This is a genomic window from Methylophaga sp. UBA678, from assembly GCF_002299105.1.
GTDB lineage: Bacteria > Pseudomonadota > Gammaproteobacteria > Nitrosococcales > Methylophagaceae > Methylophaga > Methylophaga marina.
Map to the genome: position 1 here is coordinate 1 of NZ_DBNG01000032.1, position 47,381 is coordinate 47,381.

At 43.8% G+C, this 47,381-nt stretch carries 52 protein-coding genes and 1 riboswitch; of the genes, 25 read left to right on the forward strand and 27 right to left on the reverse strand.

From position 1 onward, the window contains the following. Positions 1-117: 117 nt before the first annotated feature. On the reverse strand, positions 118-969 hold the full coding sequence (gene rsmI / locus B3014_RS14105; protein ID WP_289245180.1) for a 16S rRNA (cytidine(1402)-2'-O)-methyltransferase: 852 nt from the start codon (positions 967-969) through the stop codon (positions 118-120). A 90-nt stretch (positions 970-1,059) separates the two neighbouring features. On the opposite strand from rsmI, the gene B3014_RS14110 reads away from it, so the two are divergent. The 3 genes from B3014_RS14110 to B3014_RS14120 are packed head-to-tail and all read left to right on the forward strand — an operon-like array spanning position 1,060 to position 3,906. Further along, positions 1,060-2,913 carry a penicillin-binding protein activator gene (locus B3014_RS14110; protein ID WP_289245181.1) on the forward strand — a complete coding sequence of 618 codons (1,854 nt, stop codon included), beginning with the start codon at positions 1,060-1,062 and terminating at the stop codon, positions 2,911-2,913. A 2-nt stretch (positions 2,914-2,915) separates the two neighbouring features. Next, the gene (locus B3014_RS14115) at positions 2,916-3,275 is read left to right on the forward strand and encodes a YraN family protein (RefSeq protein WP_289245182.1); all 360 of its coding nucleotides are present in this window, start codon (positions 2,916-2,918) and stop codon (positions 3,273-3,275) included. Between the two features lie 43 nt (positions 3,276-3,318). After that, complete coding sequence (locus B3014_RS14120; RefSeq protein WP_286305490.1) at positions 3,319-3,906, forward strand: BON domain-containing protein; 588 nt, start codon at positions 3,319-3,321, stop codon at positions 3,904-3,906. 48 nt (positions 3,907-3,954) lie between these two features. On the opposite strand, the gene hemJ is transcribed toward B3014_RS14120, so the two are convergent. After that, on the reverse strand, positions 3,955-4,380 hold the full coding sequence (hemJ, locus tag B3014_RS14125) for a protoporphyrinogen oxidase HemJ (protein ID WP_286305491.1): 426 nt from the start codon (positions 4,378-4,380) through the stop codon (positions 3,955-3,957). A 57-nt stretch (positions 4,381-4,437) separates the two neighbouring features. Here hemJ and B3014_RS14130 point away from each other — a divergent pair, with 57 nt between their 5' ends. Further along, entirely contained in the window at positions 4,438-4,821 is a 384-nt protein-coding gene (locus B3014_RS14130; protein WP_286305492.1) for a PilZ domain-containing protein, read from the forward strand. Here B3014_RS14130 and radA read toward each other — a convergent pair. The 7 genes from radA to rpsF all read right to left on the reverse strand — a co-directional run bounded on the left by radA (position 4,818) and on the right by rpsF (position 10,958). Next, complete coding sequence (gene radA / locus B3014_RS14135; RefSeq protein ID WP_289245183.1) at positions 4,818-6,212, reverse strand: DNA repair protein RadA; 1,395 nt, start codon at positions 6,210-6,212, stop codon at positions 4,818-4,820. The genes B3014_RS14130 and radA overlap by 4 nt on opposite strands. Further along, on the reverse strand, positions 6,205-7,290 hold the full coding sequence (gene alr, locus B3014_RS14140; protein ID WP_289245184.1) for an alanine racemase: 1,086 nt from the start codon (positions 7,288-7,290) through the stop codon (positions 6,205-6,207). Before alr ends, radA begins: the two co-directional genes overlap by 8 nt. A gap of 2 nt (positions 7,291-7,292) precedes the next feature. After that, on the reverse strand, positions 7,293-8,714 hold the full coding sequence (gene dnaB / locus B3014_RS14145; protein ID WP_289245185.1) for a replicative DNA helicase: 1,422 nt from the start codon (positions 8,712-8,714) through the stop codon (positions 7,293-7,295). A 102-nt stretch (positions 8,715-8,816) separates the two neighbouring features. Further along, the gene (gene rplI, locus B3014_RS14150) at positions 8,817-9,365 is read right to left on the reverse strand and encodes a 50S ribosomal protein L9 (protein ID WP_349675883.1); all 549 of its coding nucleotides are present in this window, start codon (positions 9,363-9,365) and stop codon (positions 8,817-8,819) included. A gap of 36 nt (positions 9,366-9,401) precedes the next feature. Further along, positions 9,402-10,328 (reverse strand): DUF2232 domain-containing protein, encoded by a 927-nt coding sequence (locus tag B3014_RS14155; protein WP_289245186.1) that lies wholly within the window; start codon positions 10,326-10,328, stop codon positions 9,402-9,404. A 33-nt stretch (positions 10,329-10,361) separates the two neighbouring features. Continuing rightward, on the reverse strand, positions 10,362-10,589 hold the full coding sequence (rpsR, locus tag B3014_RS14160; protein ID WP_007146026.1) for a 30S ribosomal protein S18: 228 nt from the start codon (positions 10,587-10,589) through the stop codon (positions 10,362-10,364). 30 nt (positions 10,590-10,619) lie between these two features. After that, entirely contained in the window at positions 10,620-10,958 is a 339-nt protein-coding gene (gene rpsF, locus B3014_RS14165) for a 30S ribosomal protein S6 (RefSeq protein WP_007146027.1), read from the reverse strand. A gap of 265 nt (positions 10,959-11,223) precedes the next feature. Between rpsF and B3014_RS14170 the strand changes: the two genes are divergently transcribed. The 3 genes from B3014_RS14170 (at position 11,224) to B3014_RS14180 (ending at position 14,561) form a co-directional block, all read left to right on the forward strand. Next, positions 11,224-12,054 (forward strand): hypothetical protein, encoded by an 831-nt coding sequence (locus B3014_RS14170; RefSeq protein ID WP_289245187.1) that lies wholly within the window; start codon positions 11,224-11,226, stop codon positions 12,052-12,054. Between the two features lie 108 nt (positions 12,055-12,162). Next, positions 12,163-12,804: a response regulator gene (locus B3014_RS14175; RefSeq protein ID WP_289245188.1), complete on the forward strand. Its 642-nt coding sequence runs from the start codon at positions 12,163-12,165 to the stop codon at positions 12,802-12,804. After that, a complete protein-coding gene (locus B3014_RS14180) occupies positions 12,804-14,561 on the forward strand; it encodes an ATP-binding response regulator (RefSeq protein ID WP_289245189.1) in 1,758 nt (585 codons plus the stop codon). Before B3014_RS14175 ends, B3014_RS14180 begins: the two co-directional genes overlap by 1 nt. On the opposite strand, the gene rlmB is transcribed toward B3014_RS14180, so the two are convergent. Next, the gene (rlmB, locus tag B3014_RS14185) at positions 14,555-15,292 is read right to left on the reverse strand and encodes a 23S rRNA (guanosine(2251)-2'-O)-methyltransferase RlmB (RefSeq protein WP_289245219.1); all 738 of its coding nucleotides are present in this window, start codon (positions 15,290-15,292) and stop codon (positions 14,555-14,557) included. The two genes, B3014_RS14180 and rlmB, sit on opposite strands and share 7 nt — an antisense overlap. Before the next feature lie 25 nt (positions 15,293-15,317). Then, complete coding sequence (locus B3014_RS14190; RefSeq protein ID WP_286305498.1) at positions 15,318-15,992, reverse strand: OmpA family protein; 675 nt, start codon at positions 15,990-15,992, stop codon at positions 15,318-15,320. A gap of 94 nt (positions 15,993-16,086) precedes the next feature. Between B3014_RS14190 and moaB the strand changes: the two genes are divergently transcribed. Genes moaB through B3014_RS14215 form a run of 5 tightly spaced genes read left to right on the forward strand, consistent with a single transcriptional unit; the run spans position 16,087 to position 19,884 of the window. Then, on the forward strand, positions 16,087-16,602 hold the full coding sequence (moaB, locus tag B3014_RS14195) for a molybdenum cofactor biosynthesis protein B (protein WP_289245190.1): 516 nt from the start codon (positions 16,087-16,089) through the stop codon (positions 16,600-16,602). Continuing rightward, positions 16,602-16,853, forward strand: a complete 252-nt coding sequence (locus B3014_RS14200; protein ID WP_286305500.1) for a glutaredoxin family protein — start codon at positions 16,602-16,604, stop codon at positions 16,851-16,853. Before moaB ends, B3014_RS14200 begins: the two co-directional genes overlap by 1 nt. A 51-nt stretch (positions 16,854-16,904) precedes the next feature. Continuing rightward, on the forward strand, positions 16,905-17,792 hold the full coding sequence (locus B3014_RS14205) for an alpha/beta fold hydrolase (protein ID WP_289287012.1): 888 nt from the start codon (positions 16,905-16,907) through the stop codon (positions 17,790-17,792). A gap of 43 nt (positions 17,793-17,835) precedes the next feature. Next, positions 17,836-18,981, forward strand: coding sequence for a ribonuclease D (rnd, locus tag B3014_RS14210; protein WP_289245192.1), 1,146 nt, complete (start codon positions 17,836-17,838; stop codon positions 18,979-18,981). A gap of 3 nt (positions 18,982-18,984) precedes the next feature. Next, entirely contained in the window at positions 18,985-19,884 is a 900-nt protein-coding gene (locus B3014_RS14215) for a carbohydrate kinase family protein (protein ID WP_289245193.1), read from the forward strand. Between the two features lie 25 nt (positions 19,885-19,909). On the opposite strand, the gene B3014_RS14220 is transcribed toward B3014_RS14215, so the two are convergent. From B3014_RS14220 to B3014_RS14245, 6 genes are all read right to left on the reverse strand, one after another. Continuing rightward, complete coding sequence (locus B3014_RS14220; RefSeq protein WP_289245194.1) at positions 19,910-20,395, reverse strand: phosphatidylglycerophosphatase A family protein; 486 nt, start codon at positions 20,393-20,395, stop codon at positions 19,910-19,912. Continuing rightward, complete coding sequence (thiL, locus tag B3014_RS14225; RefSeq protein ID WP_289245195.1) at positions 20,379-21,347, reverse strand: thiamine-phosphate kinase; 969 nt, start codon at positions 21,345-21,347, stop codon at positions 20,379-20,381. Before thiL ends, B3014_RS14220 begins: the two co-directional genes overlap by 17 nt. Positions 21,348-21,401: 54 nt before the next feature. After that, positions 21,402-21,854, reverse strand: coding sequence for a transcription antitermination factor NusB (gene nusB / locus B3014_RS14230; protein ID WP_289245196.1), 453 nt, complete (start codon positions 21,852-21,854; stop codon positions 21,402-21,404). 269 nt (positions 21,855-22,123) lie between these two features. Beyond that, the gene (locus tag B3014_RS14235) at positions 22,124-22,993 is read right to left on the reverse strand and encodes a symmetrical bis(5'-nucleosyl)-tetraphosphatase (protein ID WP_289245197.1); all 870 of its coding nucleotides are present in this window, start codon (positions 22,991-22,993) and stop codon (positions 22,124-22,126) included. A gap of 18 nt (positions 22,994-23,011) precedes the next feature. After that, on the reverse strand, positions 23,012-23,491 hold the full coding sequence (locus B3014_RS14240; protein WP_289245198.1) for a DUF934 domain-containing protein: 480 nt from the start codon (positions 23,489-23,491) through the stop codon (positions 23,012-23,014). Further along, complete coding sequence (locus tag B3014_RS14245) at positions 23,478-25,130, reverse strand: nitrite/sulfite reductase (protein ID WP_286305510.1); 1,653 nt, start codon at positions 25,128-25,130, stop codon at positions 23,478-23,480. Before B3014_RS14245 ends, B3014_RS14240 begins: the two co-directional genes overlap by 14 nt. Before the next feature lie 316 nt (positions 25,131-25,446). Between B3014_RS14245 and B3014_RS14250 the strand changes: the two genes are divergently transcribed. Both B3014_RS14250 and B3014_RS14255 read left to right on the forward strand, forming a co-directional pair. Then, positions 25,447-25,890 (forward strand): DUF3465 domain-containing protein, encoded by a 444-nt coding sequence (locus B3014_RS14250; protein ID WP_289245199.1) that lies wholly within the window; start codon positions 25,447-25,449, stop codon positions 25,888-25,890. After that, positions 25,890-26,426: a DNA-deoxyinosine glycosylase gene (locus B3014_RS14255; RefSeq protein ID WP_289245200.1), complete on the forward strand. Its 537-nt coding sequence runs from the start codon at positions 25,890-25,892 to the stop codon at positions 26,424-26,426. The genes B3014_RS14250 and B3014_RS14255 overlap by 1 nt, the downstream gene beginning before the upstream one ends. A gap of 40 nt (positions 26,427-26,466) precedes the next feature. Here the strand turns inward: B3014_RS14255 and B3014_RS14260 are convergent, their stop codons facing one another. The 6 genes from B3014_RS14260 to B3014_RS14285 all read right to left on the reverse strand — a co-directional run bounded on the left by B3014_RS14260 (position 26,467) and on the right by B3014_RS14285 (position 32,218). Continuing rightward, the gene (locus B3014_RS14260) at positions 26,467-27,915 is read right to left on the reverse strand and encodes a catalase (protein ID WP_289245201.1); all 1,449 of its coding nucleotides are present in this window, start codon (positions 27,913-27,915) and stop codon (positions 26,467-26,469) included. 228 nt (positions 27,916-28,143) lie between these two features. Next, on the reverse strand, positions 28,144-29,589 hold the full coding sequence (cysN, locus tag B3014_RS14265) for a sulfate adenylyltransferase subunit CysN (protein WP_289245202.1): 1,446 nt from the start codon (positions 29,587-29,589) through the stop codon (positions 28,144-28,146). Then, entirely contained in the window at positions 29,590-30,492 is a 903-nt protein-coding gene (gene cysD / locus B3014_RS14270; protein WP_286305515.1) for a sulfate adenylyltransferase subunit CysD, read from the reverse strand. A 12-nt stretch (positions 30,493-30,504) separates the two neighbouring features. Then, the gene (locus B3014_RS14275) at positions 30,505-31,203 is read right to left on the reverse strand and encodes a phosphoadenylyl-sulfate reductase (RefSeq protein ID WP_289245203.1); all 699 of its coding nucleotides are present in this window, start codon (positions 31,201-31,203) and stop codon (positions 30,505-30,507) included. After that, positions 31,200-31,430, reverse strand: a complete 231-nt coding sequence (locus B3014_RS14280; protein ID WP_289245204.1) for a sulfurtransferase TusA family protein — start codon at positions 31,428-31,430, stop codon at positions 31,200-31,202. Before B3014_RS14280 ends, B3014_RS14275 begins: the two co-directional genes overlap by 4 nt. Beyond that, positions 31,418-32,218: a sulfite exporter TauE/SafE family protein gene (locus B3014_RS14285; RefSeq protein WP_286305518.1), complete on the reverse strand. Its 801-nt coding sequence runs from the start codon at positions 32,216-32,218 to the stop codon at positions 31,418-31,420. Before B3014_RS14285 ends, B3014_RS14280 begins: the two co-directional genes overlap by 13 nt. 104 nt (positions 32,219-32,322) lie before the next feature. Here B3014_RS14285 and cysB point away from each other — a divergent pair, with 104 nt between their 5' ends. The 7 genes from cysB to B3014_RS14320 all read left to right on the forward strand — a co-directional run bounded on the left by cysB (position 32,323) and on the right by B3014_RS14320 (position 38,273). Next, positions 32,323-33,249, forward strand: a complete 927-nt coding sequence (cysB, locus tag B3014_RS14290; protein ID WP_289245205.1) for an HTH-type transcriptional regulator CysB — start codon at positions 32,323-32,325, stop codon at positions 33,247-33,249. A gap of 93 nt (positions 33,250-33,342) precedes the next feature. Then, entirely contained in the window at positions 33,343-33,912 is a 570-nt protein-coding gene (locus B3014_RS14295; protein WP_289245206.1) for an SRPBCC family protein, read from the forward strand. 86 nt (positions 33,913-33,998) lie between these two features. Beyond that, positions 33,999-34,313: a hypothetical protein gene (locus B3014_RS14300; RefSeq protein ID WP_289245207.1), complete on the forward strand. Its 315-nt coding sequence runs from the start codon at positions 33,999-34,001 to the stop codon at positions 34,311-34,313. A gap of 73 nt (positions 34,314-34,386) precedes the next feature. Continuing rightward, a riboswitch (TPP riboswitch) is annotated at positions 34,387-34,490 on the forward strand. Between the two features lie 66 nt (positions 34,491-34,556). Further along, on the forward strand, positions 34,557-36,677 hold the full coding sequence (locus B3014_RS14305) for a TonB-dependent receptor (RefSeq protein ID WP_289245208.1): 2,121 nt from the start codon (positions 34,557-34,559) through the stop codon (positions 36,675-36,677). A gap of 51 nt (positions 36,678-36,728) precedes the next feature. Further along, complete coding sequence (locus tag B3014_RS14310; RefSeq protein ID WP_286305523.1) at positions 36,729-36,986, forward strand: YkoF family thiamine/hydroxymethylpyrimidine-binding protein; 258 nt, start codon at positions 36,729-36,731, stop codon at positions 36,984-36,986. A 12-nt stretch (positions 36,987-36,998) separates the two neighbouring features. Further along, entirely contained in the window at positions 36,999-37,610 is a 612-nt protein-coding gene (pnuC, locus tag B3014_RS14315) for a nicotinamide riboside transporter PnuC (protein WP_289245209.1), read from the forward strand. Continuing rightward, positions 37,611-38,273, forward strand: a complete 663-nt coding sequence (locus B3014_RS14320) for an HAD family hydrolase (RefSeq protein ID WP_289245210.1) — start codon at positions 37,611-37,613, stop codon at positions 38,271-38,273. It begins immediately after the preceding gene. Here the strand turns inward: B3014_RS14320 and B3014_RS14325 are convergent. The 3 genes from B3014_RS14325 to mtnA are packed head-to-tail and all read right to left on the reverse strand — an operon-like array spanning position 38,266 to position 40,918. Beyond that, the gene (locus B3014_RS14325; RefSeq protein ID WP_289245211.1) at positions 38,266-39,174 is read right to left on the reverse strand and encodes a hypothetical protein; all 909 of its coding nucleotides are present in this window, start codon (positions 39,172-39,174) and stop codon (positions 38,266-38,268) included. The genes B3014_RS14320 and B3014_RS14325 overlap by 8 nt on opposite strands. A 14-nt stretch (positions 39,175-39,188) precedes the next feature. Continuing rightward, on the reverse strand, positions 39,189-39,863 hold the full coding sequence (locus B3014_RS14330; RefSeq protein ID WP_289245212.1) for an SDR family oxidoreductase: 675 nt from the start codon (positions 39,861-39,863) through the stop codon (positions 39,189-39,191). Next, complete coding sequence (gene mtnA, locus B3014_RS14335) at positions 39,863-40,918, reverse strand: S-methyl-5-thioribose-1-phosphate isomerase (RefSeq protein ID WP_289245213.1); 1,056 nt, start codon at positions 40,916-40,918, stop codon at positions 39,863-39,865. The genes B3014_RS14330 and mtnA overlap by 1 nt, the downstream gene beginning before the upstream one ends. A 102-nt stretch (positions 40,919-41,020) precedes the next feature. On the opposite strand from mtnA, the gene B3014_RS14340 reads away from it, so the two are divergent. Genes B3014_RS14340 through hpnC form a run of 4 tightly spaced genes read left to right on the forward strand, consistent with a single transcriptional unit; the run spans position 41,021 to position 44,591 of the window. Continuing rightward, positions 41,021-42,343 carry a TRZ/ATZ family hydrolase gene (locus tag B3014_RS14340; RefSeq protein ID WP_289245214.1) on the forward strand — a complete coding sequence of 441 codons (1,323 nt, stop codon included), beginning with the start codon at positions 41,021-41,023 and terminating at the stop codon, positions 42,341-42,343. Beyond that, positions 42,340-43,047, forward strand: coding sequence for a bifunctional 2-polyprenyl-6-hydroxyphenol methylase/3-demethylubiquinol 3-O-methyltransferase UbiG (gene ubiG / locus B3014_RS14345; protein ID WP_289245215.1), 708 nt, complete (start codon positions 42,340-42,342; stop codon positions 43,045-43,047). The genes B3014_RS14340 and ubiG overlap by 4 nt, the downstream gene beginning before the upstream one ends. A gap of 1 nt (position 43,048) precedes the next feature. Beyond that, positions 43,049-43,702, forward strand: coding sequence for an HAD family hydrolase (locus B3014_RS14350; protein WP_289245216.1), 654 nt, complete (start codon positions 43,049-43,051; stop codon positions 43,700-43,702). Positions 43,703-43,712: 10 nt separating this feature from the next. Next, the gene (gene hpnC, locus B3014_RS14355) at positions 43,713-44,591 is read left to right on the forward strand and encodes a squalene synthase HpnC (RefSeq protein ID WP_289245217.1); all 879 of its coding nucleotides are present in this window, start codon (positions 43,713-43,715) and stop codon (positions 44,589-44,591) included. A gap of 8 nt (positions 44,592-44,599) precedes the next feature. Here hpnC and B3014_RS14360 read toward each other — a convergent pair whose 3' ends face one another. After that, a complete protein-coding gene (locus B3014_RS14360; protein WP_289245218.1) occupies positions 44,600-46,867 on the reverse strand; it encodes a fatty acid cis/trans isomerase in 2,268 nt (755 codons plus the stop codon). Between the last annotated feature and the right edge of the window lie 514 nt (positions 46,868-47,381).

Below are 47,381 nucleotides of genomic sequence, written 5' to 3' on the forward strand. Positions count from 1 at the left end.
GGCTCGCGCCCCCCAGGTGTTACCTGGCACCTTACCCTTTGGAGCCCGGACTTTCCTCACCGATATCACTATCAGTGCGATTGCCAAGTCGTCTCAGTGCGCTATTCTACCTAAAGGCTAAGTTTTCTGCTGTAATTTCAACGCCAGCTGATAGGCTTCATTTTTACTGCCACCAGTGATGTTAGCCACCATCGCTGCCGCTTTTTTAACCGGGAGCTCAGTCAACAGAATTTGCAGTAGTCGACTGATCTCTTGCTCATCTGCCGTGGTCTCACTCTGACTGCCCTCTATTAATAAAACACACTCACCACGCTGCTGGTTATCATCCGCTTTTACCCATGCCAGAAGCTCGGTTAACGATCGCGTTTCAATAGTCTCGTGAAGTTTCGTTAACTCCCGTGCCAGACAAGCGCGTCGTTGTTCACCAAAAATAAGCACCGCTTCCTCTAGTGCTGACACCAGACGACGAGGACTTTCATAGAATATTAAGGTCCTTGTATCGGACTTAAGCGATTCCATAAATTGTTTACGAGCTGACGATTTAGCAGGCAAAAATCCTTCAAAGCTGAACCGGTCAGAAGCAAGTCCTGACGCAGACAAGGCCGTAATTAAGGCACAACATCCAGGAATGGGAGTAACGCGAATTCCCGCTTCTCTTACCGTCGTCACCAAGCGATAGCCAGGGTCACTGATTAACGGTGTTCCCGCGTCACTGATTAAGGCGACAGACTCACCTCCTAGTAACCGTTGACAGAGAGCATCACTGCGTTGCTGCTCATTATGCTCATGCAAGGATATACTGGGTGTTTGGATGGCATAATGTTGCAACAGATATTTGCTATGCCGTGTATCTTCAGCAGCAATGACATCAACGCTTTTCAATACCTCAATCGCTCTTGCTGAAAAATCGTTTAAATTACCGATAGGTGTAGCGACAATGAATAATTGACCTGCTTGGCTCTCGCTCACAGTGTTTCCTTAATCTTAAATACAGTGTGGTCGTAATATACGCGAACAGGTAAGATGATGCCTCCTATGACTAAATTATAGAATGACCTTATGTCCCTGAAACGCAGCTTCTGGTTATCCGCCATTATCCTCCTGAGCTTGACGGCTTGTCAGCCAGTGCAATCACCTATCAGCATGACAAAGCCCGCACAAATTGAAACGCTCGCTTCAGAACTTTCGGGACAATACCGGGAAGCGGCCGAGGAATACGCTCAACTTGCTCTAAAAAATGATGGCGCAGAACAAGCGGCCTACCAATTGAAAGCGGCTCAAATGTATTGGCAGTCTGGACAAGTTGAGCAAAGCCAACAAGCACTTGAACAGATCAAACTTAGCTTACTCCACCCATCTCGACGCTATGAAGCAGCAATTCTGGGTGCCAATATTGCTCTCTTTAACAGTGATGGCGAGCGAGCCCTAAAAGCACTCAGCAATGTTCAGGAAAAAGACTTAGCCGCTCAGAACCTGAAAAGTGTGCTTAAGCTCCAGGCTGATGCTTATACTCTGACCGGAAACTGGTTAGAAAAAGCCAATACACATCTGAAACTGGAAAAAATCCTGACGGATGCCGACGCGTTAAAGAACAATCGGGAAGCTTTATGGCAGGCATTAATGCAAATGACACCGCAAGCCCTTGACCTATTCAATCCCGGCTATCCACCCGCTGAAGATAGTGGTTGGTTTGCACTGGCCTATAATATAAAAGCATACCAGGATAACCCGGAAGTGCTGGCTGTCGCACTCGAAGACTGGAAAAGAAGTTACCCCAACCATCCAGCCGATCCTGCGCTTTACCAAAAAACATTAGCCTCTGGCACGCATATTCCAAAAGACATCAATAATATTGCTGTTTTATTACCCCATTCCGGTCCATTTGTTGAGGCTGCAAAAATTATCAAGGATGCCATTATTGCGGCACAATATGTCAGCGGCTCAACAGCAAAGTTACATTTCTACGACATCGAGACTGATGCCATCAGCGGGCAAAATAATGTGCTAACTCAATATGACGCCGCCGTAGCTGAAGGCGCCAGTGTCGTCATTGGACCTTTACAAAAATCATCAGTAGAAACATTAGCCACCCACCCAGACCTGAGCGTTCCGGTGCTGGCTTTAAACCGCACAGATGATGATCAGACCTACCAAAATCTGTATCAGTTTGGCCTGGCACCAGAAGATGAAGCCGTCGCTGTCGCCACTTACGCGAAACAATTAGGTTACAAACGCAGCATCGTGCTCGCCCCATCCAATGATTGGGGACAACGCATTACCTCAGCCTTCACTACGCAATGGCGTAAAGAAGGAGGCAGTACATTGATCGTCTCGAACTACAATGAGGCTGAAAATGATTTCAGGGATACACTCATTCCTCTGATGGGCTTGAATGAGAGCGAGCAGCGTTATAAATCCCTTCAGGGCACGCTGGGTCGCTCACTCGACTTTGAACCACGTCGACGTGAAGGTGTGGATTTTTTATTTTTAGTCGCACGCCCACTCAAGGCTCGACAGTTAGTACCTCAGCTCAAATATCACCGCTCTGGTCAATTAGCACTATTGGCGACCTCACATGTGTACAGTGGTCAGGCCGATCCACAACAAAATATTGATTTAAATGATTTGGTCATCAGTGATATTCCTTGGGTATTTGAGGAGTTAGCGAGTGAAGATCCGGTTTACCAATCATTGAAAAATCAGTCGCCAGAGAACTTTACCAGCGCAATACGACTCTATGCTCTTGGCGTTGATGCGTACAAATTGATACCTCAACTCAATAAGCTGAGCCGTGATCCAACAAGTTCGATGGAAGGCGCTACTGGTAGCTTATCCATCAATGCACTAGGACACGTCACGCGCAAAATGCGGTGGGGAAAATTTGAACAAGGTGAGCTAAAGCTTATTAAATAATTATGTTTGCCAGGGATAAAGGCCAACAAATAGAACAACAGGTTTCACGGTATCTACAAAAGCAGGGGTTGCGTTTAATCGAACAAAACTACCAATGCCGTGGAGGTGAAATCGATTTAATTATGAAAGAAAAGAATACCTTGGTTTTTGTCGAGGTTCGATTTCGAAAAAATGCACGTTTTGGTTCAGCACTGGAGAGCGTGAACAGGCAAAAGCAGGCAAAAATTATCCTAACAGCCCAACATTACATCCAAACAACAGCCTCATCTGCAGAGCAGTTTAGATTTGATGTTGTTGCCGTAAGGCCTGCTGACTCCTCTTTACAGATTGAATGGGTAAAGAACGCTTTTCAACTTAATTAACTTATAACGATATAAGTACAAGGTTATTACAAGGAAAATCATTATGAACAAACTCAAAAAAGCAGCTTGGTTAGGCTTAGTCATACCTGCCGCTACGTTGTTTCTTCAAGCCTGTGTACCCGTCGTGGCAACAGGTGCGGCTACAGGCGCATCGGTTGCGTATGATCGCCGCACTACGGGGAGTGTAATTGATGATCAAGGCATCGAATTTAAAGCGTCTTACGCCATTTATAACAACAAAGAAATATACAATCAGAGTCATATAAATGTGACCAGCTACAATGGTGTTGTTCTGTTGACGGGCGAAACCCCGAGCGAATCATTGAAGCAAAAAGTGACGGCAGAAGTGAAAGCGATTCCAAAAGTAAGACGCATTCATAACGAATTGGCGATTGCTGCGCCAAGCGCCTTACCATCACGTAGCAGTGATGCCTGGATTACATCAAAAATCAAAGCGAAAATGACCACTGATGAAAACACCGATCCTTTCCACGTTAAAGTTGTGACGGAACGCGGCGTAGTTTATCTGATGGGAATGGTTAGCCATGCTGAAGCAGACCAAGCAGTGAATATTGTAAGAAACTCTGCTGGTGTTCAACGTGTGGTTAAGATATTTGAATACACAGATTAAACTGATTCGAGCAGTCAAAAAAAGGGCTCTTTACGAGCCCTTTTTTTATCAGAATGGTTTAACCACAACCAGAATGACAATAGCGATCAATGCTAGAACAGGTAGCTCATTAAACCAGCGGTAATAGGTATGGCTACGCTCATTTTTATCTGCAGCAAACTTTCTCACCATTGAGCCACAGATTCCATGATAAGCAAATAGCAGTAATACCAAAGTCAGTTTGGCATGCAACCAGCCCATTGATGCTATTTGGTCGAGTGGATAATAACTGACAAGCCAGATACCAAATATGAGAGTCAAAAGTGCGCTGGGCGTCATGATGCCACGGTAAAGTTTTCGCTCCATAATCTTAAAGCGGTCTTTGCCAGCTTGATCCTCTGTCATTGCATGGTACACAAACAAACGTGGCAAATAGAACATTGCCGAAAACCATGTCACCACAAAAATAATATGAAGTGCCTTTACCCAAAGCATGGAGTATTCCTCTTACAAAAACAATGATAGTATCAGTTTATAAATAAGGGGGTAGTTATGACCGATTCAACCGCTCAGGATAGACGCCGATTCAGCCGTATACCATTTGATGCTGTCGCCCATATCAATACCGAAAATGGTGATTTGTTTCTTAATTGCCAAATCATTGATATTTCATTAAAAGGTCTTTTAGTTCATAAACCAGGACAGTGGCAATCTGCAATTGGTGATAAATGTCGTTTGGATTTACTGCTGGATAACGCACAAGTCATTATCGAAATGGAGACCGTTGTTGCCCATATTGATGATGAGCAGATCGGCTTTGATTGTGAACATATTGGTTTGGATAGCATTACTCATTTGAAACGTTTGATAGAGCTCAATCTGGGTGATGAAGCCATCCTGCATCGTGAATTATCAGCCTTGATAGATGAACATTAAGACGTCATATCCCGAAGAACACTAATCACTTCTGAAAGATGCTTGACTGCATGGACTTTCATTCCTTTTAAGCCTTTTCTTGGTGCATTGGCTGCGGGAACAACAGCATGAGTAAAACCGTGCTTATTCGCATCTTTGATACGTTCTTCACCAGCTTGCACTGGACGAATCTCCCCCGTCAGGCCAACCTCACCAAATAATACCCAGTCTCTCGGTAAAGGCTTGTTTCTTAAGCTAGAAATGATGGCAGCTAAGACCGCTAAATCTGCGCCTGTTTCACTCAGTTTCACGCCACCAACAACATTAATAAACACATCCTGATCATGACAAGTAATGCCACCATGCCGATGCAAAATAGCCAACAACATGGCTAAGCGATTTTGCTCAAGGCCTACTGTCACCCGCCTCGGATTTCCAAGCGGACTGCTATCTACTAAGGCTTGTACCTCAACGAGCATTGGCCGACTACCTTCTCGTATCACTGTGACAATACTGCCTGGTACCGACTCCTCACCCCGAGACAGGAAAATGGCCGACGGGTTACTCACTTCTTTGAGTCCCAGTTCCGTCATACCAAATACACCGAGCTCATTGACTGCACCAAAACGATTTTTTACGGCACGGAGAATTCGAAATCGCGTTGAGGTGTCCCCCTCAAAATACAGTACCGTGTCGACCATGTGCTCAAGTACCCGAGGTCCGGCTAATGCACCTTGTTTTGTCACGTGACCAACGAGAATCATTGTCGTACCGCTAGATTTCGCAAATCGAACCAGCTGTGCAGCACTTTCACGCACCTGTGCCACAGTTCCAGGTGCCGACTGTAATAACTCGGTGAACACGGTTTGAATAGAATCAATCACCATCACCTGAGGTTTACGGTTTTTAGCTACCTGAATCATCTGCTCTGCATGAGTTTCAGCTAATAGATCGACCGGTGCCTGCTCTAACTGTAAACGCTCAGCACGTAGCCTGATTTGCTGTAGGGATTCTTCGCCACTGATATAGAGAGGACTGATACCACTGCTGTCAGCCATCGTCGCCATGGCTTGCAATAATAGTGTCGACTTACCAATCCCTGGATCACCACCAATTAAGACGACCGAACCGGTGACTAAACCACCGCCGAGAACACGATCAAGTTCTGGTAAACCTGTAGTCCAACGTACAGCCTGTTCTGATGTGACGTCTCCCAGCGCCTGCACTTCACTTTTTTGCTCACCAGCATAGCCTGTATGCTTACTGATTGTCGCTTGTGCGGTTGAAGACGCACTGGAATAAATCTCTTCTTCCAGACTATTCCATGCCCCACAGTCAGAGCATCGTCCCGCCCATTGGGGTGTTTGTGCGCCACACTCTTTGCAAACATAGACCTTTTTTACTTTAGCCATCTTTCACATCCCTGTTAACGCGTTTACTCAAGACAGTGACCAGTTCATAAGGAATGGTGCCAGCATAGTTGGCAATCTCTTCCACCATCAACTCTGAACGTCCCCATAACAACACTTCATCACCGACATTTGCCTGAATACAATCCGTCAGATTGATACAAATCGTATCCATGGAAATACGTCCAATCACCGGACAGCGTTGACCTTGAATCACCACTTCAGACTGGTTAGACAAATGGCGACTATAACCATCACCATATCCAATACTGGCGACACCAATGCGGGAAGGTTGCTTCGCAGTCCAGTCGCCACCATAACCAATCTGTTCACCTGTATTGAGGTCATAAGTTGAAATCAACCGTGTGGTTAAATGCATCACTGGCAGTAAGCCATGTTCAGCAGACGTCGTTTCTGCAAATGGAGAAATACCATACAACATTAGACCGGGACGAACCCAGTCCAAGTGTGACTCGGGATAAGCTAACACTGCAGCAGAATTAGACAAACACACTGGCAAGCCCGTTTTTTCTTTCAGACTGAGCATGTGTTCAAGTTGATGTTGATTACGGATGTCACCAACAAGATCAGAGTTTGCAAAATGACTCATCAAGCCGAGCTCATGGTTCATATTGCCTGACGCATGTAAACCACTGATGATTGCCTCAACCTGTTCGGGTCGAATACCAAGACGATGCATACCACTATCAACCATAATCCAGTTAAATTTTAATGGCTGACTCAATGTTATAGAGTTCAATACATCGACTTGGAAGCTTAAATGTATCACTGGCGATAAACTTAGTTGTGCTGCAAGCTGAAAATCATCAGCCGTATTCACACCTTCAAGAATAACAATGGGAAGTGTCACACCTTGCTGTCGAAGTGATACAGCCTCTGACAGTCTGGCAACAGCAAACGCATCACTCTGCTTGAGCGCTTCTGCTACAGTGATCACGCCATGTCCATACGCATCAGCTTTGATAACAGACATCACCTTACTGTTTGCAGCCGATTGCTTCACGCGTGCAAGGTTATGCTGTAAAGCTGGAACAGAAATAGTTGCCGTGGGGAAAGTCAATGCTACTCCTCGCCGTAGCTCGGGTAATTATCCTGATCATCGTAGTAACTTGGGGCAAAATTCTCAAAGCGCGTGTATTTGCCCTGGAATGTCAGCGCCACGGTACCGATTGGGCCATTACGCTGTTTACCAATAATAATTTCGGCCTTACCTTTATCAGGCGAATCTGAATTGTAAACTTCATCACGATAAATAAAGACAATAAGATCGGCATCCTGCTCGATCGCACCCGACTCACGTAAATCCGACATGACTGGACGTTTATTCGGACGTTGTTCCAGGCTTCGGTTCAACTGTGATAAAGCAATTACCGGTACTTCAAGCTCTTTACCTAAGGCTTTCAAAGACCGTGATATTTCAGAAATCTCTGTTGCCCTGTTTTCAGTCGCTTTACCAGCATTACCCTGCATTAATTGCAGATAGTCAATCACGATTAGACTCAAACCATGCTCACGTTTGAGACGTCTGGCACGGGCACGTAACTCAGTTGGGCTTAGCGCTGGCGTATCATCAATAAATAAAGGAGCTTCGTTAAGTAAGGCTATGGCTGAGGTTAAGCGCGGCCAATCATCATCATTTAATTTACCAGTACGTAGGCGATGCTGATCAATTCTGCCTAAGGAGGACAACATACGCATCGCCAGCGCATCGGCAGGCATCTCCATACTGAACACCGCTACTGGCTGTTTACTGTGTATAGCGCCGTTTTCGGCAATATTCATGGCGAAGGTAGTTTTACCCATCGATGGACGGCCGGCCACAATCACCAAATCCGCCGGTTGCAAACCTGAGGTTTGCTCATCAAAATCAATGAAGCCGGTCGGAAGGCCTGTGATCGCACTATCTTGCTCAAACAGGCTATCGATTCTGTCGACTACCTTACTCAGTACATCTTTTACCTGAATAAAGCCACCACCACGTTTCGCCCCTTTTTCGGCAATTTCAAACACGTGACGCTCAGCAATATCGAGCATGTCTTCTTTGCTCATGCCTTCAGGCTTAAACGCCATATTGGCAATGCTGTTACCGACTTTGATTAATTGACGAAGGATTGCACGTTCGCGAACGATTTCAGCATACGCGGCAATATTGGCAGCACTTGGGGTATTACGAGCCAGCATGCCAAGGTAAGCGAGTTCACCGACCTGATCTAGCTCACCACGTTTATCATGCCACTCAGCCAGTGTAATCACATCAACCGGTTGTGACTGCTCCATTAACTGTGCAATTGCCCGGTAGATTAACTGATGGTCATGACGATAGAAATCTTGCTCAACAAGAAGATCCGCCACTTGTTCCCAGGCAGAGTTATCGAGCATTAATCCGCCAAGCACTGACTGCTCAGCTTCGATTGAATGAGGCGGCACTTTCAGTGCTTCTGTGGCAGAATCCTTAAATGAATCAAAATAATTTAAGTCTTCCACAGTGTTAATAGCCTCTAATTAACTAAGAAACAATTCTCATAAACGAGATGATGACAATAAAAAATGGAGGCTAGGCAGCAAGCTCAGCCTCCATACTTTTTATTACGCTTCTTCTTGAGCTTTAGCAATCGCTTCAGCTTCTTCCAAAGCTGCTTCTCTTGCTTTTTTCGCTTCTTCCGCTTCTGCTTTTGCTTGCAGTTCAGCTTCTGAGCTTACATTGACTTTAACCACTTCAACCACATCTGCATGCAATTGAATGTCAATATTGTATTCGCCTGTATGACGTAATGGACCTGTCGGTAAACGAACTTCATTACGGTCAATATCCGCACCAGCAGCATTTAATGCATCAGCAATATCTGTAGCGGTAATTGAACCGAATAATTTACCCTCAACACCAGCGTTAGCCATGATATCCAGAGAACCGGCAGCCACTAATTTTGCTTTACGCGCTTCAGCTTCAGCTAATACTTTTGCTGCTGCTGCTTCGAGATCTGCACGACGTGCTTCAAACTTTTCTCTGTTTTGCTTAGTTGCAGGTAACGCTTTACCTTTAGGTACTAAGAAGTTACGTCCGAAACCAGACTTAACACTCACTTCATCGCCCAGATTACCAAGCTTTTGAACTTTTTCTAGCAATATAACTTGCATCGTTCTACCCTCATACGCAATCAGATGATTGCTTATTCAAATACCCGTACCACTCTTTTCAGAGCGAGCACGTAAATTAAACCACTGATCTATTACACCAAGACTGGCTAGTATCATTACCATTTGTGGCAACATAATCACAAGCAAAACATAGATTGTAATCAACCACGCTTTACTTTTTTGTTTTATCGTCACAATAGCATGCACGATAGCCAATCCCTGGATACCAAACACCACCAGCATCACAGGCAAGCAATCCATTAGCCAAGGCACATAACGACCAAAAGTAGTTAATGCCAAAGCCATGAGTACTGCTGTAAAAACAGCAGGTGCTTTGCCTAAGCGCAACTGTTTAAACTCTGTGCCAAAGGCACCTGGATTATAGAGCTGAGACTGCCAAGCCCGACCGATAATAATGCCTAAAATTGCATTCAGACAGACGCCTGCCGCGACTAATCCCGTCATCAACCCCGATAACCGTATGCTTACTTGTTCAGTCTGCGCAGCATTTAATTGCCAGCTGGGCTGTTGACTTAAATTGTCAATAAATGGCCTCAACATTTGCTGCCACCATGAGGCGGTATCAGGGATAAGCACATGCATCAATAGTACAACTAAAATGCCCAGTCCACTTGCCGTCAACAGTGACAGCGCAAATGAACGTGTGTAACCCAGAACCAGTGTTACCAGATAAACAGGTAACCAGCTGGTCAGCAAGACTAAACCTGCAACCCATAATTGCCCGACCAAAAATCCAGCCAAAAGAGCAAACACAACTAGTGTTGCCAAGATGACCCTCACACCTTCGCGTGGGCCCATTCTCAGTGTTGTTAACGAAATCACCCCACTCGACAAATAATTCAGAGGAGGAAAGATAATCGCTAACGCAGACAATACCGCTGTCGTTGCCGCCGCTTTCCAGCGGCCTTGCATGGCATAGGAGGCAATAGCTTTAAACAGCATAGCTGATATGTTTAGTTACTTAGATCAAGACAATTATTTATGCATGTCGCAGTATGGCAACAATGCTAGGAAACGCGCACGCTTCACACAAGTTGAAAGCTGACGCTGGTAGCGTGCTTTAGTACCTGTGATACGGCTTGGTACGATTTTTCCGGTTTCAGTGATGTAGTTTTTTAACAAATTTACATCTTTATAATCGATTTGTTTAATGCCTTCGGCAGTAAAGCGACAAAATTTTCTACGTCTAAAAAAACGTGCCATTATAAATTCTCCTAAAAGTCTGCAGCAGTATTAAGCTGATTTTTTCTCGTCTTCTTTTTGCATCATAGGTGAAGCTTCAGTTACGGCTTCTTCCATGTTGACAACAAGATGACGAATAACAGCGTCGTTGAAACGGAATGCAGTTGTCACTTCATTCAGTTGCTCAACACCACATTCAACATTCATAAGAACATAATGCGCTTTGTGTACTTTATTGATTGGATAAGCAAGTTGACGGCGACCCCAATCTTCTAAACGATGGACTTGACCACCTTCGCTTGTCAGTGTTTGGGTATAGCGCTCGATCATGCCAGGCACTTGTTCACTCTGATCAGGGTGGACCAGAAACACAATTTCGTAATGTCTCATTTGAGCTCCTCACGGTTTAAACAGCTTTATGGTCTGTGCCACAAAGCAAGGAGTTTACCCTTGATTTCAATTCAAAAGGTAACCGGGAATTATACTTGTTTTTTCAACAATGAACACCCCCATATACAAGGCCCCCTAATCTCAGGGGTACTGACTTTTGATAGAGAGCAGAATAATACATTGGCTAATTGAAATAAGGCATGTCAACGACACGACTTAAACAATAACAGCAGCATCTAAATATTTAAACAAAAAGGACTGTTTTATGAAAAAAGTTATATTTTCTACTGTCTGTTTTGCTCTTGCAACGGTGATGAATATCTCTCACGCAGCATCTGCAACGTCATTTACCCATGGGGCCTTTGTATCAACTTCTCAAAAAGCCTCCGGTTGTAATACTGGATTTTGTAGTGGCGGCGGTTATGTTTACAACAGTGATGGTGGTGTAAACACAACATCTGCCGCGTACACAACAACTGACGGTGATGCAAAAGGCTCGGCATCATTATCCGGCACAGCAGGGGCGCCTATTCTAAAAGCCTACGCACAAGCTCCTTCTGGTGCTTCCAGCAGAGGATACGCTCAAGGTCTCCAAATGTACCAATACACGGGAGATTCAACCATGACACTGGAAGCGAATGCCTCTTTTCATAGTGTAATGTCAGGAGAAGGTGCTGGACTTTATGGTGCTGCAGCACTTATCGCAGTCGACGAATATACAGACACGTATTCGCTTGAAGATGGCTTCAATTACGCTTATATGGACGATATTCTTCTTGAAGGTTTTTCTGGTACGTTTGACTTAGATAGTGACAGCATTTTTGACGTGTCAGGCGATCAATATCTGGATATGACACTATCTTTAGTTCTTGAGCCAATGGATACATTTTACCTATGGGGCGAAATGACCGCTTTTGCATTATCAGGCAGTAGTTCAGATGCCATGGCTACGGGATTATTTTCGTTTAATACAACTGACGTAATTGCACTTGGTAATATTTCTGCAGTGCCCGTTCCAGCAGCAATCTGGTTATTTTCATCTGCATTATTCGGATTATTTGGCTTACGCCGTAAATTTATCAACCAAGATAAATAACTCTAGAACTTGACGTGCCGTAGAGTATTACGGCACGTTATTCTTGCTGTTCAGACATACAATGTAGTTTACTACTACATTACTTCATGGAGAATCGAGTGATAGCAGATGGATATCAAAATACTCATCATCGATGATCATCAGCTCTACATCGAGGGTTTGAAAGCTATATTCCCACAGCTTTTACCGAATGCAGAAGTTCTGTCGGTCAATCACATAGAAAATTTAGATGAGTTAAATCAGGATTTGGATATGATTCTACTCGATCTGCGGATGCCAAACGGTGGAGCCGTCGCTGTCTTAGATTATCTGAAGACTAATAGATTAACTATTCCTGTTCTGATTGTTTCTGCATCAGAACATAGTTCAGACATCAAACTCGTTTTCGAGCATGGTGCCATGGGTTACTTACCCAAAACAGCTTCTAGTGATGATCTTCTAGAAGCCATTAAAACGATTCAAAATGGCGATAAGTATATTCCCGAACAGTGGGATAAATTTATCTCATCTGAAAATCAAAGTGTCATCCTTAATATCAATGGTCAACAAATCCGACTCTCACCACGGTTATATGAAACGCTTCAATTGATTGACAAAGGATTCTCAAACAAAGAAATCAGCACCATCCTTGGCATCAGTAGCCACACCGTCAGTGATTATGTAAAGGTCTTATTTCAAAGACTTGACACAAACAGCCGGACAGAACTCATACATACTGCACGGGCACTTAATCTGTTTAAATTTCAATAATGACGAAGTCTCCCAAAGTAGCCACCCCAGCTTTCAGTCAGGCAACCAGAGCAGAAGGCATTCGTTTTTTATATCGAAATCTCAACTCTTTAATACCCGGCTTAGCTATATTGCCTTGTGTCATTGCATGGTCTGTATGGGGCTACATTGATCATGTCATTGTTGTTAGCTGGTTATCTATTGCCTTGTTGGTGATCGTTTTGCGATTCTGGTTAAACTATCGTTTTCATAAGCTCACTCCAGACACAAAGCAGGTTTTTATATGGGGGCGATACTTCACTTATACCTCCCTACTCACTGGTGTAGTTTATGGTTCTGCTGCTTTTTTATTATTTGTCCCAGACTCTCTGCCACTGCAATTGCTGCTGTTCACTATCATCATAGGACTCACCTCAGGTTCAATATTTGTCACATCTCATTGGTTGGAAAGTTACTACGCGCTGATGATTCCAGCACTGGGAATGGCCTCTCTCTCCCTTTTTCTACAATCTGATAGTGGTTATCAGCTACTTTCCTTTGCGATTTTTGCGTACTTGCTAATGAGCATTGGTATGGGCAAGCGTTCAAGTGAATCAGTTCTCAACAGCATACAGCTTCGGTTTGAAAATACAGAGTTGCTACATCAACTCACCATAAGTAAAGAAAAAGCAGAACAAGCCAACGCTCGTAAAACTCGATTTCTCGCCTCTGCCAGCCATGATTTACGCCAGCCAGTGCATGCCTTGAATTTATTTACAGATGCTCTTTCTCAAGAACCTCTCACCGATAAATCCAATAAATTATTGAGCTTCATGAGAGAGTCTGTTGAAGCACTCAGCCAATTACTCTCTTCATTGCTCGATATAAGTAAGTTAGATGCAGGAATCGTTACACCAAAGCTCACTTCTGTTGATATGTCGGACTTGTTGAACCGCCTCTACAGAAACTTCCTCCCTCTTGCTGAGAAAAAAAAGCTCGATCTCAGGCTCAGGTGTCATTCTGCCCCCTTTGTTATGAGCGATCCCGTTTTACTGGAAAATATACTACGCAACTTAATCGATAACGCCATTAAATACACATCAGAAGGCGGCATACTAGTCAGTTGTCGAAGTCGGAAAAATCATGAGTTATGGCTTGAAGTCATTGATACTGGAGATGGTATTTCACCAGTCAATCAAGAATTCATCTTCGAAGAGTTTTATCAAATAAATAATATGCAAAGAGACCGCCGTCAAGGACTAGGGTTAGGTCTGGCAATTGTTAAAAGACAGGCTTTGTTATTAGGTCATCAGCTGAACGTCAAATCACGGCAGGGTAAGGGTAGCGTATTCAGATTATGCATAGAACAAAATAATCACAATAACGTTTATTCCTTAGTTGAAGAAAAAGAAGGTAAACCGCTTCTAACTCAAAAGAACGCACATATTCTTGTTGTAGATGATGATCCACTGGTTCTTGAAGGCACTAAAACTATTCTGGAAAATTGGCACTATTCCGTTTCGACTGCAAGCGGACTAGAGCAAGCATTAAAAATTATCGCTGCTACGAAGATCGACATTATTATTTCTGACTTCAGTTTAGAAGGAACTGATGGCATTACTGCCATAGAGGCACTTCGTAAGAAATCGGGTAATGACATACCCGCATTGTTAATTACAGGTGATACAGCACCAGCTCGTATTAAAGCAGCAAAAGACAGTGGAATGGCTCTACTTCATAAGCCTGTTAACGTCGCAAAATTACGGACTGCCTTACATTTCCACTCAGACATTCATTGACGTTGACGAAATGCTTCGAATAAACATACTCCAGCCGCCACTGAAACATTAAGACTTTCCGCTTCTCCCTGCATAGGAATAAAGACGACCTCATCGCAGTTTTCACGAGTTAGGCGTCGAATCCCCTTACCTTCTGCGCCAAGCACAATGGCCAGAGGTCCTGTCAGTTTGGTTTGATAAAGACTGGTTTCACTCTCCCCTGAAGTCCCTATTAGCCACACACCTCTTTGCTGAAGCTCTTGCATCAACCGCGCAATATTGGTGACCTGAACAAAAGGTAAGCGCTCAGCGGACCCACTGGAAATTTTTATCGCTGTTGCTGTTAAGCCTGATGCACGATCTTTAGGGGCAATAACTGCGTGCGCACCCGAGGCTTCGGCTGTGCGCAGACAGGCACCGAGATTATGCGGGTCTTGCACACCATCAAGAATCAGCAACAATGGTGGTTCATCGAGATTGTCGAGTAAGTCGAATAACCCTTTTTCATCGAGACTGTCTAAAGGTCGACACTTCGCCACGCAGCCCTGATGCTGCACATCCGGTGCCAGTTTTTCGAGTGTTTCACGTTCAGAATGATGAACAACGACCCCCTGCTCCTGCGCAGCATTCAGAACATTCTCAACACGACTATCGTGACGTTCGGCAGCAAGCCATATTTCCTTAACTCGGCTGACAGGCACGTCAAGTGCGGCCTGCACAGCATGCAGGCCAAAAATGATATCCGGATCAATCGGGGCGTGATGTGCCGTTTTATTTTTACGGCGTTTGATAGGCTTCAGACTCTTGTCCTTCAATAACGGGTTTAACGAATAGTTCAACACGACGATTTAATTGCCGTCCAGCTTCCGTGTCATTTGTTGCTCGCGGCTCACTTTCGCCCTTGCCGATAGCAAATAAACGATCGGAAGACACGCCTTCCGCTGATAAATAATCAACAACAGACTGCGCTCTTCGCTCTGATAGTTTCATATTGTAACTTTCTGAACCGACGCTGTCTGTATGGCCTACGACATGAATAATGGTATTCGGATATCGCTGTAAGATGTCCGCCACTTTATTCAATGTCGGCGTAAATGCTGACTTCAATGATGCACTGTCAAAATCAAATGAGACTTCGCTAGAAATATCAATTTTGAGGGTTTCGTTTTCTAATTGCTGAATTTTCAACTCATTGCGAGCTTGCTCATCAGCTAATGCTGCTTCCATTTCCTTCTGCTGTTTATCCATGTAATAACCCACACCTCCACCAGCTAATGCACCCACGGCAGCACCTGCCAGCACGCCACCTGTACCGTCATCTACCGCATAGCCTAATAATGCACCTGCGGCAGCACCTACAGCGGCACCTGTTTTTGTTTTTTGATTAGGGTCATTGGCAGCACAACCACTGAGAGTTGCCGCTATGAGTGAGGCCAATACAATTTTTTTCATCTCATTTTCTCCTAGAGAATTTTATGGATTTCTAGACCGTAGACCGGTTGCTGATTATACTTGTTCCGATAGTTTCAATCTTTACAGGTAGCAAATGGGTACTGAATTTATTCCTATCAATATCGCTATTTTGACAATATCCGATACACGAACGAAAGACAATGATGCCTCTGGTGACGTGTTGCAAGATAAGGCCACTGCCGATGGCCACAATGTCAGCTACAGAGATATCGTGGCCGATGATACTTATCGCATAAGAGCTGTTATTTCGCAGTGGTTAGTTAATGATGATATCGACGCCATCATCACGACAGGCGGCACCGGCCTTACAGGACGAGATGGTACGCCAGAGGCCGTGAAAGTTTTGTTTGATAAAGAGATTAAAGGCTTTGGTGAATTATTTCGTGCACGTTCGTATGATGTTATCAAAACATCTACAGTACAGAGTCGAGCTATTGCCGGTTTAGCTAATGGGAAATTTATTTTTTGCCTGCCTGGCTCCAAAGGGGCCTGCATAACAGGCTGGGATGAGATTCTCCACGATCAGTTAAATGCCAGCCATAGACCATGTAACTTTATCGACCTGATACCTCGTCTATTAGAAAAATAATGATAGTCATCCAATACACAACGGCTGGATGTCATTTATGTGAACAAGCTTTAGCGCTGCTGGAAGAAACATCCAAAATAAATGATATCAACATCAAGCTTGTTGAAATTGGTGATGATGATAATTTGGTCAACCAGTTCGGTGTGCATATACCTGTTGTCGAGTTTCCTGATCAGCAACGACTATACTGGCCGTTTGATCTGACTGAGCTTAACCAGAAAATTCAAGAACAATCATCTTCTTACACGTAAACTTCACATGGATAAAATTAAGCTCAGATAAGATTATTATCGGAGCTGATGATGCCAGTGAAACTCATAACCATCGTGTTCGTCCTCAGTGCTTTGTTGACTAATATGGCGACTGCAGGTCAATATCCAAAAGCACCGGGTGTTCGTTATGATGTCGGTGGATATAAACTGCACATGCTCTGTAAAGGCAAAGGCGTTCCCACTGTTCTTATCGATACCGGATTGGGAGACGACTCAACTGCCTGGTTCGATATTCAAAACGACATGGCCAAAACCACTCAAACCTGTGTTTACGATAGAGCAGGCTACGGCTGGAGTGATACAGGCCCTCAGCCTCGCACTAGTGTCAGAATCGCTAATGAGTTAGAGATCTTGGTCAAGAAAGCTAAGCTGCAAGGTCCGTTTATCCTGGTTGGCCATTCATTTGGTGGATATAACATGCGAGTATTTGCTGCCAATAACCCTGACGACGTTAGTGGCATAGTGCTTGTCGATGCCTCTCATGAAAACCAATACGAACAACTCAATATTAAATTGCCGCAAAACTACGACCGAAAGAGAAACATCATCATTCTGCCAAAACCATCCAGTGATCTGCTCACGGCTGAGCAGTCGATGCTGAAAGAACGTGCCATAAATGCAGCACGAACCGAAATTTCCTCACTTTACCAAAGTGCGTTACAAGTCAAGCATCTCGAGCATCTGCCAGATGTGCCTTTGGTTGTCATCAGTCGCGGTCAAAGCGAATGGCAAGGCCAAAAGGATGGTGAAAGTCGCGAAAAGATCTGGGTCCACCTGCAACAGGAGTTATGGAAGTTAACGCCTCACAGCCAGCACCTGTTTGCGTTTCAGAGTGGCCATGATATTCACCTTCATCAACCTGACATTATCACAAGTGCGATTGTCGATATGGTATCAACCAGTCAGGTTATGCATTGAAGAGCAAACTGGCTATACTGTGTTCCTTTTCTAAAGACACAGCATGACAATTCAGTTTGTAAATACACAAGCCGGTCTTGAAACACTTTGCCAACAGCTAGCCGACAGTGACTGGCTTGCCGTTGATACCGAATTCCATCGCGAAAAGACCTACTTTCCACAACTATGCTTAATCCAAGTGGCGAACCATAATGTTATCGCCTGTGTGGATCCACTAGCAATTGAAGACCTCTCAACGTTAATGGCATTGTTTTACTCTGATGACATGACCATTGTTTTTCATGCGGCAAGACAGGATTTAGAATTATTTTTCTTGATGCAGAATGCACTTCCACCAAAAGTGTTTGATACACAACTCGCTGCAACGGTTCTCGGCTATGGTGATCAAATTGGTTATGGCAATTTGGTTAAACAATGTCTAGGCGTTGAACTTGATAAAGGTCAAGCCAGAACAGACTGGCGACAACGGCCTCTTTCTGATGCCCAAGTCGAGTATGCCGCTGATGATGTTCGCTATCTTCGACAAGTTTATTTACAACTCCTTGATGAACTTAACAGAACAGGTCGTGTGGAGTGGTTAAGTGATGACTTTGCGGCATTAACTGCAATAGAAACCTATCAGGAAGATCCACAACAAAGCTGGCTAAGGGTGAAAGGTGCTGGCAGATTAAAAAGTCAGCAACTTGTCATACTGCAAGAACTTGGCGCTTGGCGTGAGAAACGGGCCATTGAGCTTGATTTACCTCGTCGCTGGATTTTGAAAGATGATGTGATGCTCGACTTAGCTCGCTTCGCGCCAATGACGCTCGAGGCAATGAAAAAAATTCGTGGCCTAGAAGCGCGTGATATAGACCGGTATGGCAACACCATCATCAAAGTCATCACCGCAGCAAAAGATATTCCGAAAGAAAAGTGGCCTGTATTGAAACGACCTTCAGCGCTTAGTAATCAGCAAGAAGCACTGATTGATGCGTTGATGGCATTATTAAGAAAAAGTTGTGATGAACAATCCATCACCCCTTCTGCAGTGGCCACACGTAAAGATATTGAATCATTGGTGCGGGGCCAGGATTGTGCTTTATTACATGGCTGGCGCTATAAAATTATTGGGCATACCTTGCAAGCATTCATGCAAGGAAAAATCAGTATTCAGGCCCACCCTACCCATCTAGAAATAAAGGAAAGTTAAGTTATGTCAGTGCTTATTTGTGGCTCATTCGCTTTCGACAATATTATGGTTTTTCCTGATAAGTTTAAAAACCACATATTGCCGGACAAAGTGCACATGTTAAATGTGGCCTTTCTGGTGCCAGAGTTACGTCGTGAGTTTGGTGGCTGTGCCGGTAATATTGCCTATAACCTGAAACTACTTGGTGACAACCCCGTGCCAATGGGTACGGTAGGAACTGACTTTGCTCCCTATGCAGAATGGATGGATGCGAAAAATATTAACCGTGATCATGTCCATGTTAAACAAGGTCATTACACGGCTCAGGCATTCATCACAACTGACCAGGATGACAATCAGATTACAGCCTTCCACCCAGGCGCGATGAACTTGGCTCACGAAACGCCCATTAGTGAAGCAAAAGATATTAAACTGGCTATTATTGCCCCTGATGGTCGTGACGGCATGATCCAACATGCTGAACAATTAAAAGCCGCTGGAATCCCATTTATCTTCGATCCAGGTCAAGGCTTACCGATGTTTAATGGTGATGAATTAATGGCCTTTGCAGAACAAGCCAGTTATATCGCTCTTAATGATTATGAAGCGCAGTTATTCATGGACCGCACAGGACTGCCAGAAGAAGAAATCGCTCGTCATGTTGAAGCATTGATTATCACACGTGGTGCTGAGGGCTCATATATCTATACTGAAGGTAAGCGAATAGAGATTGCCTGCCAAAAAGCTGCCCAAGTGGTTGACCCAACCGGTTGTGGAGATGCATATCGTGCTGGTCTATTACACGGCATTTTGCATGGAAAAGACTGGGAAGAGACAGGCAGAATCGCTTCGACGCTAGGCGCGTTAAAAATCGCTCATCATGGTACACAAAACCACCAGATTGACGCCGCCTCTATTCTATAAAGCAGCAATATTGATGATCGTCGGGTTAGAAAAAATACGCTATCAGCTGAAGTACCAGCAAAGCATATAACCCGGCGATAACATCATCTAGCATCACCCCAAAACCACCATGTAGTTTTTTATCAGCCAGGCTCACTGGCCAGGGTTTCAAAATATCAAACAGCCGAAACAGCACAAAACCCAATACAATCCATAACCAGCCACTGGGCGCGGCGAGCATGGTAACTAAATATCCCACGATCTCATCCCACACAATGGCAGAAGGATCATCTTGCTGTAACCAGTCGACCGTTTTTTGACAAAACCAGACGCCAAGAACGAAGAGCAAGGCGGTCAATAGAAGATAGCTAATAATAGGTAACGGCTGCATCAGGTAAAAAACCGGAATAGCGGCTAGCGTACCAAAGGTACCCGGTGCCTTTGGAGCCAAGCCAGAACCAAACCCATACGCTAAAAATGCTGTTGGTCTTTTTAATAATTGTGTGAAAGTGACTTTAGACAAAATGGTCATACCCTTTGCTTGTGATATCTAACACTGATGGTTGTCCTTGTTCATCTAAGAGAACAATTTTTTGTTCGTCCGTAATTTCACCAATCTGTTGAATATCTAAATTTAGTGTTTCAAGTGCCTGCACATGCTCTGCAGGAACCGTAAAACAAAGTTCATAATCATCTCCAGAACTCAACGCTAATCGCCAAGCCTCGGCTTTATCCAGTTTCTGTAGGCTAGGTGATAATGGTATGTTGCCTAGGTAAATTCTTGCACCCTTGCCACTGGCTTCAAGAATATGGCCAAGATCAGCTAATACCCCATCAGAAATATCAATGGCAGCATTTACAAACGGCTGAATTTCTCGGGAGATGTTTACTTGAGGTATGGGTTGCTCCAGCCGTTTATTTAAAAAAGACCAATCTTCCTCAGATAACTCCTCAGGCTGCCATGATGCTAAACGTTTCTGCAAAGCAGCTCCCGCATCACCAAGCGTACCAGTGACATAGATTTTATCGGCTGATTTAGCATAATTACGCTGAAGCTGAGCCCCTTTTTTCACCAGACCATGCACTTGAATGCTAATAGTCAACGGACCTTTTGTGGTGTCACCGCCAACAAGCTGAATATTATGTTGGTCGGCTAACTCCGCCATGCCTGACGCAAAGGCTGATAACCACTTTTCATCAAGTGCAGGTATCGTTAATGCTAATGTAAACCAGGCTGGTGTAGCGCCCATGGCGGCCAGATCGCTTAACCCCACCGCCAATGATTTATGGCCTAGCGTGTGAGGATCTACATCCGGGAAAAAATGAATACCGGAAACAAGCGTATCAATTGAAATAGCTATATCGCTATCCGCAGGACATGACAACACAGCACAATCATCACCAATATCCACAATCACGTCTTGACGTTTTTGTGTTGCATCAGCAAAAAACTGTTGTATCAGTGAAAACTCAGTTAAAGCCACACAGAAAACCTTTTAATCATCAGGCAAGCATCGTCGACACCTGCCCAGTATGACTTATTTCTTTTGACGTGCAGCTTTCGCTGCTTGGTGCTCATGAGAGCGTAATCGAGCGCCCATCTTATCTAAGACGCCGTTGACGTATTTATGACCTTGTTCACCACCGAAAGACTTGGCTAATTCGACCGCTTCATTCAGCACGACACGGTATGGTATTTCTGGTAGATGAATAAATTCAAATACGGCGAGACGAAGCACGGAGACTTCTACCGGATCAATCTTTGCCAAATCACGGTCGATGACTTGTGTCAGTTCTTCATCAATTTCATTTTGATATTTGATCGTGCCGTCGACCAATGTCACAAAATATTTTTTATCAATTTTGTCAGCATATTCTGCAGTGACAAACTCAAGTGTGTCTTTTTGTGGTGCTTCACCATTGACTTGAGCTTGATAGAGCGCTTGTACAGCAGCTCGGCGTGCTTTTGTTCTGGGTAATCCAGTGGCCATTTATTTGCCAGCCTCAATTTGTTTTATAGACTTAACCATTTAATCACTCCCATGGCTGCTTAAGACCGTTATATCCAAACAGGTTGAACTGTTTCGGTCAGTTTTCGATCAAATTTCTAATAGCTGTATTGCAACTGCCAGCGGTTATTCCCCCACACCGTGTTAAAACAGCGATGTAGATAGTGACATGACTATTATTTTACAAGCCTGAATTTAATCAATATGAAATATATTGTACTCATTTTCCGTCAATCATGGCGAACCATAACTCACAACCAGCGTTTACGTTTTTTGTCTGACTTTTTTGGAAAAGGTAAACCACCAGCATCTGCTTCAACCGTTACCCATTCATAAGGTTCTTGATCAATCCGCACCGCTGTCAATGTTTCGCCCCACACGGCGCCACTGTCCAATGAAAACACATTACCGTAACGACCAACGCCCAGAGTAGACCAGTGCCCAAACACGACTCTGTCGTTGGCCGTCATTCTATTGGGCATTTCAAACCAGGGACGTTGGTGTAATGGTTTATCTTCAGGCGCCCCTTTGAACTTAAGTGCAATTCGACCATCTTCATGGCAGTAACGCAGACGGGTAAAGCAATTGGTGATAAAACGAAGTCGATCCCAGCCTTTCAGCTCAGGCGTCCATCGTTTAGGTTTATTACCATACATATGCTGAAAGAAATCACGCCAATTATCCCCGCTTAAAACCGCTTCGACTTCTTCGGATCGTTGCTGTGATTCTTGCACTGACCACTCTGCAGGTATTCCTGCATGTACCATACTGAAATCTAGGATGGGATCGTGATAAAACAAAGGTTGTTGTCTTAACCAGGTAATGAGCTCTTCTCTGTCAGGAGCAGAGAGAACTTGCTCAATCGTATCCAAATGATGTTGATATTCAACGACACCGGCAGCATTAGCCAGTAAATGTAGATCGTGGTTGCCTAATACGGATATACAACTATTACCTAACTGCTTTGCTAACCTTAATACTTCTGCTGACTTAGGGCCTCGATTCACCAAATCACCAGCCAGCCAAATTTGATCAAGGGCTGGATCGAACTGAACTCGATCCAGCATTTTTACTAACTCATCGTAACAACCTTGAACATCACCTATTGCATATACAGCCATACAGACGTGTGCCTGTGTCTAGCGACGGCGATAAAGTGGTTCAGGACGAAGTACCGTTGCCTGGTAACTTTCGCTGAAGTCATCAAAAGCCTTCAAGGCTTTGTCAATACGGTTGGGATTGGCAAGCTCAAAGCTGTTAATTCCACACTGTGACATATAGAACAACTGGTCATATAACACATCACCTTGAGCACGTATCTCAGCTTTAAAGCCATAACGTTCACGTAGCAGTCTCGCAAATGAGTAACAACGCCCATCAGTAAATGCTGGAAACACCAGAACGATCAATGAGAAATGAATTAAATCTGGCACCACTTCTTCCAGAGGATCATCACCGCTCAGACGAAGGCCTAATTCACCTTCATGTTCAACCAGTGTTTCATGTTGTTCCTGCCACCGGGCTAAAGAAACGGTAATATTGCCTGCAATCAGATCTGAATCATCATCCAGGTGTGTCCAATTATCTTCGATGATTTCACGATCTTTAATTATCTGCATATACACGCTCCTTAAATGGATCAATACCTAAACGACGAACTGTGGCCAGGAATGACTCATCTTCATGGCGTAAATCGACATAGGCATCCAGTAAATGACCAACGGTGTCGACTACGTCCTCTTTAGGTATCGCCTTACCTAGACGCTCTCCAAGAGAGGCATCTGCCTCAGAGCTACCGCCAAGTGTGAATTGGTACCATTCTTCACCTTTCTTATCGACACCCAGAATACCGATGTGACCTACACTCTGGTGAGCACAACCGTTCATGCAGCCTGAAAACTTGATCTTGATATCACCTAAGTCATAAAGATAGTCAAGATCACCAAACCGTTCCGCAATCTGTTTAGACAGAGGAATAGACTTAGCATTAGCCAGACCACAATAATCCAGACCAGGACAGCAAATAATATCGGTTAATGTATTCACATTTGGTGTAGCCAGGTTGTCAGCCTCAAGTCTTAACCATAGGGCATATAAATCAGCCTGCTTCACATCCGCAAACACCAGGTTTTGAGTGTGCGTTGAACGCACTTCACCTAAGCTGAACTCATCAGCCAGATCAGCAATGACGTCAAGCTGATCAGAGGTCACATCACCCGGCGCAACACCTGGCGCTTTAAGTGATACATAAACCGCACGATAACCGGGCTGTTTATGAGCAAACGTATTCTGTTTCGCCCAGCGTGCAAAAGCATTATCTTCAGCCAAGGCTTTATCAAAACTGTCATCCGCTGCTGCATCAGCATCGTATTCAGGCTCTGTGAAATACGCTTTCACACGATCAATTTCTTTTTGATCTAAAACGAGTTGATCACGAATTTGTACCCATTCAGCTTCAACCAGTTCACGGATATGATTGATACCGTGCTCACGAACCGTGATTTTAATACGTGCTTTGTATTTGTTATCACGACGACCCAGGCGGTTATAAACACGCAGAATCGCTTCCAGATAGGAGAGCAAATCCTTTTTCTCAAGGAAAGGTCTGATTTGTTGACCAATGATTGGCGTACGACCTAAACCACCACCGACAAGCACTTCAAAACCGACTTCACCTTCGTGATTTTTAACCAGATGTAAGCCGATATCATGCAATTTAGTGGCTGCACGGTCTTCTTCAGAACCAATAACGGCAATTTTGAACTTACGTGGTAGATAGGCAAACTCAGGGTGGAAGGTTGACCATTGGCGAATAATTTCAGCCCACGGGCGTGGATCTTCTATTTCATTGGCATTGATACCTGCAAACTGATCAGAGGTCGTATTACGAATGCAGTTACCACTACTTTGAATAGCGTGCATTTGTACAGTGGCCAGTTCAGCAAGAATATCTGGCACATCCTCTAACTTCGGCCAGTTCATTTGGAAATTCTGGCGCGTCGTGAAATGCACAAACCCTTTATCGTAACGACGTGAAACGTCTGCAATTTTACGAACTTGTTGTGAAGACATCAGTCCATAAGGAATGGCAACACGTAACATGGGTGCATGTATTTGGATATACAGCCCGTTCATCAGTCGTAAAGGACGGAACTGTTCTTCAGTCAGCTCACCCGCCAAGAAACGACGTGTTTGATCACGGTACTGCTCTACCCGTTGCTCAACCATCGTTTGATCATACTTATCGTATTGATACATTTAAGCTCTCTAAACTCTAAATACCGGACCCGCTATTATAACCGCCGCGGTATATAACGGGAAATTATAAATACCAATATCTATATCGATAAATTCATTAATACCGCGTCATTACTATCATTTAATGCAACCATAAAATACACGGTTATTGTGTGGCATTGTTGATGACTTTTTCATTGTGCGCGTCATTTTCAGTATTCCATTAGATTTCATCTTGAGACTTATAGTCAGATGCTTAAGTGTTATCAGCGTGGGCTCTTTGTCATTGATAAAAATCGTTATACTGACGCATTTATCGCTAAACAGGGTTCTTGGCATGTCTAAAGCAAGCCGACAAAAACAGCGTTTATGGCTGGTTATCGCTTTCGGTTTTTTAATTTGGGGGGCCAGTCATTATCAGCCTCACCAGCAAAACGTTAATAAAGTTGATACAGCATCGATATCATCACTTTATCAACAACAGAAAAGTGACGTTTTAGTTGAAGTAAAAGGGACGGTAAGTCGGATTCTAACTGATGATAATAAAGGCAGTCGTCATCAACGTTTTATCATTACCTTGCCGGATAAACTCACGGTATTGATTGCTCATAATATCGATCTTGCACCTCGCATTGACTCTCTCAACATGGGTGATGAAGTACATATTTTTGGTGAATACGAATGGAATGACAAAGGTGGCGTCATTCACTGGACGCATCATGATCCTGCCAACAAACACCCTCATGGCTGGATTCGCCATAAAGGTCAGCTATATCAATAATGTCTGAGAATCTAACGCGCTGTTATAGCTTTCCGCCCATTGCGGCAACGTCTGCAAAAATCCTGATCCTCGGGTCCATGCCAGGTGCAGAATCATTGCGTCAGCAGCAATATTACGCCCACCCACGTAATGGCTTCTGGCCAATTATGCAAAGTCTGTTTGCTATCTCGACATCATTACCGTATCAACAACGCTGCGAACAACTCACCCACCAACACATAGCGGTATGGGATGTATTAAAAGCCTGTGAAAGACCTGGCAGTCTGGATAGTAATATTGCATCAGACTCGATTGAAGCCAATGACTTTAATGCCTTTTTTCGGCAACACCCCAATATTCATTCTGTCTTTTTTAATGGTGCCAAAGCTGAGCAAATTTATATTAAATCTGTTCTGCCAACATTAGATAAAATATGGCAAAAAATACCAACAGAGCGCTTGCCATCCAGCAGCCCAGCCCATGCTGCTTTGTCATTAGAAGAAAAACAAACCATATGGCTTGAACAGCTAAGTAGTGTAAAAAAGACTAAGCAATAGAAAAGGGGCGTGTTTCACGCCCCTTTCATTTCAGACTAGATTAAGCCTTTAGTGCAGCTGCTACTCTGGCAGCATAGTCCGGGTCAGCTTTTTCAAATTGAGCCAACATACGCTGCTGAATAGATGCATCACACTGTCCAAGACCACCAGCAATATTGTCTGCTAATTGCTGTTTCTGATCCTCACTCATAATACGAAACAAATTACCCGCCTGCGTGTAATGATCATCTTGACCTGTATCAAACCGATCTAACCAAGCACCAGCCTCAACTGGCATAGCAGGTTCCGCTACACTTGTATCTGGCTTAGGCGCATTATCACGATCATTAGGGAAGTAGTTAGCCCCACTCGTCTGATGATGATTACCGCCAGCAGGACTTAACCCCGCCATCGCCCCATCACGCTGATAATGATTAACCGGACATTTTGCCGCATTAACAGGTAACTGATTGTAGTTCACGCCAACCCGATAACGGTGGGCATCCTGATAAGCTATCAGCCGTCCCTGCAACATTTTGTCAGGTGATGAACTGATACCGGGTACAAAGTTACTCGGTGCAAAAGCGGCTTGCTCTGTTTCAGCAAAATAATTGTCTACATTGCGGTTAAGCTCCAGTTGACCGACTTCAACCAATGGAAATTCATCATGTGGCCATACTTTGGTTAAATCAAACGGATTGATCTCAGCATCCCGCGCTTGTTGCTCCGTCATAATCTGTATTTTGGCTGTCCAGCTCGGGAAATCACCGCGGTCAATAGCTTCCACTAAATCCTGCTGTGCTCCATGAGGATCAGCCACTGCAGCTTCCTCGGCTCTCAGTGTTTTGATGCCTTGATTAGTTTTAAAGTGCCATTTAAACCAAAACCGTTCGCCCTTCTCATTCCAGAAACTATAGGTATGTGAGCTGTAACCATTCATATTGCGGTATGAAGCAGGAATCCCGCGGTCAGACATCAAAATAGTCAACTGATGTAATGCTTGTGGGTAATTAGCCCAAAACTCATAAGCCATTCTTGGGTCAGGCACATTAGTACGCGGATTCTTTTTTTGTGAATGAATAAAGTCTGGAAACTTACTCGGATCACGGAGGAAAAACACCGGCGTATTATTGCCTACCATGTCGTAATTGCCCTGCTTAGTATAAAACTTCACAGCGAAACCTCGTGGGTCACGGGCATAATCATGTGAGTCCTGGCCACCACCCACGGTTGAGAAGCGAACAAAGACCTCTGTTCTCTTACCTTCATTCTGTAAGAAATCCGCAATAGTGAGATCTTTTAAGCTTTTTGTGAGGGTAAAGGTTCCGTAAGCCCCGGTACCACGTGCATGGACCACGCGTTCAGGAATTCTCTCACGGTTGAAGTGAGCCAATTTTTCGAAGGTGTAGTGATTGTCATAAGTCAAAGGTCCTCTTGGTCCGACACTGATACTATTATCATCATCAGCGACTGGGGCGCCGGCAGATGTCGTTAAAATTGTTTTGGTCATCGTTCTATCCTTTCTGCTGCATATCATGTTAGGCAAATCAATTGCACACAACAGAGTCTATGGATTTTCAATAGATTTGTATAATTGTTTATTATTGAATTATTGATTGATAAAATCGATTTACATAATTAATGACACGTCAGTCTGAAACTCATTTCACTGTTGCTTAGACATAAAAAAAGCCAGTCAGCAAATACTGACTGGCTTTCTTGAACCACTTTTTGTGAATTATTTGAGAAGTTGACTCAAATCTTTCGCATCCCAATGAGGGAAATGTTTACGAATGAGTGCATTCAACTCCATTTCAAAAGCAGAAAATTCACCTTCCGCGACCACTTCGTGATTACTTGATACTGCATCTGTAATCATGCCAGCGCCAATCGTGACATTGGTCAGGCGATCAATAATGATAAAGGCCCCTGTAGTCCGGTTGCGTTTATATGAATCAAACACAACGGGCTTGTTTAATGAAAACTCACATAAGCCTATTTCATTCAGTTTCAATTCACTGGCTTTATTGTGCTCAAGCGTGTTGACATCAATTTGATAATCAATGCCCGTTAACGCACCACCTGCATCATTGACACCCACTTTGATGCTGTATTGCTTGTTTGGCACCAAGGGTTGTTCTGTCATCCACACGACCATCGCTTTAAACTGGCTTGAGACATGTGGTTGGTGATGATTACTATGTACAAGCATGTCACCACGACTGACATCGATTTCATTTTCTAATGTGACGGTAATCGCTTCGCCAGGCACGGCATGATCCAAGTCACCATCGTAAGTGACAAGCGCCTTCACTTTACTCTCTTTACCCGATGGCAATACGGTGATGTCATCACCCGGTTTTAAGATACCCGATGCCAAAGTACCGCAGTAACCACGGAAGTTCAGATTAGGACGATTCACAAACTGAACCGGGAAACGCATATCATCGAAGTTCGGATCTTTATCTACATCGACGGTTTCCAGTATTTCCATCAGGGTTTGCCCTTGATACCAATCCATTTTCTCACTGCGATTAACCACGTTATCGCCCACCAACGCTGACATAGGCACAAAGTGAATATCTTCCAGTTCTAATTCTCGTGAGAATTCAGTGTAATCATGGCGAATCTTGTCAAACACTTCCTGACTATAATCCATCAGATCCATTTTATTGATAGCCACAACAACGTGTTTAATGCCTAATAAAGAGGCAATAAAACTGTGTCTGCGAGTTTGTGTTTGTACGCCATAACGGGCATCAATCAGGATAACCGCTAACTGACAACTGGATGCACCTGTCGCCATGTTACGTGTGTACTGCTCATGTCCTGGTGTATCGGCAATGATGAACTTACGTTTCGTCGTTGAGAAATAACGGTAAGCCACATCGATTGTGATTCCCTGCTCGCGCTCGGCTTGCAAACCATCAACCAACAACGCTAAGTCAACCTGTTCGCCGGTAGTACCCGACTTGGCACTGTCACGCGTCACGGCTTCCAATTGATCTTCGTAGATCATTTTCGAGTCATGCAGAAGGCGGCCTATCAGCGTACTTTTACCATCGTCCACGTTACCGCAAGTTAAAAATCGCAACATCTCTTTATTTTCATGCTGCTTCAGATACGCTTCGATGTCTGTGGCAATCAGGCTATCTGATTGATATGAACTTGATTCAGTAGTCATCTAGAAGTAACCCTCTTGTTTTTTCTTCTCCATAGAACCCGCTTGATCGTGATCGATAGCACGGCCTTGACGTTCAGATGTCGTTGTCAGCAACATTTCCTGAATGATTTCAGGCAAAGTATCTGCAGACGATTTCACGGCACCTGTTAGTGGGTAACAACCCAAGGTACGGAAACGGACTTTTTCCATGCGCGGCTCTTGGCCTTCAGGAATACGCATACGATCGTCATCGACCATGATGGTCAAGCCGTTGTAGTCAACAACCGGACGTTCTGCTGCATAATAAAGTGGCACAATTGGAATCTGTTCCAGATAAATGTATTGCCAGATATCAAGCTCAGTCCAGTTGGATAATGGGAAGACACGGATGCTTTCGCCTTTATTCACTTTACTGTTATAGATATTCCAGAGTTCCGGTCGCTGTGCTTTTGGATCCCAGCGATGGTTCTTATCACGGAAGGAATACACACGTTCTTTTGCACGCGATTTTTCTTCGTCACGACGAGCACCACCAAAAGCGGCATCAAAACCGTATTTCGTCAACGCCTCTTTCAAGGCATCGGTTTTCATAATATCCGTATAGCGAGGGTGATCGAATGGGTTGATACCGGCTTCTTTGCCTTCTTGGTTGGTATGCACAATCAGTTCGAGACCCAGCTCTTTAGCCTTTTCATCACGAAACTTGATCATTTCCTTAAATTTCCAAGTGGTATCGATATGCATCAATGGAAATGGGGGTTTACCAGGCGCAAAAGCTTTCATAGCCAAGTGCAACATGACGGCGGAGTCTTTACCAATCGAATACAGCATTACTGGATTCTCAAACTCTGCTGCCACCTCACGCATAATATGGATGCTTTCAGCCTCCAATTGCTTTAAGTGTGTTAATTGTTTTTCAGTCATTATCTTTCTCGGTTAGTTAGATTTGACATGCAAGCCGCATTCTTTATTTTCAGGATCTTCCCACCACCAGCGTCCGGCACGAATGTCTTCGCCCATGGTGATAGCTCGTGTACAAGGCGCACAACCAATACTGGCATAGCCTTCATCATGTAATTTGTTATAAGGCACGTCGTACGCTCTCAAATAGGCCCAGACGTTCCCATTTGACCAATCAGTCAATGGACTAAACTTTTGTAAGCCGTGATCATCGTCCCACTCTGACACAGGCAGTTCTGAACGTGTTACAGATTGTGAACGACGCATACCCGTTATCCATGCTTTTTTACCAGATAGGGCTCTGTTTAACGGCACGACCTTTCTAATACCACAACATTGTTTTCTTAATTCGACGCTATCGTAAAAAGCATTCGGTCCGTTATGAGTCACAAACGACTCAACATCCGCCGTGTTAGGGAAATACACCTCTACTTTTTTATCGTAGTGGCTGTTTAATGTTTGCATGAGCTCATAGGTTTCTTTCGGCAAACGGCCAGTATCCAGAGTGAATATGTCGATGCCTGGCGCATGCTTACAGATTAAATCCATCAGAACCATATCTTCTGCACCAAAGCTGGTCGCCAGCGTTGCAGGCAGATAGTTCTGCTCAATGTCTTTTAACACTGCAATCACAGTATCAATTTTGGCGGCTAAAGCCGGTTTTATTTCACTCATTGTTTTCTTCTCACACGAATTGTTGTGGTTAACCCCTCTGAAGAGGTGATCGCACACTCCTGTCCATCCTGAGACAGACTATTAAATACTTCATCAACCGCATCCCCCGTATTGACAAGCAAATCTACCGATTCCTCTATGGCAGTGTGTTTTAATGCTTCACGGGCTTTGATGTAATGCATAGGACAGCCAAACAGGGTCAAATCCACCAACGTTATATCAGACATTTTATGCCCACCAATACCAGTATTACCGCTAATAATGGACGCATTACCTGGTCTGAAATACGCACCCCAAGATGGGTGCCGATAAAAATGCCAGGTAATGAGCCGGCTAATAAATACATCAATAATGTCCAGTCTACTGTACCGACAGCTGAATGCCCGAGCCCTGCAACAAAGGTAAGTGGCACAGCGTGAGCAATATCTGTAGCGACAATTTCTACCCCTCTCAGACGGGGATACAAAAACAATAGAATGACAGCACCAAGCGCACCCGCTCCTACAGATGATAATGTCACCATGACACCTAAAAGCGCACCTGTTATGACCGTAATCATTGCTTTGTTTAGTTCGTTTTCACGAATATCGTAAAGCACACTCACAACGGGGTGGTTTTCCTTGGAGCGTAATAATCTTCCTAAAGGTGCTTTTAATAATAAAGCACTGGATGTCAGGATCAGTGCTACGCCGAGCACTTTAGTAATCAATTCATTATGATTGCCATCATGCATCCCCGTGGCATTCATAAACCATAGAGTAGCTAATGTTGCTGGAATACTCCCCGCAGCGAGGCGCCAGACCACATACCACTTTACGACCCCGTGTCGCCAATAAGACCAAATACCACCGGCTTTGGTGATAGCAGCAAATAATAAATCCGTACCAACCGCAATAGCAGGTTGTATATGAAAGATAAAAATGAGGATGGGCGTCATTAAAGACCCGCCTCCTACACCGGTCATGCCGACCATGATGCCGACAAACAGTCCAGCAAGAAGAAAGCCCCATTCCATCTGTTTTACGCCTTGTATGTTACGAAAATGCTGACAAGTTTACCAAAGGAGAATATTCTATCAATGAATATTATTTACTATCTTTATAAGAAAAACATATATAGATGAAAATTCAGCAATTAAAGTATGTACGCGAAATTGTACGTAGAGGCCTCAGTATCTCGTCAGCAGCTAATGCATTACATGCATCACAACCCGGTGTCAGCAATCAGGTGCAGCAGTTGGAAGAGGAGCTGGGTTTACAAATCTTCGAGCGTCACGGCAAACGCTTGACTGGCATTACGCCTATTGGCCAATCAGTTATCGAGATGGCAGAGCGCGTTTTGCAGGATGTGGAAAATATCCGTCAGTTAGTGGCAGACAGTAAAACAGAACAGTCTGGCACCTTATCTATAGGTACCACACATACTCAAGCTCGTTATGCCCTACCTAGTGCGATAAAGAAGTTCTCTGAGCGCTACCCGAATATACATTTGAACATGGTGCAGGGCACGCCGACTGAGGTAGGTGAAATGGCGGCTACCGGAAAGGTTGATCTGGCAATAGCCACGGAAGGCCTGGCTCAATTCGAGTCACTCGCTATTTTGCCATGTTATGAATGGAATCGTTGCGTTGTTGTTCCGCCAGAACACCCCTTATTATCAGTGAAAAAATTGCGACTGGAAGATATCGCCCAACATGAAATTCTGACTTATGTGATGGGTTTTACCGGTCGCGCCAAACAGGATCAGACTTTTATTGAAAAAGGTCTTCATCCCAATGTCATTTTCACTGCTACCGATGCAGATGTGATTAAAACCTATGTCGAGCTGGAGATGGGTATTGGCATTATCGCCAGTATGGCATTTGATCCGGATAAAGACTCCCCGCTTCAGGCATTGGATGCCAAACACCTATTTCCACCGAGCGTTACACATATGGGTATTCGCAAAGGCAGCTATCTTAGAAGCTATATGTACGCCTTTATCGAGTTCTTTGCTTCACACCTCAATCGAGCAGCGGTGGATAAAGCCATTAACCATCAAGGATAAATTCACATTCCCTCAAGGCAAACACCATGCTAACTTAGCACCTTGCTGTAAACAGCAATCAAAATAACTTAAGAGAAATATCAGGATAATAGAATGAAAAAATGGTTAAATTTACTAGTTGTTTCACTGGCGTTTTTGCCTGCACTTGTGTTTGCACACGGTGCGCCTCGCCTCCAAGTTGAAGAGAGCATTGTCATCAATGCTGACCCAGCGACTGTCTGGAAAGCCATCAACGATTTCGGTAAAGCAGAAGCCTGGATTCCCGTTGTTGAATCAACAGAATCTGAGGGTGGTAATGCACCAGGAGCGACTCGCACTCTCACATTAAAAGGTGGCGCCACGATTTCTGAAAAGCTCAAAAAGTATGATGATGAAAAAATGAGCTTTATGTATCAAATTACCGATATCAGTAGTGCTGGAGAAGTTGATGACCATGGTGAAATGCATGAAGTACCAGCGTTTCCTGTGAGCAAATATAAATCATGGGTCAGTGTTGAAGCGACTGATGGTGGTTCAAAAATCACTTGGTTAGGTAAGTTTTTCCGCGCTTATCACGGTAATGGACACCCACCCAAAGAGCTGGATGACGATACGGCCAAGAAAGCTGTAACGGGTTTATATCAATCCACACTCGCTGACTTGAAAACTAAGTTAGAAAAATAAGTGAAAAAAAGGCATCTTCGGATGCCTTTTTTGTATGCGCTGCATTCTCTAAACTATGCTGATACAGACTAAAAAAGATAACAGCCGTGAATGCCTCCATTGAAAAGATCAAATCGCTACTTCAGCAAACCCTAGCAGAGCTTCCTCCCTCTCAACACCATCTGATTGATGAAGTGTTCAAAGAATTATCCACTCTCAGTCAGACTCTGTCTGGCTCTCAGAGCGATGAGCCTCAGCCTACCATCGATAAAACTACGGGTTGTTATCAATTTGAAGGGGATAACGGCTTTTATTGTCCACACTGCTTTGATAATCAACAACGCAAAGTGTCGACACAACGAATCAACAGCAAACTCCGGATTTGTACCGAGTGCCGTAGTAGTTTGAAACGTCTGAATTAAATACCACTGAAGCTGGTAATAATTGCCGCACTCTTTTAAAATAACGCTATCTCACTAGCAGCAATTGTGATGTGAATTTGCCTCGGGGTGGCGAAAGCCTGAGATGCTTCTCATAAAGCGGACCCGACGAACCTGATCCAGTTAATACTGGCGTAGGGACAGGCTGAAATAGATCTTTCTCTACACCGAATTGGTGTCTCTCGATTTATTCCCCTGTCCTTTTTGATTCAAAAAAGGATAACCATGAAAGCAAAAACACTGGCTATAGCCATAACAACGGCTATGACATCTCCCATGATATGGGCTGAAGTGACGCCTGCTGACTTACCCTCCATGATCGTCAGTGCTGACTTTCGTCCGAACGATGCTCATGACACTCCGGTGAGTTTAACCACGATTGATAAAGACACTATTGATTCTCGTGGTGCTCAACATATCGAAGAGGTGCTCAATCTCGCGCCTAATGTCAATGTCTCTAGTGGCGCCTCACGAGGACAATATTTCCAAATTCGTGGCATTGGTGAACGTAGTGAATTCCAAGCACCGCTTAATCCGTCTGTTGGTTTATACATAGATGGCATAGATTTTAGTCGCAGTGGCGGTGCGGCTACCTTATTTGATATTGAATCTGTTGAGGTATTACGCGGTCCACAAGGCACCCGTTATGGTGCAAATGGCATGGCTGGCACCATCAACTTAAAAAGCACTGAGCCAACGAATGATTTGAAGATGAAGTTTGAATCAACTCTGGCGACCTACAATACCCATGCAGAAGGCATTGCTGTTGGTGGACCGTTAATTGAGAATACCTTACTAGGACGTTTTTCTGTCCACAGCTACAAATCAGATGGCTTCATGGATAACGATTTTTTAGGTAGAGATAATACTCAAAATCGAGATGAAATTACGGCTAGAGGTCACCTTAAATGGCTTGCTACAGATGACCTAACTATCGATCTTAATGTATTACACTTAAACATTGATAATGGCTACGATGCTTTCACACTTGATAACAGCCGTAACAGCTTGTCAGACCAACCTGGCAAAGATGCTCAAAATACCAATGCCTTTGCTTTAAAGGCCGATTATCGTGCGAATGATAAAGTACAACTCCAATCAAACCTCAGTTATTCAAAATCTAATCTAGAGTACAGCTATGATGACGACTGGTCTTATAAATCACAATTTGATGCAGGACTCGATCCATACAGTGGCTTTGATCAGTATAAACGTAAACGTGAAAATACAGCCTTAGAGTTCAGAGCATTATCTAATGAGAATGGACGAATCTTTTCTGACACTACTGACTGGACATTAGGTGTCTATGTATCAAAACAACGTCAAAATCTGGATCGCACATACTACGAAAATGTTCTTACAAGCGATGCCGTTACCGGATATGTGACAAAAAACAGTTATGAAACTGTTAATACAGCCCTGTATGGTCAATTAGATACAGCACTCACCGACAAACTTACGTTGATAAGTGGTCTCAGAGCAGAATATTGGGAAGCTGACTATAAGGATTCAGCAGGTCTTTCCGATGAGCCCGATGATTTGATGTTTGGAGGCAAGCTAGGGCTTGAATATGCTATCAATGAAGATCATATGGCCTTTACAACCTTATCTCGTGGCTACAAAGCGGGGGGAATCAACGTTGAACCTAGAATTAGTGATGACTTACGCTCTTTTGATACAGAGTCATTATGGAATCTAGAAGCTGGCTTAAAGTCATTCTGGCTAGACGGTGACTTAATAACATCTTTGACAGCTTTTTATACACGCCGAAGTAATGCTCAAATAAAAAACTCAATCAGTGTACCTAAAACATCTGGACCTGGAACCGATTTTGTTGACTATTTTGTGAATGCTGAAAAAGTTAGGAATATAGGTCTTGAAGCTGAGTTAGATTGGTTTATTAATGAAAAATATCGTGTTATTGCATCATTGGGTCTCCTAGATGCAAAACTGGAAGATTATGAAAACCCTGAATTATTAGAAGAGGGTATCAAATTGAGTGGCAGAAGAATCGCACACGCCCCTGCCTATCAATTTAATCTGGGAGGAGAGTATTACTTTGCCCCAGGCTGGACTTTTAAAGCCAATATGGAAGGAAAGGATGAGTTTTATTACTCAAACAGCCACAATGCAAAATCGCACTCTTATGTTCTCTACAATGCCAGCATCGAATACAAAAAGGATGAGTGGAAAGTCACATTATGGGGACGTAACTTGTTCGATAAAGACTACTATACGCGAGGTTTTTACTTTGGTATTGACCCGTCAAAATCTTATGCTGAAGAAACCTACACTCAATACGGTGATCCACGTGTCGTAGGCTTAACATTAAGTTACGACTATTAATATCTAAAGAGGGCTTTAAAGCCCTCTTTTTTACGAATTAAGGAAGAAGATATGCGCGTCTCAGTTGATATCAGTTTATACCCTCTGACTGAACAATTTGTCGAACCGATTCTGGCTTTCATCAAAAAGCTGGAAGATAACCCAAAACTAAATATTTCACGGAATAACCTAAGCACACAAATCTTTGGTGAATACCGTGATGTGATGGATGCCATGGATAGTGAAATTGAAGCGGTGTTTGAACAATTACCGCACAGTGTGTTTGTGTTGAAAATGATCGGAAACGATCGTTACCACGTAGAAGATTAAACGAGTTCTCTGATGATAGATGCCGCAATAAATGGTCTGCTGGCCTTATCCGCTTGGGAAGTGACCGCCGCATTACTCGGCATGGCTTATGTCATTCTGGCGGCGCGTGAATCACAGTGGTGCTGGCCAATGGCGTTTATCAGTACACTCATCTACACCGTGTTATTTTGGGAGGGTCAGCTTCCCATGCAAGCCCTGCTCAACTTCTATTACATGGGTATGGCGATTTATGGCTTCGTTTTATGGCGACAACATCAGCAAAACAATAATGAGTTAGTCATTCATAGCTGGTCATTGAATGCCAATTTGCAATTCATCGTAGCAGGCGTCGTGATTAGCTTTTTAGTAGCTTATTACCTGGATATCAACCAAGCATCGCAGCGTCCTTACCTAGATGCTGGCATCACCGTATTTTCTGTGATGAATACCTGGTTGATGGCCAGAAAAGTCCTGCAAAACTGGTTTTATTGGATCATTATTGATGCTGCTTCCGTCGTGTTGTATTACCAGACGGGTTATTATGCAACGGTTGTCTTGTTCTCAATCTACACTGTGCTTGCTACCGTTGGTTTCGCCAACTGGATCAAGCTATATCGTCAACATCCACTAACTCAGACTCACTAAATGCAAGCGGTTATTTTTGATATGGATGGGCTGCTGATTGACTCAGAGCCCTTTTGGAAACAAGCTGAGAAACGTGTATTTTCAGCCATAGGTGTTGAAATCACCGATGCACTGTCTGCCAAAACAATGGGCATGACGACGCGTGAAGCCACTGAGTTCTGGCTTGAACATGCAGACTTGTCGCTAAGTCAGGATTCAATGGAACAAGTCGAAAATGATGTGATCGATGAAGTTGCCTCATTAACCGCTACCAAAGGTCAGGCTCTACCCGGTGTACATACCTTGCTGGAACAGCTAAAACAACACAAACTCAAAATTGGTCTGGCAACTAACGCTCCGGCACGTCTCGTTCCCGTCGTATTAGAGCGGCTAGATATCACGGCATTTTTTGATAATTATGTCGCCGATGATGATGTTGAACAGGGCAAACCCCATCCCGCCATTTATCAACTAGCGCTACAGCGCATCAACGCAAAAGCTGATCACACCCTCGCATTTGAAGACTCTGTCACGGGTATGACGGCCGCAATAGGCGCAGGTATCCGTACTGTTGTTGTACCTTCAGCAGCCAATTATCACTTACCACACTATGATGCTGCCGCGTTAAAGCTGGAAAGCTTGGACGGGCTGGCACTCGAAGAACTGCATGATTTATTTAGCTAACATTATCGCTAAGTAAATCAAACAACGGTGGCTGCTCCAACCATTGCTGCAGCTTGCTCTCACCCAAGACATTCATCAAAAATAACAATACGCGGTAACTCAGACGACAAGCTGAAAGGTCAGGAATGGGTTGATACTGTGTGTATATTTCGACAAAAAGCTTGGCATGTTGTGGGCTGAGTAAATATTCCAGTAACACCCACTCGAGTTCACGCGGCGCTCTGACAAAGGCATCTAAATCCAAGACGGCTATGGTCCCATCATCACACTGACGCAGTTGATCCCAGCGAAAGTCTGGCATGATCGGCACAAACTGCTCTGGTGACAGTGTTTGACATTGTCCATAACTCATTTTTAGGATGTCAGCTGGGATCGGAATACCATTGCGATCTGATAATAACTGAATGGTCTGTTCCAGCCTTATAGGCCAATCATTTGCACTAAATATGGGCTTTTCAATGCTGCCCCATTTTGTAGATATTTGTAGATGCAATTTGCCCCAGTGATGGGCAAGCTGAATCACGGTAGTGTTATCGATAAACTCTGCACTGAGATCCACACCTTCAAGATAACGAACTAAGACGTAATGTCCTGCTTGTTCAGCTATTACCTCTGGAGTAGCAAATCCACCTTCGCGTTGAAGAAACTGACTAATAAATTGGGTGTATCCCAACGAGTTTGGAAAGTCGAGCTGAAACAGATGATTTATTCCCAACCAAAACATGGAGTCTTGCAATCGCTGTTGATGGCAAACCTTTAAGATCATCTTGCCATCCGCGGAGTCACACTGCCACAGCTGATGAGTACTATCAGGAAATTGTGTATCCAAGGGTAATGCCGGTGCATGTAACACCGGCAGACTTTCTTGCTGCTGTCGGCTCAGTTCAGGGTAGGAATACATCTAACAAGACAACTTTACCAAGGCAATATTTCACCATTCGTGTGCCAGAAGGTGCCACTGGTTTCGAGTGATAATTCTTCCATACGCTGGATAAGTCCTGCTGCTGATTCATCGGGATCAATCAAACCACCATGGCCGGTCATATCGGTACGTACCCAGCCTGGATGTAAAATAGCTACAGCAATGCCCTTGGGTTTCAAGTCAATCGACAGAGATTTCCCGGCAGCGTTCACGGCTGATTTAGACATGCGGTAGGCATAACTTCCGCCAGAATCATTATCATCAATCGAGCCCATACGGCTAGTAATAATGCCGACTTTACTACCCTGACCCAAGTGCTTAAGAAGTGCTTGAGTGGTCAGTAAGGGGCCAAGACTATTCACACGATACATTCTGACAAAGTCATCAATCGCCTCTTCATCTATTTGCCCAAGCCCAATCCCACCGGCAATACCGGCATTATTGATAAGCCAATCTATTTTTCTACTTCCTAATGACTCAGCCAGTTTAGCCAAGCTTTTCGGCTGACTCACTTCCACATCCTCAATGACTTCTACATTTAAGGCGTTTAATTCAGATGAAGCTTTGCGGCAGGTTGCAATAACATGCATCCCTTTTTCTTTAAGCTGCCGGCAGAGTTCTAATCCAATCCCACGGTTACTTCCGGTCACTAGTGCTGTTTGCGTCATTATTTGTCCTCCTTTTTTAGTTGCTGCATTTTTTCTTTTGATGGATTACTGACCACGCCCTCTTCCGTCACAATGGCATCAATTAACGATGCTGGCGTGACATCAAATGCCGGATTCGAAACAGGCACCTCTACTGGCGCAATGGCATGCCCACCTATTTCTGAGACTTCAGAACTCATGCGTTGTTCAATCGGAATCAGGCTACCGTTTTCGAGCGACCAGTCAATTGTTGTCGTCGGGGCGACCACCATCACTTTCACACCATGATATTTCGCTAAAACAGCTAATGAATACGTACCAATTTTATTCGCCGTATCACCGTTTGAGGCAATTCTATCAGCACCAACAATAACCCAGTCCAAGCGGCCACTAGCCATCAATGCGCCAGCAGCCACATCAGCTTGCAAGGTCATCGGGATGCCTTCTTGCATGAGCTCCCATGCCGTTAACCGACTACCTTGCAACCATGGCCGAGTTTCATCGACATAGACATGCTCAATTTTGCCATCCAAGAAGCCCTGACGAATAACGCCTAATGCTGTGCCAAAACCCGCCGTGGCAAGTGCCCCCGCATTACAGTGCGTTAACACGATACTGTCATTATCCAGCAAATCAGCACCATACTGCCCCATGGTTCTATTTGCTTTAATGTCTTCTTGCTGTATGCGATCAGCCAGCGCCAACAAAACTGGTTCAGGTGATTCATATTTAGACAATGTACCGCAGGCTTGTTTCATACGCTCAATCGCCCAAGATAAATTCACCGCCGTCGGCCTTGAGCTTGCCAGTCTTTTTAGTGCAGGTTCCACAGCTTCTTGCCAGTTTTCACCAGCACTGAACCAGGCTTCTCTTGCCGCTAACACAACAGCATAAGCCGCAGTGACACCAATAGCCGGCGCCCCCCGCACAACCATTAATTTAATGGCTTCTGCCACGGCATCAGAATCATGGTAAGTCAACCAGTTCTCGGTATGGGGTAATACACGCTGATCAAGCAAATGGAGTTGTTCATCACGCCATAAGATGGGTTCAATTGTCTGTAATAATCTGGTCAAAACAAGCTCCTGTCATGCTTGATGAATCTTTGTTGTGATTAGTTTGTCATGATAAATGTTTAGAATAGGTTTTCATTCAGCTCAACGGTATAATCGAAGTCTATGGAAAATGTCGATCTGATCATCAATGCACGCTGGGTAGTTCCAGTAACAAAAGACCAAACCGTGTTAGAAAACCACGCCATCATTGTCAAGGATGCACGTATTGTAGCGCTTCTGCCACAAGAACAGGCAAAACAGCTTTATTCTGCGAATGTTGTCCATGATCTCAATGAACATTGTTTGATTCCCGGTTTAATCAACAACCATACGCATACCCCAATGTCATTGTTTAGAGGCTTAGCTGACGATTTACCGTTAATGACCTGGCTCAATGATCATATCTGGCCTGCAGAAAATGCCTTTGTTAGTGATGCCTTTGTTGAAGCAGGTAGTGCACTTGCCATCGCGGAGATGATACGTGGTGGTACCACTTATTTTAATGATATGTATTTTTTTCCTGAGGCCACAGCCAGGATAGTTGATAAATCAGGCATTCGTGCCAGTCTGGGCATTGTTGTTATTGAGTTTCCTACAAACTGGGCGAGCTCGGTAGAAGAATATTTGCATAAGGGGCATCAACTACACGATCACTATCGTCACCACCCTCGAATCAATACCATTTATTCGCCGCATGCGCCTTACACTGTGGCAAACAAAACTCTGGAACAGATCATTACCAATGCCGAAGAAATGGATATGCCCATCAGTATGCATATTCATGAGACTGCCGATGAAGTTGCCCACAGTTTGAAGGAATATGGCGTAAGGCCGCTCGATCGTTTGCAACACATCGGACTACTTTCTCCAAGGCTGCTTGCTGTTCATATGACACAGCTGACCTCCGATGAAATAAAGTGGTGCGCCGAAGCGGGTGTTCACATCGCTCATTGCCCTGAATCAAATTTAAAACTGGCTAGTGGGTTTTGTCCGGTAGCTGAGCTGCATAAAAATGACATCAATGTCACTATTGGAACAGATGGTGCAGCATCTAATAATGATCTGGATATGTTTGCAGAAATGCGACAAACCGCTTTATTAGCTAAAGACGTGGCGAGTGATGCGGCAGCCGTACCAGCACACACGGCCTTAGAAATGGCGACGATAAATGCGGCAAAATCATTGGGAATGGAGCAAGAAATTGGCTCACTCGAAGTAGGCAAACAAGCTGATATAGTTGCTGTTCAGTTATCAGATATCGAAACACAGCCGGTTTATGATGTGGTATCTCAGCTGGTGTATGCCAGCAGCCGTGATAAAGTCACTGATGTCTGGGTGGCTGGTAAACAATTACTAAACTCACGCCAACTTCTGACATTGAATGAAACAAAAGTTATTCAAGACGCCCAACAATGGGCAATCAAAATAGGATCACAGGGTCAATGAGCCAAACTCAAGCAAATGTCGACTTAAATGAAGTAGCAAAATTTGATGCTTTAGCATCAAGTTGGTGGGATCTGGAAGGTCAATCAAAACCCTTGCATGATCTGAATCCGATTCGTTTAGCTTATATTGCAGATCGAACCTCGTTAGATAACGCCAATGTGATTGATGTAGGTTGCGGTGGTGGCATCCTTTCTGAAGCACTGGCAAAAAGTGGGGCCAATGTGACCGGTATCGACATGGGTGAGATGCCGTTGAATATCGCCAAACTCCATGCCTTGGAAGCCGGGCTGACCATTAACTATCAACATATCACCGCTGAAGAAATGGCTAGCCAGCAGCCTGAGTATTATGATGTCGTCACCTGTCTTGAAATGCTGGAGCATGTGCCGGACCCCGCATCCATTATTCAAGCATGTGCCGATATGGTGAAACCCGGTGGTGATGTCTTCTTTTCGACATTAAACCGTCACCCTAAAGCTTATCTTCTGGCGGTATTGGGTGCCGAATACGTTATGAAAATGTTGCCAAAAGGCACTCATGACTACAAACGCTTTATTCGTCCAGCTGAATTATCTGCTTGGTGCCGACAAGCTGGTCTCAAGACCAAAGATATCACTGGAATGAATTACAATCCTCTGACTCGACAGTTTAGTCTTGGCAGCGATGTAAAGGTCAATTACCTCATCCACTGCAAAAAAATCTAATATGACAAAATACGATGCTGTGTTTTTTGACTTGGATGGCACACTGGTCGATACCGCCCCAGATTTAGCTTATGCACTTAATCAAGTACTAGCTGAACATCAAGCCCCCTCGCTTTCATTGGAAACCATCCGTCCAGTCGCGAGTGATGGAAGTCCAGGACTGATTAAGCTCGCTTTTGGCCTAACGCCTGACGCTCCTGAATATCAGGCAATACAAGCACGATTTATTGAACTGTATCGTTTGCATATCACTCGTGAATCCAAGCTCTTTAATGGCATGGATAATGTTCTGCAAACAATTGAAAAGACAGGTTCAAAATGGGGAGTGATTACTAACAAACCTGCATTTCTCACCGCCCCTTTGATGCAAGCATTAAGCCTGAGTGGGCGGGCAAGTTGTATCGTGAGTGGAGATACCACAGCCCATAGCAAACCTCACCCAGATCCGATGCTATTTGCATGTAATGTCGCTAAGGTTAAGCCTGAAAACTGCTTATATATCGGTGATGCTCAGCGCGATATTGAGGCAGGCAATGTTGTGAATATGGACACGCTCATCGCCCATTATGGCTACTTAAAAAGTACTGACCAACCTGAAACCTGGCAGGCCAAAGGCACGGTTTATAAACCGGAAGAAATCCTGAACTGGATTTAACTCTCACGTTATGGCATCGAATAAAGACTTGGTTGCAGCGTATGATTTTTGCTTAACACTTGCAAAGTCTCACTACGAGAATTTCCCAGTCGCCTCAGTTTTGCTTCCCAAGCGCCTAAGAAAACCCATTGCTGTAATTTATGCTTTTGCACGCACTGCAGATGATTTTGCTGACGAAGGGCAGTTTACCAGAGCTGAGCGGATAGCAAATCTACAAAGCTACCACAAGAATCTGACTGATATAGATCATAGAAAATATACCGGCACTGATCCAATCTTTATCGCGCTTGATGATGTCATCACGCAGTTTCAGTTACCCATCTATTTATTTAATGACTTGCTGTCAGCTTTTATGCAGGACGTTGTCAAAAAACGCTATCAAACGATGGAAGACGTTTTGGATTATTGTCAACGCTCAGCTAACCCAGTTGGTCGTTTATTACTGCATTTGAATGGTCAGCCCACTCAACAGCAGTTGAGTGAATCTGACGCAATTTGCACATCTTTGCAGCTAATTAATTTTTATCAGGATATTCTGCAAGATAAAGCAGAGAACGACAGGATATATATCCCTCAACAAACGCTTGCCGAAGCAGGACTGACCGAGGATGACATTACTTCCACAAATAGCCGTAAATTAGCTCCCCTTCTTCGTCACCTATTTCAACAAACCATGGATACCATGAATAAAGGTATTGAGCTTGGTAATGCTATTCAGGGACGATTGGGCTGGGAAATCAGAGCAATGACGTTGGGAGGAATAGAAACATTAAACATATTAATGGCTCAAAATGATGACAACATTTTCAGCCGACCAAGGTTGACACGCACAACACAACTTAAAGTTTTATTATTTAGCCTGTCAAAAAACTATTTGAAACGTCACTAAGATCTTATTTACAGATTCTCATAGCGGTTTGCATCGAACACACCGGCATCAATTGGGTTTTGCTCACGTTGCCATTGAGTGAAATCATGGAATATTTGCCAAAACTTTGGATGTGTTCTACGCACGCCCCAATTCTCAACTAAGGCATCAAATGCTTCTTCAGATTTCGCTTCCATTAACGATTTCTCAAAGACTTCCAATTCATCTGTTTCAATATCAAAGATAAAATTAGGATAACTACCAGCAATACCAGGATAGACCGTTAGACTGTCTTTTTCAGGCTTATAGCGTAATGACTCACCAAAAAGAAAGGCCACATTAGTGTGGTAACGATTACGAATTAAAGAATATACCGTTCTTTCATCACCATGCTTCACTCGTATAAAAGTCAGTTCAGGTAAGAACTGAAGCCCCGACTTCTCTTGGAATGAAGAATTCGTTAATCGACTTAACCTTGAATCAGCCTTTTGTTTCCAGTCTGTCTGAGACACCCTGAAGCAATGCTGATTTTGACAACGATTGATAGGATCATTTCCAGCCGCGTTAACCTGACTAAACTGCGTCAATAGTCTATTAGCCAGTTCGTTTTTAATATCATCAGAGGAAAATGTCTCTTCCGTTCTGATATCAATATCAAGCGGCGCGTATGTGAAGTAAGTCTTTACCGCCCCCATTCCCCGATACCAATCATTTAAGACTGATTTGCGTTTGTCTCGTGGTAATAGTCGAAGAAAGTTATGCTCTGCCCCGTTACGGATTAGATCAAAGTAAAGCCGTGTGTGAAGCTGATGAGCGACATTGCCAAACAAATCAAAATTAACAACTAATTCATAATATGTTCGTTCAAACAGAGGAAAATCCATCCACCAAAGTGTTTGAGGAACCTGCCCGACCATGCCCCTGACAACACTAGCATTATCGAAATGTCTGAACACAGTTAAAAAAGCATTAGTATTATCCCCGTCTCCATCCCAAATCGCTTTAGTCGAAGTCCAGTTTAACGGTGCATCTTGATAATGCTGATCTCGTAAAGATAAATAGGCATTGCGTTTATCTTTATATTTATCCCAGTTTTCTTTCGTTTCTGTCAGGTTATCATCTTGTCCAGGCAAGCCAAGGAGTGGTTCTACTTTTTTTCTGTATTTAGCATCTGTGATGAAAAGATCCTTGGCCGGATCTTGATACATGACCCAAAATTGATCACGAATGACATCTGTTGCTATTTGACCGCGACATACAGGACCGCGGATAAAAGTACGTGTGAAATATTCAGCGTGATCAAGTAAGAATTGATAGCGTGCTTTTGCTGGTATAGCTGAAAAAGTAACAAAGGGATTAGCTCGAGCTTCGTAGTCGTAGCCAGGTAATATATCGACATCCCATTTATCAGTGAAAAAAAGTTTTTCTATATGCTTCTTAAGTTTGTCATCAAACAAAAGTGTTATATGCCGTTTATGAACGGTAATACCTTTGACTAATCGCAGTCGATAGTAGATCGGATGTTCAGGCTCAGAGTTCGGTAGACGCGTTTTTACGATAGAAATTGGTTCACCAGGCGGTGAATAGGATCTGACCAGTTCAAAGAAATGTGTGTTGTCTTGCTTATCATCAAAGTAGAGATGAGCTAAAAATAAATGCTCATATAACCACCGACTAACCAGTTTACGTTGGTTTGATGTTTGATTAAGATACGCTTCCCATTCTTCTATGTCCGAAATCTCATTTTTATTTAACTCAACCTGATCCTTAGAAACCTTAGCACCTTGATATAACCATCCGCTGATTGTTGAAAACTCATCATCTGTCAAACCTGATACAGCAAAGGGCATGCCTGTGAGAGGATAACTTTTTTCATACTCAGAAATGGTATCGACGGTAGGGCATTGGTTTTCACGACGAATACTAATATCAAGTTCTTCTGGTAATTTACTATTGTCTTTAAATTGATGAGTTTTACCCAAAGCTAGCATTCGATATAACAATGACGCCTGAGCATTTTGACCAGAAAGTATTGAATAGAAACCTGCGTTACGCCATTCTTCTTCTGAATTGGCGTCTGTAAACAGCCTTGTCGGAACAATAGGCTCTTGCCTTGTTCCGTCATAAGCATTTAATTTTGTTGCACCACGTAGGACCCCCTCTGTTGATTCCATTTTCAATTGACAGGGCGCATCAAAACAGCCGTGACAAACGACGCATTTTTCCTCAATGATTGGTTTAATATCAGAAGCGTAATCAACATCTGTTGCGAGTGGAAGGGGAAGAGTACTATTCAATTCTAGCTCTTGGCTATCGTCTGAGCATGCTGTTATTAAGCAGGCGATAAAAAAGTAAATCAGTGTTTTGTACATCAATCGCCTTGCTTGATTTCAATATTATAAAAAGCCTATTTTACTTCAATTTAGTGACAGACTGGTTAATGACTAAGACGAATTTTGGCTATATAGAAGATATAACAGACACTATTATTATTTCTAAGCTTTATTTGAATAATAAATTCATAAATCCATACATGATACTTTGTTAACAACAACATAGAACAAACCGCTTCATTTCTACCAATTAAATTACTGACTTCAGCTTACTCACAGTTTCATAAGAAGCTTTAGAACTGAGGAATGAGCCGTTATGATGCAATTTCGATGTGGCTGAGTAAGGTGTATAGAAATCTACAATCTACAAAAAAGCGCCCATGTTAAAGGTGCTCTTTACTGATCTATTAAAGCCTGGCCATTATTTACACGGATGTCGTGTATACCGATAAAACAGGAGCCGTTATCGGTGACCTAC

Coding starts and splice junctions, on each gene's coding strand:
- cysN (WP_289245202.1), bottom strand. CDS start 29,589: ATGACTACTGAATCAAGTTCATATCAATCAGATAGCCTGATTGCCACA.
- B3014_RS14110 (WP_289245181.1), top strand. CDS start 1,060: ATGTCCCTGAAACGCAGCTTCTGGTTATCCGCCATTATCCTCCTGAGC.
- B3014_RS14275 (WP_289245203.1), bottom strand. CDS start 31,203: ATGAGTGAAATAAAACCGGCTTTAGCCGCCAAAATTGATACTGTGATT.
- B3014_RS14190 (WP_286305498.1), bottom strand. CDS start 15,992: ATGAAAAAAATTGTATTGGCCTCACTCATAGCGGCAACTCTCAGTGGT.
- B3014_RS14220 (WP_289245194.1), bottom strand. CDS start 20,395: ATGACCATTTTGTCTAAAGTCACTTTCACACAATTATTAAAAAGACCA.
- B3014_RS14285 (WP_286305518.1), bottom strand. CDS start 32,218: ATGGAATGGGGCTTTCTTCTTGCTGGACTGTTTGTCGGCATCATGGTC.
- B3014_RS14155 (WP_289245186.1), bottom strand. CDS start 10,328: ATGCTGTTTAAAGCTATTGCCTCCTATGCCATGCAAGGCCGCTGGAAA.
- B3014_RS14330 (WP_289245212.1), bottom strand. CDS start 39,863: ATGACGCAAACAGCACTAGTGACCGGAAGTAACCGTGGGATTGGATTA.
- radA (WP_289245183.1), bottom strand. CDS start 6,212: ATGGCTAAAGTAAAAAAGGTCTATGTTTGCAAAGAGTGTGGCGCACAA.
- B3014_RS14295 (WP_289245206.1), top strand. CDS start 33,343: ATGAAAAAATGGTTAAATTTACTAGTTGTTTCACTGGCGTTTTTGCCT.
- B3014_RS14250 (WP_289245199.1), top strand. CDS start 25,447: ATGTCTAAAGCAAGCCGACAAAAACAGCGTTTATGGCTGGTTATCGCT.
- hemJ (WP_286305491.1), bottom strand. CDS start 4,380: ATGCTTTGGGTAAAGGCACTTCATATTATTTTTGTGGTGACATGGTTT.
- B3014_RS14340 (WP_289245214.1), top strand. CDS start 41,021: ATGGAAAATGTCGATCTGATCATCAATGCACGCTGGGTAGTTCCAGTA.
- B3014_RS14180 (WP_289245189.1), top strand. CDS start 12,804: ATGACGAAGTCTCCCAAAGTAGCCACCCCAGCTTTCAGTCAGGCAACC.
- cysD (WP_286305515.1), bottom strand. CDS start 30,492: ATGACTGAAAAACAATTAACACACTTAAAGCAATTGGAGGCTGAAAGC.
- B3014_RS14325 (WP_289245211.1), bottom strand. CDS start 39,174: ATGTATTCCTACCCTGAACTGAGCCGACAGCAGCAAGAAAGTCTGCCG.
- B3014_RS14130 (WP_286305492.1), top strand. CDS start 4,438: ATGACCGATTCAACCGCTCAGGATAGACGCCGATTCAGCCGTATACCA.
- B3014_RS14280 (WP_289245204.1), bottom strand. CDS start 31,430: ATGTCTGATATAACGTTGGTGGATTTGACCCTGTTTGGCTGTCCTATG.
- ubiG (WP_289245215.1), top strand. CDS start 42,340: ATGAGCCAAACTCAAGCAAATGTCGACTTAAATGAAGTAGCAAAATTT.
- pnuC (WP_289245209.1), top strand. CDS start 36,999: ATGATAGATGCCGCAATAAATGGTCTGCTGGCCTTATCCGCTTGGGAA.
- rpsF (WP_007146027.1), bottom strand. CDS start 10,958: ATGAGACATTACGAAATTGTGTTTCTGGTCCACCCTGATCAGAGTGAA.
- B3014_RS14255 (WP_289245200.1), top strand. CDS start 25,890: ATGTCTGAGAATCTAACGCGCTGTTATAGCTTTCCGCCCATTGCGGCA.
- B3014_RS14205 (WP_289287012.1), top strand. CDS start 16,905: ATGCCAGTGAAACTCATAACCATCGTGTTCGTCCTCAGTGCTTTGTTG.
- cysB (WP_289245205.1), top strand. CDS start 32,323: ATGAAAATTCAGCAATTAAAGTATGTACGCGAAATTGTACGTAGAGGC.
- B3014_RS14170 (WP_289245187.1), top strand. CDS start 11,224: ATGAAAAAAGTTATATTTTCTACTGTCTGTTTTGCTCTTGCAACGGTG.
- rplI (WP_349675883.1), bottom strand. CDS start 9,365: ATGCAAGTTATATTGCTAGAAAAAGTTCAAAAGCTTGGTAATCTGGGC.
- B3014_RS14215 (WP_289245193.1), top strand. CDS start 18,985: ATGTCAGTGCTTATTTGTGGCTCATTCGCTTTCGACAATATTATGGTT.
- B3014_RS14200 (WP_286305500.1), top strand. CDS start 16,602: ATGATAGTCATCCAATACACAACGGCTGGATGTCATTTATGTGAACAA.
- B3014_RS14350 (WP_289245216.1), top strand. CDS start 43,049: ATGACAAAATACGATGCTGTGTTTTTTGACTTGGATGGCACACTGGTC.
- rpsR (WP_007146026.1), bottom strand. CDS start 10,589: ATGGCACGTTTTTTTAGACGTAGAAAATTTTGTCGCTTTACTGCCGAA.
- B3014_RS14120 (WP_286305490.1), top strand. CDS start 3,319: ATGAACAAACTCAAAAAAGCAGCTTGGTTAGGCTTAGTCATACCTGCC.
- B3014_RS14235 (WP_289245197.1), bottom strand. CDS start 22,993: ATGGCTGTATATGCAATAGGTGATGTTCAAGGTTGTTACGATGAGTTA.
- B3014_RS14305 (WP_289245208.1), top strand. CDS start 34,557: ATGAAAGCAAAAACACTGGCTATAGCCATAACAACGGCTATGACATCT.
- B3014_RS14245 (WP_286305510.1), bottom strand. CDS start 25,130: ATGTATCAATACGATAAGTATGATCAAACGATGGTTGAGCAACGGGTA.
- B3014_RS14320 (WP_289245210.1), top strand. CDS start 37,611: ATGCAAGCGGTTATTTTTGATATGGATGGGCTGCTGATTGACTCAGAG.
- B3014_RS14310 (WP_286305523.1), top strand. CDS start 36,729: ATGCGCGTCTCAGTTGATATCAGTTTATACCCTCTGACTGAACAATTT.
- B3014_RS14175 (WP_289245188.1), top strand. CDS start 12,163: ATGGATATCAAAATACTCATCATCGATGATCATCAGCTCTACATCGAG.
- B3014_RS14240 (WP_289245198.1), bottom strand. CDS start 23,491: ATGCAGATAATTAAAGATCGTGAAATCATCGAAGATAATTGGACACAC.
- B3014_RS14260 (WP_289245201.1), bottom strand. CDS start 27,915: ATGACCAAAACAATTTTAACGACATCTGCCGGCGCCCCAGTCGCTGAT.
- moaB (WP_289245190.1), top strand. CDS start 16,087: ATGGGTACTGAATTTATTCCTATCAATATCGCTATTTTGACAATATCC.
- nusB (WP_289245196.1), bottom strand. CDS start 21,854: ATGGCCACTGGATTACCCAGAACAAAAGCACGCCGAGCTGCTGTACAA.
- hpnC (WP_289245217.1), top strand. CDS start 43,713: ATGGCATCGAATAAAGACTTGGTTGCAGCGTATGATTTTTGCTTAACA.
- B3014_RS14115 (WP_289245182.1), top strand. CDS start 2,916: ATGTTTGCCAGGGATAAAGGCCAACAAATAGAACAACAGGTTTCACGG.
- rnd (WP_289245192.1), top strand. CDS start 17,836: ATGACAATTCAGTTTGTAAATACACAAGCCGGTCTTGAAACACTTTGC.